The following is a 55,522-nucleotide window of genomic DNA, read 5'->3' as shown; positions in this document are numbered from 1 at the left end:
GACTCCGACGTGCTCTTCGCCGCCCGGGTCTCGACCCAGGGCGAGAAGACCCTCGAAGCCGCCCAGGACGGAACCGAGGCCGACGAGAAGCGCGACCGAGGCCTCATCAACTACCTCATGCGCGACCGCCACGGCTCCCCGTTCGAGCACAACTCGATGACCTTCTACGTGCAGGCGCCGATCTTCGTGTTCCGCGAGTTCATGCGCCACCGCGTCGCCTCCTACAACGAGGAATCGGGCCGCTACCGCGAGATGCGTCCCGTCTTCTACGTGCCGGGCGCCGAGCGCAAGCTCATCCAGGTCGGCAAGCCGGGGGCCTACGACTTCGAGCCGGGCACCCCCGAGATGACCGAGCTCGTCTCCGAGCAGACGCGCCAGGTGAGCACGGCCGCCTACGACTCGTACCAGCGCATGCTCGAGGCGGGCATCGCGCGCGAGGTCGCGCGCATCGTGCTGCCGCTCAACCTCTACTCGTCGATGTACGTGACGATGAACGCGCGCGCCCTGATGAACTTCCTCAGCCTGCGCACGAAGCGCGAGGGCACCCATTTCCCGTCCTTCCCGCAGCGCGAGATCGAGATGGTCGCGGAGCAGATGGAAGACCAGTGGGCGACCCTCATGCCCCTTACCTACGAGGCGTTCCAGAAGAACGGCCGCGTAGCCCCGTAGTCCGCGCCCGCACTGCGTGCAGCGGTCGTGGTTAGGGTGGCGGGATGACTCCGACCCGGACTCCCGCCCGTGCTCTCATCACCGGCGCCACCGCCGGGCTCGGGGCCGAGTTCGCCCGTCAGCTCGCGGCCGCCGGCCATCCGCTCGTGCTCGTCGCCCGCGACCTCGGTCGGCTCGAGAAGTCCTCACTCGAACTCGGTTCCCGCTACGGCGTGGATGTCGAGGTCCTCGCCGCCGATCTCTCCGAGCGGGAGGAGCTCGCCCGGGTCGAGCTGCGACTCCTCGACGTCGGATCACCCATCGGCTACCTGGTCAACAACGCCGGCTACGGACTGCGCGAGCCGTTCGACGAGAACGACATCGAGATCGAGCAGCGCCACCTCGACGTCCTCGTCACCGCTCCGCTCCGGCTCTCGCACGCGGCCCTCCGCGGAATGCTCGCCCGTCGCAGCGGTGTCATCCTCAACGTGGCGAGCGTCGCCGCCTACACACCGCGCAGCACCTACGGCGCCGCCAAGGCGTACATCCTCTCCTTCACCCGGTGGGCGAACATCAACTACCGGCGCAGCGGCGTCACCTTCACAGCCGTCGCGCCCGGCTTCGTGCACACCGAGTTCCACTCCCGGATGGAGGTCGGAAGCGACTTCATTCCATCGATCCTCTGGCTCGACGCCCCGTACGTGGTCCGCGCCGCCCTGCGTGCAGCCCGGCGCGGCAGGGCCGTCACCGTTCCGAGCCTCAGGTACAAGGTCATCGCGGCTCTCGCGAGGATCGCTCCGCCGCGGATCGCCGCCGCCGGCGCGCTCAAGGGGCGCTGACCGCACCGATCGGCTGCGCGGATCGGGGGATCCGCCCCGACGACGGCGGACGCGGTCGTGGGCGCGTCCGGCCGGTACCGATACCCTTATGGGCGTGTCAACGCGCGAGAATCCCTTCGGCCAGGTGCTCGTCGCCCTGGTCACGCCCTTCACCGCCGACGGCGAGGTCGATTGGGCCGGCGTCGAGAAGCACATCGACGACGTCATCTCGGCCGGAGCCGACGGCATCGTCGTCACCGGCACGACCGGTGAGACCAGCACCCTGACCGACCCCGAGAAGGTGCGCCTCGTCGAGGTCGGCAAGGATGTCTCGGCCGGCCGCGCGAAGATCATCACCGGCGGCGGGTCCAACGAGACCGCACACGCCATCGAGCTCTACAAGAAGAGCGAGAAGGCCGGCGCCGACGGCATCATGATCGTCACGCCGTATTACAACAAGCCGACGCAGGCGGGCATCCTCACCCACTTCCGGCTCGTCGCCGACTCCACCGACCTGCCGGTGATCCTCTACGACATCCCCGGTCGCACGGGTGTGCCCATCAAGTACGAGACCATCCTCCGCATCGGCAAGCACCCCAACGTGCTCGCGATCAAAGACGCCAAGGGCGACTTCAGCGAGGTCAGCCGGGTCCTCAACCAGACCGACCTGCTCTACTTCTCCGGCGACGACGCCAACGTGCTCCCGCACCTCGCCATCGGCGCGGCCGGCCTCATCGGAGTCACCGCGAACATCGCCCCAGCGCCGTACCGCACCATGATCGACGCGGTCAACGCGGGCGACCTGCACACGGCGACCGCCATGCACAAGGCGCTCGAGCCGCTGGTCCGCGCGACGATGACGCACGTGCCCGGCACCGTGGCGGCGAAGTACATCCTGCACGGCCTCGGCCGCATCGGATCGCCCCGCGTGCGGCTGCCCCTCGTCGGACCCGAAGAGTGGGAGGCCGCCCTCATCGAGGACGAGATCGACCTGGTCCGCGAGATCCCCGGCGTGAGGTTCGCAGGCTTCCGCCCCGACCGCAACGCGGCCGCCGGCGGTGCGCTCCCCAAGATCGCCGGGACCACGCGCTGAGCGCCGCAGATTTTCCCCAACCGCGTTCGACGCGGCAGCACGCAGCCCTGAAGGGGGCCGCGAATTAAGGAGTGCTATGCACGACGACAGCATCAGTGAGCCCCCGCCCCTCGAGCCGGGAACGCTCCGGGTGATCCCGCTCGGCGGCCTCGGCGAGGTGGGCCGCAACATGACCGTCTTCGAGATCGACGGGAAGCTCCTCATCGTCGACGCTGGGGTCCTGTTCCCCGAGGAGACCCAGCCGGGCGTCGACCTGATCCTCCCCGACTTCGAGCCCATCCGGCAGCGCCTCGGCGACGTCGTCGGCATCGTGCTCACCCACGGTCACGAGGACCACATCGGCGCCGTCCCGTACCTGCTGAAGATCCGCGAGGACATCCCGCTGATCGGCAGCTCCCTCACGCTCGCGCTCATCGAGGCGAAGCTGAAGGAGCACAGGATCAAGCCCTACAGCCTCACCGTCGCCGAAGGCCAGGTCGAGAAGCTCGGCCCGTTCGAGCTCGAGTTCGTCGCGGTCAACCACTCGATCCCCGATGCGCTCGCCGTCGCCATCAAGACGAGTGCGGGTGTCGTGCTGCACACGGGCGACTTCAAGATGGACCAGCTGCCTCTCGACAACCGACTCACCGACCTGCGCGCGTTCGCCCGCCTCGGTGAGGTGGGTGTCGACCTGTTCCTCGTCGACTCGACCAACGCCGACGTGCCCGGCTTCACGCCTCTGGAGCGGTCGATCGGACCGGTCCTCGAGCAGGTCATCGGCGCGGCTCCGCGCCGGGTGATCGTCGCCAGCTTCTCCAGCCACGTCCACCGCGTCCAGCAGGTGCTCGACGCTGCCGCCGCGCACGGCCGCAAGGTCGCGCTGATCGGCCGCAGCATGGTCCGCAACATGGGTATCGCCGCCGAGCTCGGGTATCTGAAGGTGCCCGAGGGTGTGCTCATCGACGCCAAGCGCGCCACCGACATCCCCGACGACCAGATCGTCTACATGTCGACCGGTTCGCAGGGCGAGCCGATGGCCGTCCTCGCCCGGATGGCCAACCTCGAGCACCAGATCGAGGTCGGCGAGGGCGACACCGTCATCCTCGCCTCGAGCCTCATCCCCGGCAACGAGAACGCGGTCTACCGCGTCATCAACGGGCTCACCAAGCTCGGTGCGACGGTCGTCCACAAGGGCAACGCCAAGGTGCACGTCTCGGGCCACGCGGCCGCGGGCGAACTGCTCTACACCTACAACATCCTCAAGCCGCGCAACGTGATGCCCGTTCACGGCGAGTACCGCCACCTGTACGCCAACGCGAAACTCGCCCGCGACACCGGTGTTCCCGAGAAGAACGTCATCGTCGGCGGCAACGGCACCGTCGTCGACCTGCGGGATCACGTCGCGAAGGTCGTGGGTCAGATCGACATCGGCATGGTCTACGTCGACGGCTCGAGCGTCGGAGAGATCAGCGACGCCGACCTCAAGGACCGCCGTGTGCTGGCCGAAGAGGGCTTCATCTCGATCTTCACGGTCGTCGACACGAGCACCGGTCGCATCGTCGTCGGTCCCGAGGTGCACGCCCGCGGCTTCGCACCCGACGAGAAGATCTTCGACGAGGTCATCCCGAAGATCCGCCAGGCGCTCACCGAGGCGGCCGAGAACGGCACCCGCGACACCCACGCCCTCTCGCAGATCGTGCGCCGCACGGTGGGGCGATGGGTGAACACCAAGCACCGGCGACGCCCGATGATCGTCCCCATCGTGATCGAGGGCTGAACTCCCTCACCACCGCGGCGCGGCCGGCCCTCCTCGCGAGGGCCGGCCGCCTCCGTTCCAGCGGGCGAGCAGCTGCAGCGTGTCGACCACGCGGTTGGAGAAACCCCATTCGTCGTCGTACCAGGCGGACACCTTGATGTGCCGCCCGTCGACGCGGATGAGGCGACGCGGAGCGACGTTGTAGGGAGTTGGTGAGGGCGCAGCCCGACTCGGTTGCCGGTCCAGGTTCGAACCTCGAACGCGAAGTCGCTTCATTCTCATTCCGCCGCTCGATCCGTCCTTCCGTTGCCTCGCGCACGAACCGACTCATCCACCTGCGCGGCGTGTGATGCGTAGTGACTCGGGGAAGCGCCGAAGGTCGTCCTGAAGGCGCGCGAGAAGTAGTACGGGTCTGGAACTCCGACGTGAGCAGCCACCTCGCGAACGTGCAAGCTGGTGCTTCGAAGGAGCTTGGCGGCCTCCCTCATCCGGCGATTCCGAAGCCACGTGCCGACTGACATGCCCGTATAGCGGGTGAAGAGCCGCTGTGCAGTCGGAGTGCTGACCCCCGCAGCCGCGGCGATCTCGGGCACCGTGAGCGGTGATCGGAGGTTGTCTTCGACGAACCTCGTCATCATGTTGAGGGCGGCCGGCTCGCGCTCCTCGTCGCTGCCGTCCCAGATGGCGCTTTCGTCCATGACCAAGGCACCGAGTGACCGCAGAGACGCCTCCGCCGTGCTCTCGGTCAGGAACCGCTCGACCGCGTATCCCGCCAGGATCCTGATCCGCGCACCTGCCCGTGAGGATCCCGATATCACGGTGACCGCATCGCCGGACCCGTCGGCCCGGCGGTTCACGGACCCCATGAGCGGATCATCGGGATGGACCGCGACGCGCGGCGTGAAGTCCTCGTCGAAGCTCAGCCACGGGATGACGTGAAGCACACCGAAGTGGAAAGGGGAGGAGCGCTGCGCTCGGTACTTCACCTCGTGTCCCCACGGGAGACGGATGAGCGAGTCCGCATTCGCCTCGATCGACTGACCATTGCATTCGATCACTCCCAGTCCGTCAACGGTCCACACGAAGCAGACGCTTTCCACGTACTTGCCGTGGAACACTTCATCGGGCCCCATCCGGACAGTGGTGGCGAACACCACCGCCGCGCTTCCCCGAGCGGTCGGTTCGGTCGGTGCGTCGCCGGAACCTCCGGGATGATGTGGCATCCGTCCATCCTACGGAACCTCCGCTTCCCCAGGATTGTCCCAATTCCAGCGCCTGTGTCGTAAGCCGTGATCGTTGAGTGCATCTATTGAGTGACGAGCACATCGACCCGGCGGGTCCGTCGGTTTAGCTTTGCGAAATGGGTCAGTCGACAAGGGTGTCCGTCTCACACAGTCGCGAAAACCTCCGTCTCCTGACCGCAGACGAATCACGATGAGAGGCTCGAATTTGCCTAAGACGATCACGGCGCCGCCGTTTCAGCCGGGAGTCGCGCCCACCCCCGCCGAATCGGGCGAGATCCTGAGTGAAGACCAGCTCGGGCACCTGCGCCACTTCGACAACATCTCGCGCCTGCCGGACAACGACTGGTCCGGAATGCTGCAGCGGGTGCCATTCCAAGACGACGGTGCGACTGTGCGGTACCAACTGGCGTACGCCTCGTTCGCGCTGGCGCTCACCCATCTGCACCGTCTTCCCGCCGCGCCGGGTCTGTTCCAGCCCATGCTCACCCGGCTCATCGAGAAGATGCTGCTACCGACGGTGTGGGGCTACTGGCGAGACGTCAGCCGAGGCGGCGGGGCGCTGAACTCCTACATCCAGCGCGACCCGGAATGGGACCCGGTCGCCCGGGAGAACATCATGTACAGCGGCTACCTGCAGACCATGATCACGCTGAACCGCTACCTCTTCGACGACCGGCGCTTCGACGCGCCCGACTCGATTGTGCTCGATACCGCATCGCCCTTCTGGGGCGGCTCGTCTCACCGATTCACCTACGACCGGGAGTCGCTGAACGAGAACCTCTACTGGCAGCTCGTCGAGAACGGCTATCTCGGGATCGCCTGCCAGCCGAACTGCATCTTCCAGATCTGCATCCAGCCCTCGATCCTGAGCTACCGCCTCAACGACTTCATCACCGGTGGGGCGCGCGCCGACGAGATCACCGCGGGCTACAAGCGCGCGTGGGAGGAGTTCGGGCAGCTCGACGAGACGGGCCATTTCACCTGCTTCGTGCAGTACGACCTCAAGAATCCGATTCACGCCTCCGACATCACGGTCAACGCCTGGCTCGGGACGCTCCTCAACATGTGGGACCCCGCTCTCGTCCGTGACCGCTACTCGGCGTTCATGGAGGGCGAACTCAAGCAGGCGGGTCCCGGCGAACTGTTCGTCACCCAGCCGAGCGGCTCCATCGAAGCTCAGCTCATGAGTCCGATGGCGTGGGTGGCGCCCTGGGCGAGCGAGATCGGCGACCAGGCCACCGTCGACGGTCTCCTCGCCTACGCGGACAGTCACCTCGGTCGCGAATGGCGCGACGGTGGTCTGTTCTATCGCCGGAACGACACCGCAGCGGACGACCTCGGCCGCGCAACGCTCGTCGACCCGCTGAGCGGCAACGTCATGCTCGGCTACTCGCGCCTCAACATCCCCGACGGACTGTGGCGGCTCTACAACCGCCCCCTCGCCCCCGATCACCACCGGACACCGGCCCTGGTGCGGGTGGCGGATGACATCGATGTGAGCCAGGCGGTGTTCGACCGCGACGCAGCCCGATTGACCTTCCGAGTGCGTCGGCGCACCGATCTGCCCTTGCGAGGCAGGTCGGCGGATGCCGGGACCGTGGAGATCGGCCGACTGGGGGGTCAGGGCGAGTGGGAGCTCCGCCGCGGGAGCGAGATCATCTCGTCCGGCACGGGCGACACCCTCGTCGTGGAGTGCCCCACCGAGGCGACGACGTTCACCCTGACCAAGCGCGGAGGCGACCATGGCTGACTCGCCCATCGACGGGCGCTTCGACCTCGTCGATCACCACGGACAGCACGTCACCGAGCAGACGTACCGCGGGCGCTGGATGCTCGTCTACTTCGGGTTCACCAACTGCAGGTCCGTCTGCCCCCGGACGCTGACGAAGCTCACGGACTCGCTCGAGCGTCTCGGCGAGCTCAGCGACCGCATCGCGCCTCTGTACATCACCGTCGATCCCGAGCGGGATACGCCGGAAGTCATGCGCATCTTCCTCGAGAACCGCTTCCCGCGATTCACGGGGCTGACCGGCAGTGATGAGCGGGTCACGGCGGCGAAGGCCGCGTATCGGGTCTTCTCCCAGCGGGGGCAGGATCCGGCCGACCCGGACGGGTACGCCGTCCCGCACTCCGCCATCACGTACCTCGTCGATCCGGACGGCCACTACGTGGATCACTTCGTCGACACCGCGGACGCCGAGGCGATCGCAGACCGGGTGCGGGCCAGGCTCGAGTCGGCGCAATGACGCCGACCGTGGCTCCCCGCGCGGGCAGAGTCGCCGCAGTCGGCGTGGTGGCCTGCGCCGCCCTTCACGTGCCGCTGCTGCTGATGCATGGTGGAGACTCGGTCGCGCTCGCCATTCTGATGGGCATCGCCGTCGCCGGTTGTCTCTCCTGCGCCCCCCACCTCGCCCGCCGCCCGACCATCCGGACCTGGGCGGTCTGCGGACTGCTCTCCGGCGCGATGGTCGCCGTGCATCTCGCCCTCCTGATGTCGTCCGCCAGCCCCATGAGGGGTGGCCATCCGGGCCACGCGATCCCCACGACGTTGGCGCCCGTCTCGCATGTCGGCCACGACAGCGGGTGGGCAGTCGCCTTGTTCTGGGCGGCCACGACGATCGCCGTCGCTCAGGTGCTGACGGCCGCCACTGTGGTCCGTCGGGCCGGCCGTATACGGCTGCAGCCCTCAGCGATCTCCTGAATCACACCTCCGCATCACCCTCCACCCTTGCAAAGGAGCAATGTCAATTGAGCACGCCACTCATCACGCCCGAGCCCGCATCCGACGCGGCCACTGAGCCAGCCCGCGCATCCCTCAAAGAGCGGATCGGACTCCCGAAGGGGCTGTCCTGGGGCATCCTGGCCATGGTCGTCTTCGTCGTCGGCGACGCGATCGAGGTCTCCTGGATCTCGAGCTTCTTCTCCACCGACATCGGCGTCCCGCTGAGCCAGGCCGCCTGGATCATCACCGCTGCCGGGCTCATCGGGGCGATCTGCGCGTACGCGGTCGGTCCGCTCGTGTCGGTGTTCCGCCCGAAGCGGGTCATGATCATGGGAGTGGTCGGCTGGGTCGCCGCTGATCTGGCGTTCATCCTCGTGCTGCCGACTCACCAATACTGGCTGATCCTGATCACCTTCGCCCTGCGTGGCCTCGGGACGCCGCTCTTCGCCTACTCCTTCGTGACGTGGCTGAACGCGCGAGCCAAAGCGGGCTACGAGGCCCGGACCCAGGCGTGGTTCTGGTTCGCCTTCAGTGCCGGCACCCAGGTGGTGGCCGGCGCGCTCGCCGCCGCGCTGCTTCCCACCGTCGGCCCGATCAACACGCTCTGGGTGGGGCTGGCGATCGCGATCGTCGGCGGGCTCATCGCCGTCCTCCTCGTGAAGGATCCGCCCGAATCGGTCGTCGTCGCAACCTCCGACAGCCTCATCCGTAGCCTGGGGGCCGCGGTCACGGTCATGGTGCGCCAGCCGAAGGTCGGCGCGGGCGCGATCATCAAGCTCATCAACATCATGGGCGTTGTCGCCGTCTTCGTGATCTACGTGCCGTTCCTCACCACAGAGATCGGTGTCCCGCTCGGCGAGGCGGTCCTGATGTTCACGATCGTGGGCGTCGCCGGTGTGCCCGCCAACCTCGTCTGGGGATGGTTGAGTGACAAGCTCGGGTGGGCGAACACCGTCCAGTGGATCGCCGCTCCGATCAACGCCATCGCGATCCCGTTGCTGTTCTTCGTGCCGCAGTGGATCGGATTCAACCTCGCCGTCCTCGGCGTGGTCATGGCGATCTGGGGCATCGGCGTCTCCGCCTACGTCCCGTTGTCCGCGCTGGTCCCGGCGCTGGTCTCGAAGGAGGACCAGCCGTCGGCGCTCGGCACGATCAACCTCGCGACCAGCGTGGGGACGCTCGTCGGCCCGGCCCTCGTCGCGATCATCCTCCCCGCCCTCGGATTCGACGGCGTCGTATGGACGGTCGTCGGGGCGTACGTCGTCTCGATCCTGATTATGTTCTACGTCCAGCTCCCGGGCCGCGCGCGCACGACCGCGTCCATCCCGTCGGTGGAGGGGAGAGACGAGTGACCTCGGCCCCCTCGTCACCCGCGCCCGCATCCGTCGTCGATGACGCCGCCTGGTGGCGGCAGGCTGCGGTGTATCAGATCTACCCGCGCAGCTTCGCGGATGCGAACGGCGACGGGATCGGGGATCTCGCCGGCGTCACCTCCCGGGTGCAGTACCTGCAGGAGCTGGGCATCGACGCGGTCTGGTTGAGCCCGTTCTACCCGTCGGCGCTCGCCGACGGCGGGTACGACGTGGCCGACTACCGCGATGTCGACCCGCGGCTGGGCACCCTCGACGACTTCGATGCGATGCTCGCCGCCCTCCATGCGGTCGGCATCCGGGTGGTGGTCGATATCGTGCCCAACCACACGTCCGACCTGCACGCCTGGTTCCAGGAGGCGCTGGCCGCTGGCCGCGGTTCGGCGGCACGCGCCCGCTACATCTTCCGCGAGGGCACCGGGCCGGACGGCGCCGAGCCGCCGACCGATTGGCGTTCGCTCTTCGGAGGTCCGGCGTGGGAGCGTGTCGCCGACGGCCAGTGGTACCTGCACAACTTCGCGGTGGAGCAACCCGACCTCGATTGGTCCAACCCCGAGGTGCGAGACGACTTCGTCCGGACGTTGCGCTTCTGGTCCGATCGTGGTGTGGACGGCTTCCGCGTGGACGTCGCGCACTTCCTCACGAAGGATCTGACGGAGCCCCTGCTCTCGCAGGCGGAGCTCGACGCTCTTCCGCACGACGGCAACCACCCCATGATCGACCGTGATGACGTGCACGAGATCTACGCGCAGTGGCGAGAGGTCTTCGACTCGTACGACCCTCCGCGGACCGCGGTGGCGGAGGCGTGGGTCCACCCGTCGCGCGTGCCGCTCTACGCCAGCGCGAGGGGGCTGGGTCAGTCGTTCAACTTCGACCTGCTCGAGGCGGATTTCGACGCCGAGCAGTTCCGTCGCATCGTCGCGCACAACCTGACCCTTGCGGCATCATCGGGGTCGTCGACCACCTGGGTGCTGTCCAACCACGATGTCGTCAGACATCCGACGCGTTACGGACTGCCGATCCCCGACCGAGACAGCGAGGGCCGCGCGACACGCAAGCAGGGCGCCGACTGGCTGCTGTCCGGCGGGACGGAGCCTCCGCTCGACCGGTCGCGAGGGCTGCGACGCGCGCGGGCCGCGTCGCTGTTCCTCCTCGGGCTGCCGGGTTCGGCGTACCTCTATCAGGGCGAGGAGCTCGGCCTCCACGAAGTGGCCGAGATCGACGACACCGAGCGGCAGGATCCGGCGTTCCTCCGCCAGCCGGAGCGCGAGAAGGGTCGCGACGGATGCCGTGTCCCATTGCCGTGGACGTCGTCGGGTTCTTCACTGGGGTTCGGCGAGAACGGAGCGCATCTGTCTCAGCCCGAGTGGTTCGCCGAGCAGTCGGTGGCTGAGCAGGAGGGCGATCGGGAATCGACCCTGGCGCTCTATCGCCGCGCGCTCGCGTTGCGTCATGAGCTGCAGACCGGCGAGTCGCTCGAGTGGATCGACACGGGCAGACTCGATGTTCTGCGATTCGTGCGCCCCAACGGCTGGACGGTCGTGACCAACTTCGGCGCCGACGGGTACGTGCTCGGCGACGTAGAGGTGCTGCTGGCGAGTTCCGACGTCCAGCAGGGTGTCGTCGCGGGGGAGTCCACGGTGTGGTGCCGCCTGCGTGAAGGCTGATTCACCGCAGCGCATCGACATCATGATCGGCGTGCTCGCCTTCGCAGGCATGGGCGCGTCGTTCATGCAGACGATCGTCATCCCGATCCAGCCGGAGCTTCCCGAGCTGCTCGACGCCTCCAGCGCTGACACGCCATGGGTCATCACCGCGACGCTGGTCGCCGCTGCGATCAGCACGCCGATCGCGGGTCGGCTCGGCGACATGTACGGCAAACGCCGCATTGCCATGGCGCTTCTGCTGCTTCAGGCCGTCGGCGCGGTGCTCGCGGCGCTGTCGTCGACGCTCGTGCCGATGATCGTGGCGAGGGCGTTGCAGGGGATGGCGACCGGCGTCATCCCCCTCGGTATCTCGATCCTGCGCGATTGCGTTCCTGCGGCACGGCTCGGGTCGTCGATCGCGCTGGTCAGCGCGACCCTCGGCGTGGGCGGCGCGCTCGGCCTGCCGCTCAGCGCGATCGTCGCCGAACACCTGGACTGGCACGCGCTGTTCTGGGTGGCGGCCGGTGTTGCCCTCGTCGCCTACGCGCTCTGGTTCGTGTTCGTGCCCCCGAGCACGCAGCGAACGCCCGGGAGGCTGGACCTGGTCGGCATCGCCGGACTCTCCCTCGGATTGGTCGGCGTGCTCGTCGCGATCTCGCGCGGCGAGGAGTGGGGTTGGGGCGACCCGCGCACGCTGCTGCTGCTGGTCGGAGGCGCGGCCGTCCTGTTGGGGTGGGGCGCGTTCGAGCTGAGGATCGAGCATCCGCTCGTCGATCTGCGGGTGAGCGCGAGCGGGGCGGTGCTCCTCACGAACCTCGCGTCGGTCGCGATGGGCTTCGCGCTGTTCTCGTCGAGCATCGTCTTCCCGCAACTGCTGCAACTGCCCACCGCGACGGGTATCGGCCTCGGGCTGTCGTTGGTGGCGGCCTCGCTGGTGCTCGCCCCATCAGGGCTCGCCATGATGGCGATGTCGCCGATCGCGGGTCGCTTCGAGCGCCGCCACGGGCCCAAACCGCTGCTCGTCGGCGGCGCAGCGGTGCTCGCCACGGGTTACGGCGCCGTGCTGCTGTTCCACCACTCGCTCTGGCAGGTCCTCGGCGTCAACATCGTCCTCGGTATCGGCATCGGGCTCGGCTTCGCGGCCATGCCCGCGCTGATCATGCAGGCGGTACCGAGAAGCGAGACAGGTGCGGCGAACGGACTCAATGCGCTCATGCGCTCGCTCGGCACGAGCATCGCCGCGGCCGCGATCGGTGCCGTCCTTGCCCAGTCGACGGCCACCGTCGGCGGAGTCACGGGCCCCAGCGAAAACGGCTTCCTGCTCGCACTGACGCTCGGACTGTTCGCCGCCATGCTCTGCCTCGGGATCGCCGCCTTCATCCCGAAACCGAGGGAGGTCGATGACCCATCGCTCCCGGAGGGTTCGTTGTCGTGAAGCCTTGCGCACGCTTCCGAGCCCAGGGCTTCGGGAAGTCAGCCCTCAGTCGCGTCCTTTCCTCCGCGAGGATGATTCGGCGGCCCGCATGCGCCCGATAGTTTTCCAGAGGTGGGTGCGTCGGCGCCCGTGAGGAGAATCGATGGGCGTCTGGCGTAAATGGATCTTCCCGATCCTCCGGATCGTCGCGATCCTCGCGATCGCGGCGGCTCTGGTCAAACTGGCGTTCTTCGCCGACCCTGCCAGTGCCGACGGACCGGCGGTTCCGACCGGGACCATCACCGATCCTGTCGTCCCGGTCGTCCGTGGAACCATCGTCAACGACGTCTCCGTCGACGGGACCATCTCGGCCGATCCCGCCGTTCCCGTGAAGGCGGTCGCCGCCGGCACCGTCGACGAGCTCTTCGTCGCGCAGGGCGCTACCGTCTCCGCGGGAGACGCGCTGTTCGACATCAAGGTCGAGACGCCGCGCGACCCCGTCGAGACAACGGGTCCCGACGGCATGGTCACGATCACCCAGCCGAAGCCGATCGTCACCTACGAGAAGGTGCTCGCCCCCATCGGCGGACTGCTCAGCTCCCTCACCGTGCTGCACGGGCAGACCGTCGCGATCGGCGATGTCGCCGGCCAGGTCGCGCCGCCGACCTTCTCCGTCTCCGGATCCCTCGCGCCCGAGCAGCAGTACCGTCTGCTCGACAAGCCGACCGAGGCGACGGCGACCATCGCGGGCGGCCCCGCACCCTTCACCTGCACGGGCCTGACGATCACATCGCCGATCGCAGGTCAGACCGCCGATCCCGACAACCCGGGAGACGGGTCGACGGGCAGCGGAACGACCGTGCGCTGCGCGGTTCCGGGGGACGTGACCGTGTTCCCCGGCCTCACCGCCAAGCTCACCATTCCGGCCGGCCTCGCCGAGGACGTCCTCGTGGTCCCGACGACCGCGGTCGACGGGGGAGCGCAGACCGGAGTCGTCTTCGTGGTGGGCGCCGACAACGCTCGAGAGGAGCGACAGATCACCGTGGGTCTCTCCGACGGCAGCCAGGTCGAGGTGACCGGCGGCCTCGAGGAGGGCGAGCAGATCCTTCAGTTCTCGCCGAACTCGACGGAGCAGCCGCTCGAGGAGGGCTGTGTCGACGACGGCACCGGCACCGTGATCTGCGGCGGATTCGTCAGGTGAGCATCCTCCGACTCGACGATGTCACCCGTTCCGTCGAGCTCCCGGACGGAGACCGCCTGACGATCCTCACCGGCATCGACCTCGAGGTCGAGGCGGGGGACCGCATCTCCATCGTCGGGCGGTCCGGCTCGGGGAAGTCGACGCTGCTCAACATCCTGGGCCTCATCGACTCGCCCACGACGGGAATGGTGAGCTTCGACGACGCGGACGTGCGAGGTCTCTCCTCCGCGAAGCGCGACCGGCTCCGCGGCCGCAGCATCGGGTTCGTGTTCCAGCAGTTCAACCTGCTCGCCGGTCGCACGGCCCTGGAGAACGTCATCACGCCGCTCCTCTACGAGACGGGCCCTCAGTTCTGGCGCCGGCGGTCGATCGCGACGCGCATGCTCGAGAGCGTCGGTCTCGGGCAGCGGCTCGACTCGACACCCGACAAGCTCTCGGGAGGCGAGCAGCAGCGCGTGGCGATCGCGCGAGCCCTCGTCCGGCGACCGCGCCTGATCCTCGCCGACGAGCCGACGGGTGCGCTCGACCTCGAGACGGGGCACACCGTCATGTCGCTGCTCGAGAGCGTCGCCGACGAGACCGACGCCGCTCTCGTCACGATCACCCATGACCGCGCGATCGCGGCCCGCTCGTCCCGCCACCTGCGCCTCGACGCAGGTCGGCTGACCGCGTTCGAGACCCCGCTGGTCCGCACCGCGGCGGATGCGCTGTGAACCCGTTCTCCCGCCTGGTCGCCGCGGTCGTCGGTGCGATCGTCGAGGCCTGGTCCGAGGTCAGGGTCCACCGCGGGCGCGTCCTGCTGTCCCTCATCGGGGTCGGAGTCGCCGTGACCGCCCTGACCGTCGTGGTGGCGGCCGGCGGCATCGCCGAGCAGTCGTTCCGCGAGTCGAGCGAACGTCAGGGAGGCCGAGCGGCCACCCTCACCCTGCAGGCCTACACGCAGGACGGCAGCCCGTTCGACACCGCCCGGTTCGGCGACGCAGTCCGCGAAGCATCCGAGCGGTACGACATCAGCTACCTCAGCGAGCACGGGTACGCCGACCAGAGCGTGCGCTTCGTCGACGGCACGACGACGGTGGCCGTCCAGACCGTCGACCGCCCGTTCGCCGAGATGCACCGGCTCGATCTGATGGCCGGCTCCTGGTTCAGCGCCGCCGACGAGACCCGGCTCGCGCCCGCGCTCGTCGTGAATCAGCGGTTCTGGGAACGGCTCGGCTCGCCCGACCTGCGCACCCATCCGACCGTCGTCCTCCGCGGCGAGGTCGACACCGTCGCCGTGGTCGTCGGTGTGACGCCGTCGCCAACCTACGACACGTCGCCGTCGATGTACATGCTCGCCGGCCAGGCCCGGGCCCTGATCAGTCCGGAGGCCGCCGCCAACTTCGGGCCCCCGCAATACGAGGCATGGGTGCCCGAGGGCATCGCCGAGGACCTCCGCTTCCGCCTCGTCGAGGACGTCTCCGCGCAGATGGGCGACTCCGTGCAGGTCGACGCGTACCGCGCCGACTACGCCGAGCAGCAGGCCGAATCGCTCGCCCAGGTCCAGCTCCTCGTCGGCGGCATCGCGCTGCTCGTGCTGCTCCTCGGAGCCCTGGGCCTCGTGAACATCGCGCTCGTGACCGTTCGGGCTCGCATCCGCGAGATCGGCATCCGACGCACGTTCGGTGCGACCGCCTCCCGGGTCTTCTTCGCGGTGATGATGGAGAGCGTCGTGGCCACCGTCGTCGCGGGCATCGTCGGGGTGATGCTGGCCGTCCTCCTGGTGAAGAATCCGATCACCGAGGAGTTCATCGGTCAGGGCGTCAGCGATGTCCCGCCGTTCCCCGTCGACGCCGCTCTCATCGGGCTGCTCGCGGCGACGGTCGTCGGCGCTCTGGCGGGGCTGCTGCCCGCTCTCGTCGCCGTGCGCGTGAAGGTGATCGACGCGATCCGATACTGACCGGCCGCGGATGTTGCGATCCGATATCGCCCGCCCTCGCGGGGGGAGCCGTGTGCGACAGCCGTGGCAGACTTCCGGACATGAGCGGTTATCGACTCCGCGACGCGGGTCCGGGCGACGGCATCGCGCTGACCGAGGCGCTGGTCGAGGCGGCGAACTGGAACTCGGACCGCCAGCGGCCGAGAGTCCAGGTGCTCGCCGACCCGGTCCGCCGCCGCTACATCGCCTCCTGGCCTCGACCGGGGGACGCCGGTGTGATCGCCGTGGATGACGAGGGGGGCCCGATCGGCGCCTGCTGGTTCCGTCTCTTCCCAGCCGACCGCCCCGGTCTCGCCGGCATCGCAGGAGTGCCAGAGCTCATCCTCGGAGTCCGTCCGGTCTGGCGTGCGCAGGGGGTCGGACGTGCCATGCTCGCGGCCGTGCTCGGCAAGGCCGCCGCCGCGGGGCACTCCCGAGTCTCGCTCAGCGTGGACAAGGGCAACTTCGCTCAGCGCCTCTACATCAGCGAGGGGTTCACCGTCGTGTCATCCACTCCGACGACCGACATCATGGTCCGCACCGTCCGCTGAATACGCGCCGTCCGTCGTCGCGAGGCGTTCGATCACCCGATCGACTCCACGTCGATCCGCGCGCGGCGGCAGCCGACCCTGCGGGTGAGCACCCGCCGTGTCGCGGTGGCGGCCGCTCGGCGGGCGTGCTGCGTGTCAGCCGGGTCGCGACGGAGGTCGCACGTATCGTGGGGCGCATGGCTGGAAGCAGCAAGTCGACGAGTCGCGCCCGCACGAGCGCGCGCAGCGCTCCGGCGACCAAACCGCGAGCACGCAACAGCACCTCGGCGCGCACCCGCAAGCTGCCGGTCGCTCCCGAACCCCAGGGTCCGCTGACCAAGATGTGGCTCGGCATGGCGCACGTCGCCGGCGGCGCCGCACGCGTGTTCGGGCCCGAGACCCTGCAGAAGGACCAGCGCCGCGACGGCATCCCCTTCCTGTTCCTCATCCTGGCGATCGCCGGCGCCGTCGTCGAATGGTTCCGCCCCGGCGACCCCCTCGCGATGACGCTCGACGCCTGGACGTTCGGCGGTCTCTTCGGGCGCCTCGCCTTCGCGCTCCCCGTCATCTTCTTCGTCTTCGCCTTCTGGCTGTTCCGTCACCCCAGCTCGGTCAACGACAACGGCCGCCTCGGCATCGGTCTCGCCCTGCTGCTCGTCTCGATCTCGTCGCTCTGCTACGTCTACGGCGGTCAGGTCATCCCGCAGGCCGGCATCGAACCGCTCGCGCAGAGCGGAGGCATCCTCGGCTGGATCGTGGGCGGATCTCTGACCCTCGCGCTGACACCCATCGGTGCGACCATCGTCATCGTCCTGCTCGGTCTGCTGTCCCTCTTCATCCTCACCCGGACGCCGCCGAACAAGGTGCCCGAGCGGATCGGTCAGCTGTACAACTACCTCTTCGGCGCCGAGACGCCCGACGAAGACGCCGCCCCCGCGGGCAAGGCGAAGACCGGCGGCACGACGGGGGTGCACGACTTCCCGCTCGACTCCGAGCAGGAGGAGAACCTGCCCTGGTGGCGGCGCAACAAGTCGAACCGCGAGGTCGAACCCGCCTTCGACACCCCGATCGTCCAGGGCTCGTTCACCGAGGTGCTCGACGGCGCGGGGTTGCCCGCGCCCGGTGCGCCGGGTGCGGTCCAGGCGCCGAACGCCAGCGCCGAGTTCGGCATCGAGATGCTCGAGGAAATGCTGGCGCCGGCCGCGGTGCCGGCTGTGGTCGACATGACCCTCCCGCCCGAGGTCCCGAGCGCCACCGAGATCCTCCGCCCCATCGAGCCCGACATCGACATCGACATCGAGTCCGAAGACGCCGTCGACCGGATGGCCACGCCCATCCACACCGGCCCGTACCGCCTGCCGCCGGCGTCGTCGCTGTCGCTCGGAACTCCCGCGAAGGCACGCTCCGCGGCCAATGACGAGGCCGTCGCGGCGATCACCAACGTGCTCACCCAGTTCAACGTGGACGCCAAGGTGACCGGTTTCTCCCGCGGTCCGACCGTGACCCGCTACGAGGTCGAGCTCGGCCCCGGTGTGAAGGTCGAACGCGTCACCGCGCTCAGCAAGAACATCTCCTACGCCGTCGCGAGCAACGAGGTCCGCATCCTCTCGCCCATCCCGGGCAAGAGCGCCATCGGTGTCGAGATCCCCAACACCGACCGCGAGATCGTGTCGCTCGGCGACGTGCTCCGCTCCAAGGTCGCCGTGGGCAGCGCGCACCCGATGACGATCGGCGTCGGCAAGGACGTCGAGGGCGGATTCGTCATCGCGAACCTCGCCAAGATGCCCCACCTCCTCGTCGCCGGCTCGACCGGCTCCGGAAAGTCGAGCTTCGTCAACTCGATGATCACCTCCCTCCTCATGCGCGCGAAGCCCAACGAGGTGCGCATGGTTCTCATCGACCCCAAGCGGGTCGAACTCGCCGCGTACAGCGGTGTGCCGCACCTGATCACGCCCATCATCACGAACCCCAAGAAGGCAGCCGAGGCGCTGCAGTGGGTCGTGAAGGAGATGGACATGCGCTACGACGACCTCGCGTCGTTCGGCTTCCGCCACATCGACGACTTCAACAAGGCCGTCATCGGCAACGAGATCGTCCTGCCCGTCGGCAGCGAGCGCATCCTCAAGCCGTACCCGTATCTCCTCGTCGTGGTCGATGAGCTCGCCGACCTGATGATGGTCGCCCCGCGCGACGTCGAGGAATCGATCGTGCGCATCACCCAGCTGGCGCGCGCATCGGGCATCCACCTCGTGCTCGCGACCCAGCGCCCGAGCGTCGACGTCGTCACCGGCCTGATCAAGGCCAACGTGCCGTCGCGTCTCGCGTTCGCCGTCACGAGCGTCACCGACTCGCGGGTCATCCTCGATCAGCCCGGAGCCGACAAGCTCATCGGTCAGGGTGACGGCCTGTTCCTGCCGATGGGCGCGTCGAAGGCCATCCGTGTCCAGGGAGCGTGGGTCCGCGAGGACGAGATCGCGCGGGTCGTCGAGTTCGTCACCCAGCAGGCCCGCCCCGAGTACCGCTCCGACGTCGCCGCGGTCACCGAGAAGCGCGAGATCGACGCCGACATCGGAGACGACCTCGAGCTACTCCTGAAGGCTGCGGAGCAGGTCATCACGACCCAGTTCGGCTCGACCTCGATGCTGCAGCGCAAACTGCGCGTCGGGTTCGCCAAAGCCGGTCGCCTCATGGACCTGCTCGAGTCGCGCGAGATCGTCGGACCCTCCGAGGGATCCAAGGCCCGCGACGTGCTCGTGACGGCCGAGCAGCTTCCCCAGGTGCTCGCCCAGCTCCGAGGCGAGGACGTGCCGCTGCCGAACCCCAATCCGAAGCCCGTCGCCGCTCCCGCGCCCCTGTCGGACGACCCCGTCGACGACATGTTCGCCGGATACGATGTGGTCGACGGCTCCTCGGACGAGGATGCCTGGGGGCTCACCGGCAGGGAGTGATCGCGTGACGCGAGACGACGGGGTCGAACCCGGTCAGGGGGGCGCGCCCCGGCGGGCGGGCGGACGCGCGCGAGCAGGGTACGAGCGCGGTCAGGCCAAGGTCGTCGAACGAGCCAGGGGCCGCGTGGTGCAGGCCGGCGACGGCAAGGCCAGCGACGGCAACATCGCCAACATCATCACCGTCGCCCGCATCCTGATGGCACCGGCCTTCATCTGGCTGCTGCTCGTGGCGAACCAGGGCGGGGATCAGTCGATCACCCTCCGCTGGGTCGCCACCGCGCTGTTCGTCATCGGCATCGCGACGGACGGCGTCGACGGCATGCTCGCACGCAGCCGCAACCTCGTCACCAATGTCGGAATCCTGCTCGACCCGATCGCCGACAAGGTCCTCACCGGCGGAGCGCTCGTCGGGCTGTCGATCCTCGGTGAACTCCCGTGGTGGGTGACCGTCGTGATCCTCGTCCGCGAACTCGGCATCACCGCCTTCCGTTTCGCGGTCCTGCGCGACCGCGTCATCCCCGCCTCGCGCGGCGGCAAGCTGAAGACGGTGTTCCAGGCCGTGGCCATCTCGACCGCCCTCGCACCCCTCGCCGAACTGGCGATCGCACTCGGCTGGGCCGACGCGACGCCCTGGTTCGACGGGCTCAACATCGGACTGATGAGCATCGCCCTGGTGCTGACCGTCGTCACGGGGCTCGACTACCTGTGGCAGGCCCACCGTCTCAGCAGGCGGAGCCGACGCGGATGACCGCCGACGTGCGGACCCTCGCCGGCGAGGTGGTCCTCGGTCTGACCGCCCACGGACTCACCGTCGCGGTCGCCGAGTCGCTGACCGGGGGAGCGCTGACATCCGCTCTCGTCGATGTGCCGGGCGCGTCCGTCGTCGTGCGCGGCGGCGTCGTCGCCTACGCGACCGAGCTGAAACACGAGCTCCTCGGCGTCGACGGTGCTCTCCTCGCGGAGCTCGGACCGGTGAGTCCGCAGGTCGCGATCATGATGGCCGCGGGAGTCCGTGAGCGCTGCTCGGCCGACGTCGGCGTCGCGACGACCGGGGTCGCCGGTCCCGACGGCCAGGATGGACATTCGCCCGGGGAGGTCTACGTCGCGGTCGTCACCGGCGCCGACGCCGAGGTCCGCGGGCTGCGGCTGACGGGGGACCGATCGAGGGTGCGGGCTCAGAGCGTGGCGGCTGCGCTGACGCTCCTCATCGAGACCGTGGGGCTCGGCGTGCTCGACATGACTCCGGACCGACGAGGGGTTGAGTCGGAATAACTCAGGTTTCGGTCTCGTTACATCTGTCGTGTTCACAAGTAATACTCAAACCTCGTCATTAGGGTTTGACAACCGATTCCCCTACGGTGTCGGTCACGGCATCGTTCCAGCTAGCAAGGTGAGGAGGGTCACATGGTCCTAGTTCGTCAGGAGCTCGGAGACGTTCTGCGGGATTTCCGTCTGCAGAAGGGGCGCACCCTCCGACAGGTCGCCAGCAAGGCCAGCGTTGCGCTGGGTTACCTCAGTGAGGTCGAGAGGGGCCAGAAAGAGGCTTCGTCCGAGATCCTCGCCTCGGTCGCCGATGCACTCGACACTCCGCTGTCGATCATCATGCGCGAGGTCGGAGACCGGCTCGCCGTCATCGAGGGCATCGATGTGATCCCCGACTCGCTCCCGGCTGATTTCGGTGAGCGCTACCCCGCCGACAGCTTCGCGAAGGACCTCGACGCCGACCTGGTCGCGCACTAGTCCTTCCACCAGATGATCGAAACGCCCCGCTTGTCATGAGCGGGGCGTTTCGTTCGTTAACTTAGAAGGCATGCGTCTCAGTGAGTTCCGCTTCGCCGTCGCCGAGGAGTTCGGCGACGCGCACGGGAGGGCTCTCGTCCGCGAGCTGACTCTCGGAGACCTCGGCGGCCTGACCGCGGAGGAGGGCATCGCCGCCGGTCGCGCCGTCTCGGATGTGTGGGCCGCTCTGTGCCGTGAGACCGGCATCCCTCGTGATCGCTGGCACGGACGCGGGCGTCCCGACCCCAGCTGATCGCGAGTCTCCTCGACACGCCGCGATCGACTATCGAAGATATCTTCGATGCGGCGTAGTGTCCTCAACAGGTGGTCGATCTCGAGAACTCCACCGCATGAGCCCCCTTCCCGGCAGTCGATGTCGGAGGTCGGAACTAGCGTCGGAGTATCACGAGACGAGCCACCACTGCCTTGTCGAGTCGGCGTGAGAGCGCGGTTCGGCAGCCTATAGGCGCCACCGACGCCCTTCGCGCGAGCGCGAGTCGGGCCCACTGAACAGGAGACCGCAATGCCATCAGCTGCAGACCGCGAAAAGGCCCTCGAAAGCGCCCTCGCCCAGATCGATCGCCAGTTCGGCAAGGGCTCCGTCATGCGCCTCGGCAGCGATGAGCGCGCGCCCATCGAGGTCATCCCCACCGGTTCCATCGCACTCGACGTCGCGCTGGGCATCGGCGGGCTTCCCCGTGGCCGCATCATCGAGATCTACGGTCCCGAGTCCTCGGGTAAGACCACCCTCACGCTGCACGCCATCGCGAACGCCCAGCGCAACGGAGGCATCGCGGCCTTCGTCGACGCCGAGCACGCGCTCGACCCCGAATACGCCAAGAAGCTCGGCGTCGACATCGATGCGCTGCTCGTGTCGCAGCCCGACACCGGTGAGCAGGCGCTCGAGATCGCCGACATGCTGGTCCGCTCCGGTGCCATCGACCTCGTGGTCATCGACTCCGTGGCGGCGCTGGTGCCCCGAGCCGAACTCGAGGGCGACATGGGTGACTCCCATGTCGGCCTGCAGGCCCGCCTCATGTCGCAGGCACTCCGCAAGCTGACCGGTGGACTCAGCCAGACCAAGACCACCGCCATCTTCATCAACCAGCTGCGCGAGAAGATCGGTGTGTTCTTCGGCAGCCCCGAGACCACCGCCGGTGGTAAGGCGCTCAAGTTCTACGCCTCGGTTCGACTCGACATCCGCCGAATCGAGACCCTGAAGGACGGCACCGACGCAGTCGGCAACCGCACGCGCGTCAAGGTCGTCAAGAACAAGATGGCGCCGCCTTTCAAGCAGGCCGAGTTCGACATCCTGTACGGCACCGGAATCAGCCGTGAGGGCAGCCTCATCGACTTCGGTGTCGAGCACCTGATCGTCAAGAAGTCCGGCGCCTGGTACACCTACGAGGGCGACCAGCTCGGTCAGGGCAAGGAGAACGCCCGCAACTTCCTCATGTCGAACCCCGAGATCGCCAACGAGATCGAGCAGAAGATCCTGACCAAGCTCGGTGTCGGCGTCGCTCCGGCCGCAGCGGTCGAGGCCGCCCCGGTCTCGATCGAGCCCAAGCTGGCCGCCCGCAAGGGCGCCTGACCTTGCGGCACGACGACGGCGCAGAGGACTCCCAGCTCGCCCCCGTCATCGACCTCTTCGGTGGTCGACGGGCGCGAGCCCAGGTCGCTGCGTCGTCGTCCCCGACGCCGCCTGCTGATCCGGCCCCGCCCGTCGCTGACCGCTCCGAGGAGCGGCTGGCCGAGGTTCGAGCCGCGGCGGAGGAGATCATCGCGGCTTCCCGCCGCCGCAACGCCCCCGAACCGTCGCCGTCCGTTCCCGGCGGCGACGCTGCTCCCGTCGATGATGGCGCGGGCTGGTTCGTCGAGGACGGAACCGATCCCGACACCCCGGCGTTCCCCCGCATCAGCCAGGCGGCCGCCGCTGCCCGCAGTCGGTGGGCGGTAGCGGACCCGGCCATCGGTGCGGGATCCGGTGACATCCGGTCCGATGACTCTCCGTCCGTCGACAGCGGCCCCCGCCTCTCCATCGAGGAGGCGAGCACGCGGGCGCTGGCGCGGCGCGGGCTGTCGGTGTCAGAGATGCGCGACAAGCTGAGCTCCATCGGCTACCCGGCCGATGCGATCGAGACCGAGATCGAGCGTCTCCTCGGCGCCCGCTACCTCGACGATGCGCGGCTCGCCGAGGAGATCGTGCGGGTCGAGTTCGAACGCAAGGGCAAGGGGCGTTCCGTCGTCACCGGCGAGCTCCGGCGGCGGGGCATCTCACCCGACGACTACCTCGGTGCCCTCGACGACATCGACACCGAGCTCGAACTCGAACGGGCCGCCGAGATCGCCTATCGCAAGATGTCGTCGTCCTCCGATCTCGACGCCCGCACCGCCGAGCGCCGCCTGTCGGCGCTGCTGGCCCGCCGCGGATTCTCCGGGGACCTCGTGCGAGCTGCCGTCGCCCGAGCCACCGAACGGCTCGCCGGCGGCAACTGAGTCGCCTCGTGGCATCTGCGCGGGGGCCTTTACACTGACCGGATCATGACTCTTCTCGACGATCGTTCGGCAGCGCCGTCGCCGGACGCGCTGACGCCCCGCACCTACATCGTCCGCACCTACGGGTGCCAGATGAATGTGCACGACTCCGAGCGACTCAGCGGATCACTCGAGGCCGCAGGATATGTGCCCGCCGAGGGTGACGACGCGGATGTCGTGGTCATCAACACCTGCGCGGTCCGCGAGAACGCCGACAACAAGCTCTACGGCAACCTCGGTCAGCTCGCGTCGGTCAAACGCGGTCGCGAGGGCATGCAGATCGCCGTCGGCGGCTGTCTCGCCCAGAAGGACAAGAACGTCATCCTCGAGAAGGCGCCGTGGGTCGACGTCGTCTTCGGCACCCACAACATGGGCTCCCTCCCGAGCCTGCTCGAGCGTGCGCGCCACAACGGGGCGGCCGAGCTCGAGATCCTCGAATCGCTCGAGGTCTTCCCCTCGACCCTCCCGACAAAACGCGACTCCACCTACAGCGGCTGGGTCTCGATCTCGGTCGGCTGCAACAACACCTGCACCTTCTGCATCGTTCCGAGCCTGCGCGGCAAGGAGAAGGACCGCCGACCCGGCGACGTGCTCGCCGAGATCGAGGCGCTCGTGGCCGACGGGGCCATCGAGGTCACCCTCCTCGGCCAGAACGTCAACTCCTACGGCGTCGAGTTCGGCGATCGCCAGGCGTTCGCGAAGCTGCTGCGCGCCGCGGGGCGGATCGAGGGTCTCCAACGCATCCGGTTCACCAGCCCGCACCCCGCGGCGTTCACCGACGATGTCATCGACGCGATGGCGGAGACGCCCAGCGTGATGCCGCAGCTCCACATGCCGCTCCAGTCCGGGTCCGACCGGGTCCTCAAAGCCATGCGCCGGTCCTACCGCTCCGAGCGCTTCCTCGGCATCCTCGATCGCGTGCGGCACCGCATCCCCGACGCGGCGATCAGCACCGACATCATCGTCGGATTCCCCGGCGAGACCGAGGAGGACTTCGAGGACACCCTGCGTGTGGTCGAGCAGTCGCGGTTCGCCTCGGCATTCACCTTCCAGTACTCCATCCGTCCCGGTACGCCCGCTGCGACCATGCCCGACCAGATCCCCAAGCAGGTCGTCCAAGAGCGTTACGAGCGCCTCGCCGAACTGCAGGACCGCATCTCCTGGCAGGAGAACCGCGCCCAGGTGGGTCGCGGGGTCGAGGTGCTGGTCGCGTCCGGCGAAGGCCGGAAAGACGGGGCGACCCACCGTATGAGCGGCCGCGCCCGCGACAACCGTCTCGTCCACTTCGAAGTCCCCCAGCACTCGCCCGTGCCGCGTCCCGGCGACCTCGTTCACGCCGTCGTCACGCAGGCGGCACCGTTCCACCTGCTCGCCGACGACCCCTCGGGTTCACCGCTGCGCATCACGCCCACCCGTGCCGGCGACGCCTGGGACCGAGCCGAGGCCGACTCCTGCGCCGTGCCGTCGGCGGCGCCGGCCGAGCAGGGAGCGCCGCGCGTGGTCTCCCTCGGTCTGCCCACGTTGCGCATCGGACGGTGAACGCAGCGGTACCGCTCATCGTCATCGCCGGTCCGACCGGCACCGGGAAGAGCGCTCTGTCGCTCGACCTCGCCGACTCGCTCGCCGGACGGGGGACGGCGGTGGAGATCGTCAACGCCGACGCCATGCAGCTCTACCGGGGCATGGACATCGGCACGGCGAAGCTCTCCCCGGACGAGAGACGGGGCATCCCGCACCACCTTTTCGACGTGCTCGAGGTCGATGAGGTCTCGACCGTCGCCGACTACCAGAGTCGGGCCCGCCGGGCGGTCGAATCGATCCGTGCCCGAGGCGCCGTCCCGATCCTCGTCGGGGGGTCCGGACTCTACATCTCCGCCCTCATCCACGACTTCCAGTTCCCCGGCACCGACGAGGGCGTCCGCGGCCGGCTCGAGCGCGAGCTCGAAGCCGACGGCGCTGCCGCGATCTGGCGGAGATTGGCGGAGGCCGACCCGGCAGCGGCAGACGCCATCGACCCGGCGAACGGGCGCCGAGCCGTCCGGGCGCTCGAGGTCATCGAACTCACGGGCAGGCCCTACAGCGCCACCCTCCCCGAGGGTGCGGCGTTCTGGACCCCGACCGAGGTGGTCCTGCTCGACGTCCCGCTGGCAGGGCGACCCGAACTGAAGCAGCGTCTGGCCGGCCGCGCCCAGGCGATGTTCGACGGGGGGCTCCTCGACGAGGTCCGAGCACTGCTTCCGAAGGGGCTGGCCGCTGGCCCGACCGCCTCCCGCGCCATCGGCTACGCCCAGGCCATCGCCGTCCTCGAGCAGGGCGTGAGCGTCGACGATGCCGTGACCGAGACGACGGCGCTCACCTGGCGCTACCTCCGCCGACAGCGATCCTGGTTCGGCCGCTACCGCGACGCGCACCGGATCGACATCACGGCGGGCGAACCGCTGCGGGAAGCGCTCGACCTGCTCGCACCTAAACTCGGAGCATGACCACCGTTTCCTTCACCAAGGGGCATGGCACGGGAAACGACTTCGTGCTCGTCGCCGACCCCGACGGGGAGCACGACCTCACCCCCAGTCAGGTGGTCGCCCTCTGCGACCGTCACTTCGGAGTGGGCGCCGACGGTGTCCTCCGCGCCGTCCGATCGCGCAGCATCGCCGCGGGGGCTGCCGCACTCGAGGAGACCCCGGATGCGGAGTGGTTCATGGACTACCGCAACGCCGACGGCAGCCTGGCCGAGATGTGCGGCAACGGCATCCGGGTCTTCACCCGATTCCTCCTCGAAGAGGGCCTCGCCGAACTCGCCGACGGCGACACGATCGCGATCGGCACCCGTGGGGGAGTGCGCGACGTCCAGCGCGCGGGCGACGGTTTCTCCGTCGACCTCGGCCGCTGGAATCTGGAGGGCGGGGAGCCGCTCGTCCACGTCAAGAGCCTTCCCGTTGCACGACCGGGTCTCGGCATCACCGTGCCCAACCCGCATGTCGTCCTCGCCGTCGCCGACGAGGGCGAACTCGCGAACGCCGACCTGGCCTACATCCCCGTCGTCGACCCCGAGCCGATCGACGGCGTGAACGTCGAGCTCGTGCTCCCCGCCGATCCGCTCATCGCCGACGGCATCGGGCGCATCAGCATGCGAGTCCACGAGCGAGGCGTGGGCGAGACCCTCAGCTGCGGAACCGGCGCAGCTGCGGCGGCCCTCGCAACGCGCTACTGGGCGGGTGCCGGTGCTCCGGACCTCTGGCGGGTCGAAGTGCCCGGCGGGGTGCTCCGGGTGCGTATGTTCCCGACCGAGGAGGGCGAGCACGTCGCCCTGAGCGGTCCGGCCGAGCTGGTGTTCTCGGGTTCGGCCGAACTCTGAGTCGACCCGCTCGGAGGGAACCCGCTCAGGCTCCCTTGCGGCGGACGCGGAGGACGCGGAAGCCCCGGTTGGTGGCCTCGCGGGTGACGGTGAACTCGTCGGTGAGCGTGGCTTCGAGCCAGCGCTGCAGTGAGTCCGACCCCAGGTTCTTCTGAACGACCAGCCAGGCGTCGCCGCCCGGTGCGAGTCTCGGCAGCCAGGTCGTGAGGATCGAGTGCAGCTCTGCCTTGCCGACGCGGATGGGCGGGTTCGACCAGATCACGCGGAAGCTGATGTCCTCGGGAACATCCGAGGGGTGAACGGCGTTGACATTATCGAGAGACAGTTCTGACGCGTTCCTCCGCGTCAGATCCAGCGCCCGTTCGTTGACGTCGACTGCCCACACGGTGGCGCGAGGCGACTCGAGGGCGAGTGACAATCCGATCGGACCCCATCCGCAACCGAGATCGAGAAGATCACCACCCGGTGGCGGTGGCGGAACGTGGGACAGGAGAACGCTCGTGCCCCAGTCGAGGTGATCGGGGCTGAACACCCCGCCCGCGGTCGTCAGTTCGAACTCGCGACCGGCGAGGGTGACCGGAATGCGGCGCGGCCGCAGCTCGCTCCCCGGGTCGGCGGAGAAGTAGTGATCTGCACTCATCGGGGCTGCCTCACCGACCAGAACATAGAGGAAACTTAGCGGAATCCAGGAGATAGTGTTATCGCCCATGAATGAACGACCCGAGGTACCTGAGGTGCAGGCCGACGTGGTCGCGCGCGTGCTCGAGGCGGCGGAACGCCGTTCCTCTGACTACGCCATCTTCCCGGCACGCGGCAGCGTGCTCACCCCGACCCCTGCTCACGACGGAGATCAGTTCGACCTCGCGGACCGGCAGGCGCTGCGTCGCGTCGCCGGTCTGTCGACCGAACTCGAGGATGTCACCGAGGTCGAGTACCGCCAGCTGCGGCTCGAACGCGTCGTCCTGATCGGCGTGTACTCGCAGGGCAACATGACCGACGCCGAGAACTCGATGCGCGAGCTCGCCGCTCTCGCCGAGACCGCTGGCGCCCAGGTTCTCGACGGCCTGCTACAGCGGCGACCGAATCCCGACCCCAGCACGTACTTCGGTCGCGGCAAGGCCGAGGAGCTGCGCGACACGGTGAAGGTGCTCGGTGCCGACACCGTCATCGCCGACAGCGAGCTCGCCCCGAGCCAGCGTCGTGCCCTCGAGGACATCGTCAAGGTCAAGGTCATCGACCGCACCGCGGTCATCCTCGACATCTTCAGCCAGCACGCCAAGAGCCGGGAGGGCAAGGCGCAGGTCGAGCTCGCTCAGCTCGAGTACCTGCTTCCCCGTCTTCGCGGTTGGGGTGACTCGATGTCCCGCCAGGCCGGTGGCCAGGTGGGTGGCGCGGGTGCCGGCATGGGGTCGCGAGGTCCCGGTGAGACGAAGATCGAGCTCGATCGTCGCCGCATCCACACCCGCATGTCGAAGCTGCGTAAGCAGATCGTCGCCATGAAACCCGCCCGCGATGCGAAGCGCGCGAACCGCAAGCGCAACGAGGTGCCGTCGGTCGCGATCGTCGGCTACACCAACGCGGGCAAGTCGAGCCTGCTGAACCGCATCACGCGGGCCGGCGTGCTGGTCGAGAACGCCCTGTTCGCGACCCTCGACTCGACCGTCCGCAAGTACGAGACGGGCGACGGGCGCTCTTTCACCCTCGCCGACACCGTCGGGTTCGTGCGCAACCTTCCGCACCAGCTCGTCGAGGCGTTCCGCTCGACGCTCGAGGAGACCGCTGACGCCGACGTGCTGGTGCACGTCGTCGACGCATCGCATCCCGACCCCGGCGCGCAGCTGAGCACCGTGCGCAACGTCGTGGGCGAGGTCGGTGCGCGCGGCATCCCCGAACTCGTCGTCTTCAACAAGAGCGATCTCGCGAGCCCCGACGAGCGTCTGGTCCTGCGCGGGCTCGAGCCTTCTGCGGTGTTCGTCTCGGCTCGCACCGGCGAAGGCATCGACGAGCTGCTCGAGCGGATCTCGGAGCTGCTGCCGCGACCCCGTCACGAGGTGAGGGCGCTCGTGCCGTTCAACCGCGGAGACCTCGTGGCACTCGTGCACGAGCGCGGGCAGATGCTCGAGACGACGTACGAGGAGGGCGGCACTCTTCTCCACGCGCTCGTCGGGTCCGAGGACCGCGCCGCGCTGGAGCCCTTCCTCATCTGAGAAGCCGGCGACGGAAGATCGGCCTGATCCGTCAGGTCGATCTTCGATTCGCCGCCCGGGCGGACCGAGGGAACGGGTCAGACCGAGCGCAGCACCGCTGTGACGACACCGAGAACCTGGGCGTGGTCGCCGAGGATCGGCTCGAACGCCGAGTTGCGGGGGAGCAGCCAGGTGTGGCCGTCGCGCTGCTTGAACACCTTGACGGTCGCTTCCTCATCGAGCATCGCCGCGACGATATCGCCGTTGTCCGCGGTGCTCTGAGAACGGATGACCACCCAGTCGCCGTCGCAGATGGCGGCGTCGATCATCGATTCACCGACGACCTTGAGCATGAAGAGCTCGCCCTTGCCGACGAGCTGCCGGGGGAGCGGGAAGACCTCCTCGACCTGCTGTTCCGCGGTGATCGGGATACCAGCCGCGATGCGGCCGACGAGAGGCACCATCGCGGCGTCGCCGACAGGGGCTGACTGCGTCTCGCTCGGCGAGTGGGTGTCGTTGGCGGGGAGATCGATCAGGATCTCGAGTGCCCGGGGCCGGTTGGGGTCGCGGCGCAGATAGCCCGAGAGTTCGAGCTGATTGAGCTGATGCGTGACACTTGAGAGCGAGGACAGTCCGACGGCGTCGCCGATCTCGCGCATGCTCGGCGGGTATCCACGGCCGGCGACGGAGCGCTGGATCATCTCGAGGATGGCGAGCTGCTTGTCGCTCAGACTCTTCCGCCGACGTGTGCCGGTGCTCTCGGTGGCCACTGGTGCTCCTTACGTATCTCCCCCGGAACCTCGCGATCGAACCGGGCGTCGGAACGCTCCCGGACCCGATGTCGGAGGCTGATGATTCGATTCTCTCGAACATGGAAACTGTATCCGGTGACGGGTGCCGACAGCAATGACCGTTCGAGCGTGTCTTCGAATGATCGGCGCAGAAGGTGCGAAGTCTCAGCGGTTGACGTGTTCGAGATTCGAAGATACATTCGGAACACGTCTTCACCCGTGGGTTCGAATGAAGCCCAGAGAGACTGAGAAGAGACCGACATGAGCACCATGGCCCCCGCCTTCCCCCACCGCTTCGACTCCGGCGCCGCCGCGGCACCGCTCCGCATCACGCGTCGTGGTCGCATCGTTCTCACGACCCTCATCACCGTCCCGGCCGCTCTGCTGATCGGGTCGTTCGCGCTGTCCTCGGCTCCGGCGACCGCATCGCTCGAATCGGGTGCCGACGACTTCGCCTACGTGACCGTCGCCGACGGCGAGTCGCTGTGGGCCGTCGCCGAGCGCGTCGCACCGCAGGCCGACCCGCGCGACGTCATCGCCGACATCGAGCGCCTCAACGGTCTCGAGGCGTCTGCCGTCTCACCCGGTCAGTCGCTCGCCATTCCCGCTGCTTACTCGAACTGAGCAGGGTCCCGCGGACGGCCCGGCCAGCGGCCCGGTTCTAGAATCGATCGGTGACTTCGCTCGACGACCTACCCATCCGCGATGACCTCCGAGGGCTGACCCCGTACGGTGCGCCGCAGCGCAAGGTGAAGGTTGCCCTCAACGTCAACGAGAACAGCCACGGCATCCCCGAAGACGTGGCGCATGACATCGTGCGAGGCGTCGCCGAGGCGATCCTCACCATCCACCGGTACCCCGATCGTGAGTTCACCGATCTCCGCGAGCGTCTCGCCGGGTACCTCGGTCACGATCTGACCGCCGAGAACATCTGGGCGGCCAACGGGTCGAACGAAGTGACGCAGCACGTGCTTCAGGCGTTCGGCGGCCCCGGGCGAAGTGTCCTCGGCTTCCCTCCCACCTACTCGATGCACTCGATCCTCTCGGCGGCGACCGGCACCCAGTGGGTCGAGGGTGCCCGCGACCCGGGCTTCGAGATCTCGCCCGAGACCGTCGTGCGCGAGATCGAGCGGACCCGCACCGACCTCGTCTTCCTCTGCGCACCGAACAACCCGACGGGCACGGGCATGTCGCTCGAGACGATCGAGGCCGCCTACGACGCGACCGACGGCATCGTCTTCGTCGACGAGGCGTACGCCGAGTTCATGCCGACCGGCACGCCGAGCGCTCTCACCCTCCTCGAAGGGCGCCCCCGCCTCGTCGTCTCGCGCACCATGAGCAAGGCCTTCGCCTTCGCGGGCGCTCGTGTCGGCTACCTCGCCGCCGACCCCGCCGTGACCGATGCGCTGCGCCTCGTCCGGCTTCCGTACCACCTGTCCGCGATCACCCAGGCAGCCGCCATCGCGGCGCTCGGCCACGCCACCGAGATGCTCGCGATGGTCGACGACATCAAGGCCCAGCGCGATCGGCTGCTCGTCGAACTGCCGAGGCTCGGCTACTCGCCGTGGCCCAGCCAGGCGAACTTCGTGCTCTTCGCGGGAGTCGCCGATCCGCACAGGACCTGGCAGGACCTCCTCGACCAGGACGTCCTCATCCGCGATCTCGGCATCCCCAACAGCCTCCGCGTCAGTGCGGGCACCGAGGCCGAGACGACGGCCTTCCTCGCCGCCCTTTCGGGGACTGACGGCGCCCTCCCCGCGCAAAACTAGACTGGCATCATGACTTCAGCAGGTACCGAGTCGGGCGCGCGCGCCGCGCGGATCGCGCGTGAGACGAGCGAATCGTCCATCGAGCTGTCCCTCGACCTCGACGGAACGGGCACGTCCGACATCTCGACGAGCGTCCCGTTCTTCGACCACATGCTGACGGCGTTCGCCAAGCACTCGCTGACCGATCTCACGGTGCGCGCCACAGGCGACATCCACATCGATGTCCACCACACCGTCGAGGACACGGGCATCGTGCTCGGCACCGCCATCAAGCAGGCCCTCGGCGACAAGACCGGCATCGCCCGGTTCGGCGACGCGACGGTCCCTCTCGACGAAGCTCTCGCGCGCGCAGTCGTCGACATCTCCGGCCGGCCGTTCCTCGTGCACGACGGTGAGCCCGACGGGTTCCAGTTCCACCTGATCGGCGGTCACTTCACCGGCTCGATGGTGCGGCACTTCTTCGAGGCCGTGACTTTCGCGGCGGCTCTGACGGTTCACGTCGACGTGCTTCGCGGCCGCGACGCACACCACATCGCCGAGGCCGAGTTCAAGGCTTTCGCTCGTGCGTTCCGCTTCGCCAAGGCCTACGACGCCGCCGTCGTCGGCGTCCCCTCCACCAAGGGCGCGCTGTGACGAAGCCCTCGGTCGTCGTCTTCGACTACGGCAGCGGTAACGTCCACTCGGTCGTCAAGGCGCTCGAGGCGGCCGGAGCCGACGTCGAACTGACCGGTGATCGCGCACGGGCGCAGGAGGCCGATGGTCTCCTCGTCCCCGGTGTCGGCGCATTCGCCGCGGTGATGGCGGCGCTCGAAGGAGCCCGCGGTGGCGAACTCATCGATCGGCGTCTCGCCGGTGGGCGGCCCGTCCTCGGCATCTGCGTGGGCATGCAGGTCATGTTCGACCGCGGTATCGAGCGAGGCGAGGGCGTCGACGGGCTCGGCGAATGGCCCGGCGTGGTCGACCTCCTCCGGGCCCCGGTGCTCCCGCATGTCGGCTGGAACACCATCGACGCCCCCAAGGATTCGGTGCTGTTCGAGGGCCTCCACGAGGAGCGCTTCTACTTCGTGCACTCATTCGGCGCCCGTGAATGGACCCTCGACGTCCAGCGTCCGCACCGCGAGCCGTCCGTCACCTGGGCGACCCACGGCGAGCCGTTCGTGGCAGCCGTCGAGAACGGTCCGCTCTCCGCCACCCAGTTCCACCCCGAGAAGTCGGGCAAGGCGGGCATCAAGCTGCTCGAGAACTGGATCCACTCGCTCTGACGAGCGGTTCGGCTCGGTTCCGCACTGCGGGCTAAGCTCGTTCCCGCTTTGCCGACACCGGCCCTGCCGATCTCCACCGCCACCCGAACCGAGGAACGTCATCACCGCATGAGCGAGTTCATGAAGACCCCGAAGCTCACGCTGCTTCCCGCCGTCGATGTCGCGGACGGCAAGGCCGTGCGTCTCGTCCAGGGCGCACTCGGATCCGAGACCAACTACGGCGATCCGGTCGATGCCGCAGCGGACTGGGTGCGTCAGGGCGCCGAGTGGGTCCACCTCGTCGATCTCGATGCCGCTTTCGGCCGCGGCAACAACACCGGCGTGCTGCGTCGCGTCATCCGCGCATCGCGCGGTGTGAGCGTGGAGCTGTCCGGCGGCATCCGCGACGACGCGTCACTCGAGGCCGCGCTCGAATCGGGTGCGAAGCGCATCAACCTCGGCACCGCGGCTCTCGAGAATCCTGAATGGGCGGCGAATGTGATCGCCCAGTACGGCGAAGCGGTCGCGGTCGGGCTCGACGTTCGCGGCACCACCCTTGCAGCGCGCGGCTGGACCCAGGAGGGCGGCGACCTGTGGGCGGTGCTCGACCGCCTCGAGGACGCAGGCTGCGCGCGCTACGTCGTCACGGACGTGACCAAGGACGGCACGCTCCGCGGACCGAACATCGAACTGCTGCAGCAGATCATGGACCGCACCGAGCGGCCGGTGATCGCGTCCGGCGGGGTGTCGAGCCTCGATGACATCGCCGCGCTCCGCGAGCTGGTCCCGCAGGGCCTCGAGGGCGCCATCGTCGGCAAGGCCCTGTACGCGGGCAACTTCACGCTGGCCGAGGCTCTCGACGTCGCCGGACGATGAGCGCCCGGGCGTGACAGAGCACGACCGCCGCTCCGACTCCGCAGGTCAGCCGTGGGAGGGTCGGCATTTCGAGCCGACGCCGTACGCGGGTGACGACGGTTCGGCGCCCGAGCGCCTGGTCGAGGCGATCCGCAGGTTCCGCTCGGGCGAGGTGTCCGAGATCGAGGTCGTCGAGGCGCTCCGAGGATCCCGCCTTCTGGTGCCGATGCTCGCGATGCTCGGCGAAGCGGTCCCGGGCCCGCACGGAGTGCTCGTCGATAAGAGCGCCGACCTCGCGATCGTCACCGTCTCCGGGCCTGACGGCAGGGCAGTGCTCCCTGCCTTCACCTCGGTGACCGCGCTGTCGCAGTGGAATCCGAAGGCGCGTCCGGTGCCGGTCGAGGCTGAGCGTGTCGCGCTGGCCGCCGCGTCCGAGGGAACGGATCTCGTGATCCTCGATCCGCTGTCGCCCACGGAGTTCGCGCTGCGCCGCACCGCGGTCCGCTCGCTCGCGACGGGGGATGCCTGGCGCCAGCCCTGGGGCGACCCCGATGTGATTTCGGCGTTCGCGGCCACGACCCTCACCGAGGCCGAGGTGACCGCCGTCGACCTGGTTCCGGGCGATCCCGAGGCGCGACTGCGCGGCGCCGAGCTCAAGGTTCGGCTGCAGCTGACTCCTGGACTCGATCGCGCCGGCGTCGACGCCCTGCTCGCGCGACTCTCCGAGCGCTGGGGAGGCGACCCGACGATCGCCGACCGCGTCGACTCGCTGCAGGTCTCGCTGTCCTGAGCCCGGCGTGCTCCGAAGACGGTTGCACGGATCAGGAGTGTCTGCGCGGATCAGCAGATTTTCGCGATCCATCCTGATCCGCGTGGAATTCGTCCTGATCCGCGTGGATCTCCTGAACGGTGCGATCGAAGCCCGCCGCGCGGTGCGCAATCTCCTGATCCACGAACCCGGTCCTGGTTCGTACAGGTGGCGGGCCGCGAGGTCAGTTGACCGGGCCGGTCCACTTCTCGCCCGGACCCTTGCCGATCGGGTCGGGGTACGGGGACGCCTCGCGGAACGCGAGCTGCACGGAGCGCAGGCCGTCGCGGAGTGCGCGGGCGTGATGGTCGCCGAGGTACGGGGCGCTGGCGGTGACCAGGCCCGCGAGCGCGTCGATGAGCTTGCGCGCCTCGTCGAGGTCCGTCGGAGTCGTCGACGGGTTGCCCGCATCATCCACTCCCAGGCCGCACTGCACGGCGGCGGCGCTCAACAGGTGGACGGCCACCGTGTTGATGACCTCGACGGCCGGGACCTCTCCGATGTCGCGGACGTAGTCGCCCTCGTAGTCGGGTCCGAAGCGCGTATCACCGTTCGGATCTCCGGTTGCCGCAGCGTCGTCGCTCATGTCAGATCCCTCCCGAAGGGCTTGGCCCTTCGATTCGCGCCCGGCCTCTGCTAACATTGCGGGTTGTCGCCGACTGTTCCTCTCCGAGGAGTGCCGGTGACACAGGAAAGTGGAGTTCAACTCCCACCCGCGCTTGACCGTTTTCATAGGTTACCGGGTCGATGGCACCCCACCGTGCGGGCCCGACAGGGCTCTGGCGGTCTGAGGGTCCAGCTGGTCCGTTCCGGACCGAGCGGGGCCATGAGGATCGCAGACGGTCTGGGGGAGCCCGACGTGTCCAATGCGTCGGAGGCGTGCCCCACTTCCTCGATCTAGACAACGAGTGAAGGAGCAACGCATCAGCGATCCCCGTACCAACGACCGCATCCGTGTACCGGAAGTCCGTCTCGTCGGCCCCGCCGGCGAGCAGGTCGGCGTCGTATCCATCGACGTCGCGCTCCGCCTCGCACGAGAGGCAGACCTCGACCTCGTCGAGGTGGCGCCCAATTCACGGCCGCCGGTCGCCAAGATCATGGACTACGGGAAGTTCAAGTACGAGACGGCTCAGAAGGCGAAAGAAGCCCGTCGCAACCAGACGAACACGATCCTCAAAGAGGTTCGTTTCCGTCTGAAGATCGATACGCACGACTACGAGACCAAGCGCAAGCGCGCTGAAGGGTTCCTCAAGGCCGGCGACAAGGTCAAGGCGATGATCCTCTTCCGCGGCCGCGAGCAGTCGAGGCCCGAGCAGGGTGTCCGACTGCTGCAGCGCTTCGCCGAAGACGTCAGCGAGTTCGGAACCGTCGAGTCCACCCCGACCATCGACGGCCGCAACATGGTGATGATCATCGGGCCGCTCAAGAACAAGGCCGACGCCAAGGCCGAAGCCCAGGCCCAAGCCCGCCAGCGCGCGAGCAGCAGCAAGGGCGAAGAGGGTGCCGCTCCGGCGGAGCCCGCAGAGACCACCGGAGCCACCGAACCGGCATCCGCGACGACCAAGGAGAACTAATGCCCAAGCAGAAGACCCACTCGGGTGCCAAGAAGCGTTTCAAGGTGACCGGTTCCGGCAAGATCATGAAGCAGCAGGCCGGCATGCGCCACAACCTCGAGAGCAAGGCCAGCAAGCGCACTCGCCGTCTCAACCAGGACCAGGTTCTCGCCCCGGCAGACGCCAAGGTCGCCAAGAAGCTCCTCGGCCTGTAGCCCGAGACGAAAACGTAAAGGAAGAACAGACATGGCAAGAGTGAAGCGGGCCGTCAACGCCCACAAGAAGCGTCGCGTCATCCTCGAACGCGCCGAGGGCTACCGCGGACAGCGTTCGCGCCTCTACCGCAAGGCCAAGGAGCAGGTCACCCACTCCCTCGTCTACGCGTACCGTGACCGTCGTGCACGCAAGGGCGACTTCCGTCGCCTCTGGATCCAGCGCATCAACGCCGCGTCGCGTGCTCAGGGCCTGACCTACAACCGCTTCATCCAGGGCCTCGGCCTCGCGGGTGTCGAGGTCGACCGTCGCATCCTGGCCGAGCTGGCCGTCAACGAGCCCGCGACCTTCGCCGCGCTCGTCGCCACCGCGAAGGCCGCGCTCCCCGAGGACACCTCGGCGCCCAAGGTCGCCTGAGCCTCAGCACCGCATTCGAAGTGCCCGGTCCGGCACGTCCTCTCCAGGACGATGCCCGGCCGGGCACTTCGTACGTTAAGTAGGCTTTGCGGATGCTCGAGAACCCCCGCGCGCCGCGCGTCCGTGCCATCGCCCGACTCGCAGGCAAGAACGTGCGGTCCGAGACCGGCAACTTCCTGCTCGAGGGCCCGCAGTCCGTGGGAGAGGCGCTGACCTGGCGGCCGGAGCTGATCGTCGAGCTCTTCGGTACCCCCACCGCGGTGGAGCGATACCCCCACATCATGGCGCGAGCCGAGGACAACGACATCGAGGTCGAGTTCGTCACCGAGGACGTGCTCGACAGCATGGCCGACACCGTGACCCCGCAGGGATTCATCGCCGTCTGCCGCCAGTTCCCCACATCCATCCGCGACATCTTCGCCGGATCGCCGAAGCTCGTCGCCGTCCTCGAAGAGGTTCGGGACCCCGGCAACCTCGGCACCATCATCCGCGCCGCCGATTCGGCCGGCGCCGACGCCGTCGTGCTGAGCGGCCGGGCCGTCGACCTCTACAACCCGAAGGTCGTTCGTGCGACCACTGGCTCGCTCTTCCACCTACCCGTCGCCGTGGGCGCGACGCTCTCCGACGTGCTCGTCCGCGCTCGGGGCGCCGGACTGCGCACAGTCGCCGCCGACGTGAAGGGTGGATCGCTGCTCGAGTTCCGCGACTCCGGAGCTCTGACCGAACCGACGGCATGGGTGTTCGGCAACGAGGCCCGCGGCCTGGAGGACGAGGACCTCGAGCGGGTCGACGACATCGTCGCGGTCCCGATCTTCGGCCGCGCCGAGTCCCTCAACCTCGCCACCGCCGCGTCGGTGTGCCTGTACGAGAGCGCGTTCGCCCAGCGAGGCTGACGGCACCGTCCTGGGCTGCCCGTCTCAGACGCGCACGGCGAAGACGACCGTGTTGTCGACGTAGCTCGCCGCGGACGGATCGAAGAATCCGCCGCAGGTGATGAGACGCAGCTCATCGGTCGGCAGGGCCCCGAAGACACGACCCGTCGGGAACTGCGCCTTCGGGAAGTCCGTCACCTCCGACACGGCGTATGTCGTGACGGCGCCGTTGACATCGGTGACCTCGACGGTGTCACCCGGAACGAGTTCCGCGAGGCGATAGAAGACGGCGGGTTCGCTGACCGAGTCGACGTGTCCCGCGATGACGGTGGGTCCCCGCCCGCCCGGTCTGCCGCCTCCGGTGAACCAGCCGACGTCATTCCATTCGGCGGGAACGTACATCGACCCGTCGGACTTGATGCCGAGGTCGATGAGCGGCTCGTCGAGATCGATGGCCGCGATCCTTATCGCCGCGGGTTCGACGCCCTCGCCGAGCGGGGCGGCGACCGGCTCCGCCGGGGCCGGGTCGACCGTCGGCTCGGGTGAGGCCGGGGCCGGAGCGGTGGTCGATCGCTCGGGCCGAGGCGCGGTGTCGGCAGCGGATTCGGCAGGCGCGCACCCGACCAGCGCGGCGACGAGGCCCAGCATGCCCGCGGCGGCGATCATGCGCGCCGCACGCGGGGGGCCGGGCCGCTCGCCGCCTCGACGGGCGCGCGGGGCATCCGCCCGCACGCCCGCCGAGGCTCCGGAGGAACGGCTCAACTGCGCTGCGCCCGGCGGCGGGTGACGAGGTAACCGGCGGTGCCGAGCGCTGTCGCGGCGGCGAGTCCGATCGCACCCATCGCGAGGCCCGAGTCACCTTCGGGGGCGGCGGCTACCGTGCTCGCGCCGCCACCGCCGGTGCTGATCCCGCCGACGGGCACCTGGGACAGCTGTCCCCGCACGACACCCGCAGCGAAGTCGACGGTGTGCGAGTCGCCGGTGAAGCCGGACGGGTTCGCCTCGATCTGGGCGAGGGTGAAGCCGGTTCCCGTGTCGGCTCCCGCAGCGGACATCACGCCCGTGGTGAAGGGTCCCTGCAGGCATCCGCTGCTCGTGCGGGGGCCGTCACCGACCGGCGTCGGGTTGGGGAATGCGATGCGCGGCGGACCGGCGGCCCCGGCGACGGCCTCGTGGATGTGCGTCGCCGTCTTCGCGGGGCTCTGGTAGTCGCCGGTCACCCCGGTGAGGGTGATGTCGTAGCAGATGATCTCGAGGTCTGAGTTGATCCGGAAGTTGAACTGCCCGGCCGCGCCGGGCTGTCCCGGAGCCGCCACCCCGTCGTTGTTGATGACCTGATCGGGTGTCGCCATCACGGTGAAGGCACTCGTGAAGCTGTCGGGTTCGGCCACCTCGGTCTCGGCGTGAGCGGGAACCGCCGCGACGAGGACGAGAGCTGCGGCGGCCACGCCGCCGACGGTGATGCTGCGGGGGAGTCTGTTCATCGATCTGCCTTCCGGAAGGTCACGCGCACCGGTCGGGGCGCTCACCAGGTACTACGAGTCGGAGCGGCGGACCGTTCACGCATACGGCGGATACACGGGTTCGAGATGAATTCGGTCCTCGGATGAACGCGGGGAGCCTTCCGTGCGTACTACCTGTCGGAGGGGACCGTCGACCGGCGGCTCACCTAGGCTCGGGCGGGAGAACGGATGACCGTGGTGACCGTGACATCGCCTGGACGGAGGATGCCACCCGTGCAACGACGCGACTTCGACGCCGCGAGCTCGTTCGACGAGCACGGATCCGCCCTCCTCGGGTTCGCGGTCAACGCGCTGCGCGATCACGCCCTTGCAGAGGACTGCGTGCAGGAGACGTTCCTTCGAGCCTGGCGGTCGCGCGACACCTTCGACGCCGAGCGCGGCAGCGAGCGGACCTGGCTGTTCGGGATCGCCCGCCGAGTCGTGATCGATGCGCTCCGGGCGCGAGCGCGGACGGTGCCCGAGACGGCGGACGGGCTCGTCGAAGGGATCGCAGCGGTGGCCGCCGATCCACTGGACCGGCTCGAACTCGCCGAGGCGCTCGCCGTGCTGACCGAGGAGCACCGCTCGATCGTCATCGCCGTGCATCTCGAGGGGCTCACCTACCAGGCAGCCTCGGAACGCTTCGGTGTTCCGGTGGCCACCTTGCGCACACGAGCCTTCTACGCGCTCCGTGCCCTGCGCACCCACCTCGACGGATTGGAGAGCCGCAATGGCTGAACCGACACGGGACCGGCGGGCCGAACTGATCATCGCCGCCATCGCAGGCGAACTCACCCCCGACGAGACCGTCGAGCTCGATGCGCTCCGGGCGACCGACCCGACGATCGACACCGACCTGGCCCAGCTCGGGGGAGTCGCCGACCGCGCCACGGACATCGGCACCTGGACGGAGGTCGCGCCATCGGCCTCGCTGCGCGATCGGATCGCGGCGCTCGCCGACGACGAGAGTGCGGAAGCAGAGCCCCCCGCCGTCATCGATCTCGCGAGCCGCCGACGCCCACGCGCCTGGCAGCTCATCGCGGGCGCCGCCGCCTGCGTCGCCATCGGGGTCGTCGCCGGCACTCTCATCCCGATAGCCGAGCCGAGCGGTCCGACGGGACCTCCCGGCACCTTGGGTGCGGTCGAGCACGTCGAATTCGTCGGCGAGCCCTCGGGCGTCGGTGTCGAGGGCGACCTCGTCGCGCACACCTGGGGTACCGAGACCGACCTGGTCATCTCGGGCGCAGCGGTGGGCGAGAGCTACACGGTCACCCTCGTCGGCCGCGACGGCGCCGAATACGACTCGGGGACCTTCCTCGGCTCCGCAGTCGAGATCGACTGCCGGATGAACGCAGCGGTTCTCCGAGAGGACGTCGCCTCCGTCGTGATCAGGGATCAGGGCGGCGACGAGATCGCCGTCGCGGAGGTCCCGTCGGTCGGCGCCTGAGGCCCCGCAGCGCGGAGGCCTCGGCACGGCGCGAGCCGGGCGGTGGGCCTCAGCCCTTGACCCGGCGGAAGCGGGGGATGACCTGCCCGTCGTGCTCGACGGTCTCGGAGAACATGGCGAGCGGCCTGACCCACACGCCCCTCTCACCGTAGAGGGCACGGTAGACGACGAGCTCCTCCTCGGTCTCGCTGTGCCGTGCCAGGTGGAGCACCTCGTACCGGGCGCCCTTGAAGTGCTCGTAGGTCCCGGGCTGCAGGTCGTCCATGCGGATGACCTTAGCGAGCTCGGCGTCGGTAGACTCGATCACCGTGTCATCCACGTCTCCCATCAGCGAATCCGCCGTAGCCGAGGCCGTCGACGCGGCCCTCGCCGCCGCCGCGGCAGCCTCCTCGCTCACCGACCTCAAGGCCGCCCGCTCGGCCCATGCGGGCGAGGCGTCAGCTCTCGCCAAGCTCAACGCGCTCATGCGCGAGGTCCCCGCCGACCAGAAGGCCTCGGCCGGCAAGCTCGTCGGTCAGGCACGGGGGCGTGTGAACCAGGCATTCGCCCAGCGCGAGAGCGAACTCGCCGAAGCCGAGACCGCGGCTCGCCTCGCCGCCGAGGCGGTCGATGTGACGGCGGCGTCGAGCACCTGGCGTCCCGGGGCACGGCACCCGCTGAGCCTGCTGCAGGAAGAGGTCAGCGACATCTTCGTCGGCATGGGCTGGGAGATCGCGGAAGGCCCCGAACTCGAGCACGAGTGGTTCAACTTCGACGCGCTCAACTTCGACGAAGACCACCCCGCACGCGCCATGCAGGACACCTTCTTCATCGACCCGCCCGAGCGGCATCTCGTGCTGCGCACCCACACGTCGCCGGTGCAGGTCCGGTCGCTTCTCGATCGACCGCTTCCCGTCTACGTCCTGTGCCCCGGCCGGGTCTACCGCACCGACGAGTTCGACGCGACGCACCTGCCGGTCTTCTCGCAGTTCGAGGGACTCGCCATCGACAAGGGCCTGACCATGGCCCACCTGCGCGGCACCCTCGAGCACCTCGCCCGCATCATGTTCGGCGACGAGGCGCGCATCCGCCTGCGCCCCAACTACTTCCCCTTCACCGAGCCGTCAGCCGAGATGGATGTCTGGCAGCCCGGCGCCAAGGGCGGGCCCCGCTGGGTCGAATGGGGCGGGTGCGGCATGGTCAACGCCAACGTCCTGCGAGCCGCCGGCATCGACCCCGACGAATACCAGGGCTTCGCGTTCGGCACCGGCATCGAGCGCACCCTCCAATTCCGCAACGGACTGAACGACATGAGAGACATGGCAGAGGGCGACATCCGCTTCAGCGAGCAGTTCGGACAGGTGCTCTGATGCGGGTACCGCTGAGCTGGCTCGCCGAGTACGTCGACCTCCCCGCCGACACGACCCTCGCCGATGTCCACGCCGCACTCGTCAAGGTCGGTCTGGAGGAGGAGGACGTCCACGAGTTCGACGTCACCGGCCCCGTCGTCGTCGGCGAGGTGCTCGAGTTCATCCCCGAACCGCAGAGCAACGGCAAGACGATCCGCTGGTGCCAGGTCCGCGTCGCCCCCGACGGCGAGCAGGCTGCCGACGGCGGCGCCGACGTGCGCGGCATCGTCTGCGGCGCCTCGAACTTCGAGGTGGGCGACAAGGTCGTCGTGACGCTGCCCGGATCGGTGCTGCCCGGCCCGTTCCCGATCGCGGCCCGCAAGACCTACGGCCACGTGTCCGACGGCATGATCGCCTCGACCCGCGAGCTCGGCCTCGGCGAGGAGCACGACGGCATCCTCCGACTCGTCACCCTCGGTCTCGATCCCGAGCCGGGCACCGACGCGATCGAACTGCTCGGCCTCGCCGACTCGGCCGTCGAGGTCAACGTCACGCCCGACCGGGGCTACGCGTTCTCGATCCGCGGCATCGCCCGTGAGTACTCGCACTCGACGGGGGCCGCCTTCCACGACCCCGCCGCCGCGCCGCAGCCGCTCATCGGCAGCGGATTCGACGTCACGATCGACGACGGCGATCCGATCCGCGGTCGTGTCGGCTCGACGGCGTTCACGACCCGGGTCGTCAGCGGAATCGACGTCACCAGACCGACCCCGCCGTGGATGGTCTCCCGTCTGCGCCTGGTCGGCATGCGCTCGATCTCGCTGCCCGTCGACATCACCAACTACGTGATGTTCGAGCTCGGCCAGCCGACGCACGCCTACGACCTCGCGACCCTCGACGGCGGAATCGTCGTACGCAGAGCCGAAGCGGGGGAGACGCTCGAGACCCTCGACGGTCAGACCCGAAAGCTGGACCCCGAGGATCTGCTCATCACCGACGGCTCCGGCCCGATCGGACTCGCCGGAGTCATGGGCGGCGCGCGCACCGAGGTGAGCGCCTCCACGACCGACGTGCTCATCGAGGCCGCGAACTTCGATCCCGTGTCGATCGCGCGAACCGTGCGGCGGCACAAGCTCTCCAGCGAGGCGTCGAAGCGGTTCGAGCGCGGCGTCGACCCCGAGGTCGGGCAGGCCGCCGCGGCGCGAGTCGTGCAACTCCTCGTCGACCTCGCAGGCGGCACGGTGACGACTCTGGGCTCCGACTACACGGACCCCGCAGTGCGCGGTGCCATCGAGCTGCCCGAGGGATACGTCAGCTCGATCATCGGCGTCGACTACACGCCCGGCGAGGTCATGTCGGCACTCAGCGCGATCGGGGCTCAGATCGAGGCAGTCGCAACCGGACTCCTCGTCACCCCGCCGAGCTGGCGCCCCGATCTGACCGACAAGGCGACGCTGGCCGAGGAGGTCGCACGCCTCGCCGGCTACGACCGCATCCCGTCGGTGCTGCCCGTCGCCCCTCCCGGCCGCGGACTGACCCGTTCGCAGAAGCTCCGCCGCGGTGTCGCCCGCTCGCTCGCCGCTGCTGGCAGCGTCGAGGTCCTCCCCTTCCCGTTCGTCGCGAAGGCGGAGAACGACCTCTTCGGTGCCCCGATCGCCGGTGACGTGGCCTCGGTGCGCCTGGCCAACCCGCTCGACGGCGAGGCGCCCTACCTCCGGGCATCACTCATCCCGGGTCTTCTCGACGTCGCGAAGCGCAACCGCTCGCGCGGCGAGGTCGATCTCGATCTGTTCGAGGTCGGATCGGTGTTCCGACCCGAGCCCGGCGTCCAGTACGGCACCGACTACATCCCGCCGATCGCCGCGCTTCCGAGCCGCGAGACGCTCGTCGCGCTCAACGCGAGCCTGCCCCCTCAGCCCCGGCATGTCGCCGTGCTGCGGATGGGTCTGAAGACCGGCAAGCAGCCCGGTCAGGATGCCGTCGCCTACGACTGGCGCGATGCGCTGACGGCCGCCCAGCAGGTGGCTGCGGCCGTGCGCGTCCGGGTGCGACCGGCCCAGTCGTCGCATCAGGCCTTCCACCCGGGGCGCACCGCCGAGCTGTTCGTCGATACCGAGAACGGCGCCGTGTCCGTCGGCTTCGCCGGCGAACTGCTGCCCACGGTCGCGCAGGACGCCGATCTCCCCGCGGTCGTCGCGGTCGCCGAGCTCGACCTCGACCTGCTGATCAGCCTCGCCGACCCCGATGCGCACGCCGCTCTCATCGCGGGCGTTCCCGCTGCGACCCAGGACCTGTCCCTGGTCGTCGACGCGACGGTGCCCGCAGGCGACGTGCTGTCCGCCGTCGCCGAAGGAGCCGGCGAGCTGCTCGAGCAGATCAGCCTCGTCGACGACTACCGCGGGTCGGGTCTTCCGGACGGGCTGAAATCGCTGACCTTCGCGCTGCGGTTCCGTGCGGTCGACCGTACTCTCACCGCTGCCGAGGCGACCGAGTCGAAGCTCGCGGGCGTCGCGCTCGCGGCCGAGCGCACCGGCGCCAAGCTGCGGGAGTGAATCGGCGCGCGGCGCGCCCGAGTTGTCGCTCGGGTGCGCCGCGCGCTAATGTCGCACTTCTATGGACATCCGTCGGCAGGGAATCGCGCTTCGTCGCGACCGTCGACGCGCGCGCCGAGCCTAGGCGGCATGCCTTCGCCACCCGCTCATCGGGTCGGCTCGCATCGTCGCCGTTTCAGGCCCCGTCCATCCATCTCAGTAAGGTAGAAACATGCCTTTGTCCGTTGCCGTAGCCGGTGCTTCCGGCTACGCGGGCGGCGAGATACTCCGGCTTCTCAGCGGTCATCCCGAGTTCGAAGTGCGCACCGTCACCGCGCATTCGACAGTGGGGCAGAGCCTCGGCTCGGTCCAACCGCATCTGCGTTCGCTGGCTCATCTCGTCCTCGTCGACACCACCCCCGAGAATCTCGCGGGGCACGACATCGTCTTCCTCGCCCTGCCGCACGGCGCCTCCGCCGCGATCACCGCCGAACTCGGCGACGCGGCCCTCGTGGTCGACTGCGGCGCCGACCACCGGCTCGAGTCCGCCGAGGACTGGGCGGCGTTCTACTCGGGCGAGCATTCCGAGGCGTGGGCCTACGGCGTACCCGAACTGCCCATCCCCGCGGTGACCGCCGGACTGGCGTCCGACGCACCCGATGGCGCCGTCTCCGATCTCGTCGCGAAGCAGCGAGGCCGGCTCGTAGGCGCTCGGCGCATCGCGGCCCCGGGATGCAACGCCAGCACGGTGGCCCTGTCGCTAGCGCCCGGCATCGCCTCGGGAGTGATCCTGCCGACCGATCTCGTCTCCGTCCTCGCGGTGGGGCCGTCCGGTGCGGGCAAGACGCTCAAGACTCACCTGCTCGCGAGTGAGATCCTCGGCTCCGCCAATGCCTACGGCATCGGGGGAGTGCACCGCCACATCCCCGAGATCCAGCAGGCGCTTCGCTGGGCCGGTGCGGAGTCGTCCACCATCTCCTTCACCCCGGTGATCGTGCCCATGTCGCGCGGCATCCTCGCCACCTCGACCGCGATCCTCGCGCCGGGGGTCGGTGCTGCCGAGGTGCGCGCGGCGTGGGAGGACGCGTACGTCGACGAGCCGTTCGTCGAGCTGCTCCCCGATGGCCAGTTCCCGCGCACGGCCGATGTGATCGGTGCCAACACCGCGCTGCTCGGCCTGGCCGTCGACGAGGCAGCGGGCCGCGTCGTCGTCATCGCCGCCGTCGACAACCTGGTCAAAGGCACCGCGGGCGCCGCGATCCAGTCCGCGAACATCGCACTCGGCTTCCCCGAGACCCTCGGGCTCACCACGAACGGAGTGGCCCCATGAGCGTCACCGCAGCTGCCGGCTTCGAGGCGGCCGGAGTCTCCGCAGGTCTCAAGGCCAGCGGAGGTCTCGATTTCGCCCTGGTCGTCAATCGCGGTCCGCTGCAGAGCGCGGCCGCCGTCTTCACCAGCAACCGGGCGAAGGCGAACCCGATCCTCTGGTCCGAGCAGGTCATCGTCGACGGCGCCGTCGCCGCGATCGCCCTCAACTCGGGCGGGGCGAACTGCTTCACCGGGCCGCAGGGATTCCAGACCACCCACGCGACGGCCGAGGCCGTCGGCGAGTCGATCGGAGTCTCCGCGGGCGACGTGCTCATCTGCTCGACGGGGCTCATCGGCGAGCAGCTCGACCGCGCCAAGGTGCTCGAGGGCGTCATCGACGCGACCGCGCACCTGTCGACCGACGGGGGACTCGACGCGGCCGACGCGATCATGACGACAGACAGCGTGCGCAAGACGGCGACCGTCGCGGAAGGCGGCTGGATCCTCGGCGGCATGGCGAAGGGCGCCGGAATGCTCGCACCGGGTCTCGCGACCATGCTCGTCGTGCTGACCACCGACGCCGCGCTCGACGCATCCGAGCTCGACGCGGCTCTGCGCGCGGCCACCCGGGTGAGCTTCGACCGGCTCGACAGCGACGGCTGCATGTCGACCAACGACCAGGTCTCGCTTCTCGCGAGCGGGGCATCCGGCGTCCGCCCCGACCTCGACCAGTTCACCGCGGCACTCCGCGCCATCTGCACCGACCTCGCCAAGCAGCTGCAGGCCGACGCCGAAGGAGCGAGCCACACCATCGACATCGAGGTCGTCGGCGCCCTCACCGAGGAGGACGCCGTCGAGGTCGGTCGCTCGGTCGCGCGCAACAACCTCTTCAAGACCGCCGTCTTCGGAAACGACCCCAACTGGGGCCGGGTGCTCGCCGCGATCGGAACGACCTCCGCCGCGTTCGACCCCTACGCCGTCGACGTCAGCATGAACGGGATCCGGGTCTGCTCCGAGGGGCAGCCCGATCAGCCGCGCGACCTCGTCGATCTGTCCGGTCGGCAGACCCACGTTCTCATCGACCTCAAGGCGGGCAGCGCATCGGCCACGGTGTTCTCGAACGACCTGACGACGGATTACGTGCACGAGAACAGCGCGTACTCGAGTTGACCGTGCACGACGTCACCTCTCCGCTCACCGGTTCGCTGCCGGTGCAGACGACCACGCCCGAGGAGGCCGCGATCAAGGCGGCGACCCTCATCGAATCGCTGCCGTGGCTGCAGCGCTTCGCGGGCCAGATCGTCGTCGTCAAATACGGCGGCAACGCGATGGACGACCCCGAGTCCCTCCGCACGTTCGCCGAGGACATGGTCTACCTGCGGCACGTCGGCATCAAGCCCGTCGTCGTCCACGGCGGCGGACCCCAGATCACCGCGATGCTCGATCGGCTCGGCATCGTCAGCGAGTTCCGTGGCGGCTACCGGGTGACGACTCCCGAGACGATGGAGATCGTCCGCATGGTGCTGACCGGGCAGGTCAGCCGTGACATCGTCGGACTCATCAACGAGCACGGTCCGCTCGCGGCGGCGGTGTCGGGGGAGGACGCCGGTCTCTTCACCGGCCGTCGACGCGGCGCACTGGTCGACGGGGTCGAGGTGGACCTCGGTCTCGTCGGCGACGTCGTCGCGGTCGATCCCGCCGGGGTGCTCGCTCAGGTCGAGGCCGGGCGGATCCCCGTCGTGTCCTCGATCGCCCCCGACGGCGACGAACCGGGCCAGAGCCTCAACATCAACGCCGACGCGGCGGCAGCGGCCCTCGCCGTCTCGCTGGGTGCGGCCAAGCTCGTGATCCTCACCAACGTGGCGGGGCTCTACAGCGACTGGCCCAACCGGGAGTCGCTCGTGTCGCACATCCGCTCGGCCGAGCTCGCGGCACTGCTGCCCGCGCTCGACACGGGCATGATCCCCAAGATGGCCGCCTGCCTCGCGGCCGTGCAGGGCGGAGTGGACAAGGCAGCCGTCATCGACGGCCGCATCCCCCACTCGATCCTGCTCGAGATCTTCACCGGCAGCGGAATCGGAACGGAGGTCGTGGCGTGACCACGACAGGCGTGACCTCAACAGATGCGACCAAGGCGGAAGGCTACGAGGCCCGGCACGCGTCGGCCCTCATGCGCACACTCGGCCCGCCCATGCTCGTGCTCGAGCGCGGAGAGGGCGCGTGGGTGTGGGATGTGGACGGGGTGCAGTACCTCGACTTCCTCGCCGGCATCGCCGTCAACTCCCTCGGACACGCGCACCCCGTCGTCGTCGAGGCGGCGGCGCGGCAGGCGGCCACTCTCGCCCACGTATCGAATTACTTCGCGACCCCATCCCAGATCGAGCTCGCCGAGCGGCTGCGCCGGCTGACGGGGGCAGGGGAGCGGGGCCGCGTCTACTTCGGCAACTCCGGCGCCGAGGCCATCGAGGCGGCCTTCAAGCTGGCGCGGCGCAACGAGGGCGAGGGGCGCCATCGCATCCTCAGCCTGCAGAACGCCTTCCACGGGCGCACCATGGGCGCACTGGCGCTCACCGGCAAGGTCTCGCTCCAGGAGTCCTTCCTCCCCATGGTTCCCGGGGTCGAGCACATCGACTCGACCATCGAGGCTCTCGAGGAGAACATCGACGACAGCGTCGCCGCCCTCTTCCTCGAGCCCATCAAGGGCGAGGCCGGGGTCCTGCCGCTGCCCGACGGGTATCTGCAGCGCGCCCGGGAGCTGACAGCGGCGCACGGCGCCCTCCTCGTCATCGACGAGATCCAGACGGGGGTCGGCCGCACCGGCGAATGGTTCGCCTACCAGCACGCCGGCATCGAACCCGATGCCGTCGCGATCGCCAAGGGCATCGCGGGCGGGATCCCGCTGGGCGCGCTCGTCACGTTCGGCGACGCGAGCGCGCTCCTGCAGCGAGGCGATCACGGCAGCACGTTCGGCGGCAACCCGTTCGCGACCACCGTGGGCAACGCGGTGCTCACCGAGATCGAGGACGCCGGACTGGTCGACAATGCGCGGGTCCGTGGCGACCAGCTCATGAAGCTGATCCGGGCCATCGATTCGCCGCTCATCGAGGCCGTCCGCGGAACCGGGCTCATGGTGGGCGTCGGCATCGTCGACGGCCGGGCGGCTGAGGTCGCCGAGAGCGCCTTGGCGCACGGCCTCATCATCAACGCCCCCAACGCGTCCAGCCTCCGGATCGTCCCGCCGCTCATCATCGGCGGCGCCGAGTTGGCCGCCTTCGACGAGCGATTCCGAGCCGCGCTCGTTGCGCTCTGACGTTTTGCACGCCTCCGACGACGAGAGAACCAGATGACCCGCCACTTCCTGCGCGATGACGACCTGAGCCCCGCCGAGCAGTCCGAGATCCTCGACCTCGCGGTCCGACTGAAGGGCGACAGGTTCTCCGAGAAGCCGCTCGCCGGCCCGCAGACCGTCGCGGTGATCTTCGACAAGTCCTCGACCCGCACGCGGGTGTCCTTCGCGGTGGGTGTGGCCGACCTCGGCGGCAGCCCGCTCATCATCTCGACGGCGAACAGCCAGCTCGGCGGCAAGGAGACCCCCGCCGACACGGCGCGCGTTCTCGAGCGGATGGTCGCGGCGATCGTCTGGCGCACCTACGCCCAGTCGGGCCTCGAAGAGATGGCGAACGGCACGACCGTCCCCGTCGTCAACGCGCTGTCCGACGAGTTCCATCCGTGCCAGCTCCTCGCCGACCTGCTCACCATCCGCGAGCACCGCGGCGCGCTCGCCGGTCTGACGGTCGCGTTCCTCGGCGACGGCGGCAGCAACATGGCCCAGTCCTACCTTCTTGCCTGCGCCGTGGCCGGCATGAACATCCGGATCGGCGCGCCCATCGATTACGAGCCCAAGCAGCACGTCGTCGATGAGGCGTTCGCGATCGCCGAGCGCACGGGCGGTTCCGTCGCCGTTCTCGCCGATCCGATCGCCGCCGTCGGGGGTGCGGACGTCGTCGTCACCGACACCTGGGTGTCGATGGGGCGCGAGGACGAGAAAGCGGAGCGCATCGCGGCGCTGGGGAGTTACAAGGTCACCCCCGAGCTGATGACGCACGCCGCCGAGGACGCCCTCTTCCTGCACTGCCTGCCCGCGGACCGCGGTTACGAGGTCGACGCGTCCGTCATCGACGGGCCGCAGAGCGTCATCTGGGACGAGGCGGAGAACCGACTGCACGCTCAGAAGGCTCTCCTCGTCTGGCTCCTGCGCCAACAGGGGGCATGAGCATGACGAAGCCGGGGGAGCAGAGCTGATGGCCGACGAGATCGAACCCCGCGAGGAGGCGCCCGCGCCGGAGTCGACGGGTGCGGTGCGCGGCGGAGCCCTCTGGGGCGGCCGATTCGCTTCGGGACCCTCGCCCGAGCTCGAGCGGCTCAGTCGTTCCACGCATTTCGACTGGCAGCTCGCCCAATACGACATCGCCGGCTCGCGGGCCCACGCGGCCGCGCTTGCAAGTGCCGGCCTGCTCGACCCCGACGAGCTGACCGGCATGCTCGCCGCGCTCGACGCGCTGTCCGCGGACGTCGACGCCGGAGCCTTCCGCGCCGAGCCGTCCGACGAGGACGTGCACTCGGCGCTCGAACGCGGACTCATCGAGCGGGCCGGCGCCGAGCTCGGCGGGAAGCTGCGCGCCGGTCGCAGTCGCAACGACCAGATCGCAACCCTCGTGCGGCTCCTGCTGCGCGATCATGCCGCGACGATCACCGGGCAGCTCGTCGATCTGATCGACTCCATCGCCGCGCAGGCCGACCGGCATTTCGGCGCGATCATGCCGGGACGCACGCATCTGCAGCATGCGCAGCCGGTGCTGCTCGCGCATCACCTGCTCGCCCACGCCTGGCCGCTCGTCCGAGACATCGAGCGCCTCGCCGACTGGGGGCGGCGGGCCGACTCGTCGCCCTACGGGTCCGGTGCCCTCGCGGGCAGCACCCTCGGGCTCGATGCGCAGCAGGTCGCGCACGACCTCGGCTTCTCCCGCGTCGTCGAGAACTCGATCGATGGCACGGCCTCACGCGACCTCGTGGCCGAGTTCGCGTTCGTCAGCGCCCAGATCGGTGTCGACCTCTCTCGCTTCGCCGAGGACATCATCATCTGGAACACCCGCGAGTTCGGGTTCGTCACCCTGCACGACGGCTACTCGACGGGATCGTCGATCATGCCGCAGAAGAAGAACCCCGACATCGCCGAGCTGGCCCGGGGCAAGTCGGGTCGACTGATCGGCAACCTCGCCGGCCTCCTCGCGACGCTCAAAGGCCTGCCTCTCGCCTACAACCGCGACCTCCAGGAGGACAAGGAGCCGGTCTTCGACTCCATCGAGACCCTCGAGGTGCTGCTGCCCGCGTTCACCGGCATGGTCGCCACACTCTCCTTCGATACGGACCGGATGCGCGAGCTCGCCCCTCAGGGCTTCTCCCTCGCGACGGATATCGCAGAGTGGCTCGTCGCACGAGGGGTTCCGTTCCGCGACGCGCACGAACTGTCGGGCGCGTGCGTGCGCGCGGCGGAGGCCCGCGGGGGTGACCTCGACGTCCTCACCGACGCCGATTTCGCTGCGATCTCACCCCTGCTGACGCCGGAGGTGAAATCGGTGCTCACGATCGAGGGCTCCGTCGGCAGCCGCGACAACGCCGGTGGAACGGCGCCGGTCCGCGTGCGCGAGCAGCTGGCCGCGCTCACCGCCCGGGTCCGCGACATCACCGGGGGAGAGAGATGAGCCGCAAACGTCCGCAGAACGACGCGTCGCGCTACCGCTGGGTCGTCCCCGTCGCGGTCGTGGTGGCGATCCTCGCGATTCTGTACGCGGTGGTCGTCTCGGTGAGCAACGGCACGTTCCTGTGAGGTGGGGGCGGCCGTTCGAGCGGGGCGCGTTCGAGTCGCCCGCCGAGCAGGTCGCGCCGCTCCTCCTCGGCGCGCGCTTCGCGCACACGACCATCGAGGGAACCGTCGCCGTCCGGCTGACGGAGGTCGAGGCGTACGCGGGAGAGGGTCTCGATCCCGGCTCGCACGCCCACCGCGGGCAGGGGCGGCGCAATGCGGTGATGTTCGGTGAGCCCGCGCGCCTCTACACCTACTTCACCTACGGCATGCATGTCTGCGCCAACATCGTCTGCCTCGCCGACGGCCTCGCCGCGGGGATCCTCCTGCGTGCCGGCGAGGTCATCGAGGGCGAGGAACTCGCGAGGCGGCGACGCGGCGACGCTGTCGCGACGCGCGATCTGGCACGGGGGCCGGCACGCCTGGCCAAGGCGATGGGCATACCGCTGAGCGACGGGGGAGCCGATCTGCTGTCGTCGCCCTACGCGCTCGAACGCCCCGAGACGGTGGCCGTTCATGCCGTGAGTGCGCGCACGGGAGTCAGCGGTCCCGGCGGGTCGCTCGAATACCCGTGGCGGTTCTACCTGCCGGACGACCCGACTGTCTCGCCGTACCGCGCCCATGTGCCGAGACGGCGGCTCCCGCTGAGCTGATCCCCGGTCGGCGGGTCAGCTGCGGGCGAGAAGCGCGATGCCGGCGGCGCAGGCCGCCCAGATGACGCTGACGAGCGACCCGATGATGAACCGCTCCCGAGTCTCCGACGAGTCGAGTTCGGAGAACCGGCCGACGCCTTTGATCGCGACGACCACGGCCAGGCCCTCAGGGAAACCGGCCAGGAGGGTGCCGGCGACCGCCAGTCGTTCCAGCAGGCCGATGGTCGTGCCTCCCCGCAGCACCTCGGCGTCGCGCCCGTCGTGCCGGAGGATGATGCCGCCGTGGGTGCCGTCGCGGACGGTACCGCGAGAGGTCAGCGAGAGCACGTGGGCTGCGGCGGGACCGCCGCCCGCGACGGCTGCGACGATGACGAGGACCGTCACCAGTGAGCCGAGCGCGAAGCCCGGGTCGGGGAGGGGAACGGCGGCGAGCAGGAGCCCGAGAGCGAGCGCCCCGGCCGCGGAGTACAGGACTGCGCGCGACGCCGAGCGCCAAGCGACCACCGAGAGCGCGGCAGCGGCGGCCACGGTGGCGACGAGTGCGCACCAGTACAGGACGAGCACGACGGACGCCCCCATAACCGCTCTCCTCCCGCGGGCGATGCGCCCGTGTCGATCTCAGTCCTGCGGCGTCGCCGCGTCGAGCCGTTCCAACAGTACGACCAGCCCCGGACGTGCGCGTTCCTCGATCCGCCAGCCGGCCGCGCGCAGACGGAGACTGACGGCCTGGGGGGTGATTCCGAGTCGCTCGGCCGCCGCGGTCTGGCTCATGCCGGCCGCGATCATGTCGGTCACGGCCCAGCCCTCGGGCGACCGCCGCGCGCGGAGGGTGAGGAGGAGATCGACGAGTGCTCCCACCTGATCACCGTCGGGCACTGCGTCGGGTGCGCCGATGAGGGTGAATCTGGTGGGGGAGCGCTTGGCCGCGTCGATCGCCTCGCGCCCGCGAACGAAGGCGGGGCCCGAGGCCTCGGCGGCGGTGGCGGGCATCGGATCGATGACGGAGCCGACTCCGAGGCCGGTGCTCCAGTGATCGTCGCGTCGCAGTCGGAGCACGATCTCGAGCGCGGTGCTGGCGTGGCGGGTCACGAACTGGAGTTCGTCGCCGGCGTACCGTGCGGCCGGCACCTCGAGGGAGTCCGCGAGGTCGGCGACCGATTCCAGCGCGGCGGGCACTCGGTCCCGATCGCCGGTGCTGTTGATCTGATCAGCGGTGACGACGAACATGGATCAAGCTTATGAGCTTGATAATTCTAAATCAAGCCCCAATCCTTGATTCGCAAGGATCAAGTCCGACGACTCGATCCCGAGCCTGGGCACAAGAGCCCGAGGCCGGCGGGATTGCTAGCGTATGTCGGGTGTCCAGCACCAATGCCGTCCTCGCCGATCAGCACAACGATCCCTCGTTCGAGAACATCTGGGATGAGATCCGCTGGCGCGGCCTCGTCCACGTCTCGACCGACGAGGCGGCGCTCCGCGAACTGCTGAGCGGTCCGCCCATCGTCTACTACTGCGGGTTCGACCCGACGGCGCCGTCCCTGCACCTCGGCAACCTGGTCCAGCTCCTTCTCCTGCGGCGGCTGCAGCTGGCCGGCCACCGCCCGCTCGGTCTGGTCGGCGGCTCCACGGGGCTGATCGGCGATCCGAGGCCGACGGCGGAGCGGACCCTCAACACCCCCGAGACCGTGGCGGACTGGGTGGGCCGCCTCCGTGCTCAGATCGAGAGGTTCCTCGACTTCGAATCCGAGGCGGCCGCGCGAATGGTCAACAACCTCGACTGGACGGCCGATCTGTCCGCCATCGACTTCCTGCGCGACATCGGCAAGCACTTCCGGGTCGGCACGATGCTGAAGAAGGATGCCGTGAGTGCGCGCCTGAACTCGGACGCGGGGATCAGCTACACCGAGTTCAGCTACCAGATCCTCCAAGGTTTCGACTTCCTGCAGCTGCACCGTCAGTACGACTGCGTACTGCAGACGGGTGGAAGCGATCAGTGGGGCAATCTGACGAGCGGCACCGACCTGGTGCATCGCGTCGAAGGGCATTCGGTGCACGCCATCGGCACCCCTCTGATCACCAACTCCGACGGGACCAAGTTCGGCAAGAGCGAGGGGAACGCCGTGTGGCTCGATCGAGACCTCACGTCGCCGTACGCGTTCTACCAGTTCTGGCTCAATACGCTCGACGAGGACGTCATCGCCCGGATCAAGATTTTCACCTTCCTCACGCGGGAGCAGGTCGAGGAGCTCGAGCGGGCGGTGGCGGATGAGCCGTTCCGTCGTGCCGCGCAGAGGACCCTCGCCCGCGAAGTGACCTCCCTCGTGCATGGAAGGGATGCCACGGAACAGGTGATCGCCGCATCGGAGGCCCTTTTCGGCGGGGGAGAGCTCAGCGGTCTCGACGCCGACACCCTCGTCGATGCGCTGCGGGAGATCCCGCACACCACGGCGCCCGCCTCCACGCCGGTGGCTCAGCTGCTCGTCGACACCGGGCTGACCTCGAGCCTCAGCGAAGCTCGACGAGCGATCGCGCAGGGAGGCGTGTACCTGAACAACGTGAAGGTGGAGTCCGACGCCGTCACCGTGGACGGAGCTGTTCTGGATGCGGGAGTCGCGGTGCTCCGACGGGGCAAGAGGACACTCGCCGGGGTCTTCGTCGAGTAGAGTCTCGAGCGCAGGTCGGCCGACACGCCCGGGCTGCATGCTGGCGCGCGGTGAACCCTCCTCGTGAGGCCAGGGCGAAAACCGCCGCTGGATCGGGTGTTTTGGGGGGACGATCCGACCCGCGCGAGGGCCCTCGGGGCCCTCGAACGAGGGTCTGTGTTCACCACGAGTTGCGCACTGCGAAATCTCCCCGTAATGTCTTCCTTGTTGCCCCAAACGGTGCGGAGGAGCTGAGAAGCTCTGGCCCTCAAGCGGGAACACCGGTTGCTTCGGAACCATCTCGAGTCCACTTGCTGGATCGCGAGAGCGGATCTAAAGTAACCGAGTCGCTTTGAAGGACGTCACAGTCCCTCACGGTGCGCCTCTTCCGGAGGTGAACCAGAACCCGTCTCGACGCGGTTCCGCAGAAGCGACACGAATCGTCTGCCCTCATGAACTCTGCCGCGAGGTGGGGAGTGGGGAGCGTCCGATCCTTGAGAACTCAACAGCGTGCACTAAGTCAATGCCAAATTACCTCGGCCTCTGGT

59 protein-coding genes (1 of these 59 cut by a window edge) are annotated in these 55,522 nt (G+C 68.9%); 48 read left to right on the top strand and 11 right to left on the bottom strand.

All coding sequences use genetic code 11. The features are described from left to right. From thyX to DDQ50_RS14530, 4 genes are all read left to right on the top strand, one after another. A protein-coding gene (gene thyX / locus DDQ50_RS14545; protein WP_377940296.1) for an FAD-dependent thymidylate synthase crosses the window boundary here: on the top strand, positions 1–669 show its 3' portion. It extends 33 nt beyond the left edge of the window; 669 of the gene's 702 nt are visible here — the last part of the coding sequence; the start codon falls outside the window, past its left edge; it ends in the stop codon at positions 667–669. A gap of 44 nt (positions 670–713) precedes the next feature. Further along, complete coding sequence (locus tag DDQ50_RS14540) at positions 714–1,487, top strand: SDR family NAD(P)-dependent oxidoreductase (RefSeq protein WP_116757521.1); 774 nt, start codon at positions 714–716, stop codon at positions 1,485–1,487. Between the two features lie 88 nt (positions 1,488–1,575). Further along, entirely contained in the window at positions 1,576–2,559 is a 984-nt protein-coding gene (dapA, locus tag DDQ50_RS14535; protein WP_377940117.1) for a 4-hydroxy-tetrahydrodipicolinate synthase, read from the top strand. A 76-nt stretch (positions 2,560–2,635) separates the two neighbouring features. Further along, on the top strand, positions 2,636–4,315 hold the full coding sequence (locus DDQ50_RS14530) for a ribonuclease J (protein ID WP_116757520.1): 1,680 nt from the start codon (positions 2,636–2,638) through the stop codon (positions 4,313–4,315). Between the two features lie 6 nt (positions 4,316–4,321). Here DDQ50_RS14530 and DDQ50_RS14525 read toward each other — a convergent pair whose 3' ends face one another. Further along, complete coding sequence (locus DDQ50_RS14525) at positions 4,322–4,570, bottom strand: hypothetical protein (protein ID WP_116757519.1); 249 nt, start codon at positions 4,568–4,570, stop codon at positions 4,322–4,324. Between the two features lie 2 nt (positions 4,571–4,572). Further along, the gene (locus DDQ50_RS14520) at positions 4,573–5,517 is read right to left on the bottom strand and encodes a helix-turn-helix transcriptional regulator (protein ID WP_116757518.1); all 945 of its coding nucleotides are present in this window, start codon (positions 5,515–5,517) and stop codon (positions 4,573–4,575) included. Between the two features lie 226 nt (positions 5,518–5,743). On the opposite strand from DDQ50_RS14520, the gene DDQ50_RS14515 reads away from it, so the two are divergent. The 20 genes from DDQ50_RS14515 (at position 5,744) to dapF (ending at position 26,995) form a co-directional block, all read left to right on the top strand. Further along, complete coding sequence (locus DDQ50_RS14515; RefSeq protein ID WP_116757517.1) at positions 5,744–7,288, top strand: linalool dehydratase/isomerase domain-containing protein; 1,545 nt, start codon at positions 5,744–5,746, stop codon at positions 7,286–7,288. Continuing rightward, entirely contained in the window at positions 7,281–7,784 is a 504-nt protein-coding gene (locus tag DDQ50_RS14510; RefSeq protein ID WP_116757516.1) for an SCO family protein, read from the top strand. Before DDQ50_RS14515 ends, DDQ50_RS14510 begins: the two co-directional genes overlap by 8 nt. Then, positions 7,781–8,239 (top strand): hypothetical protein, encoded by a 459-nt coding sequence (locus DDQ50_RS14505; protein WP_116757515.1) that lies wholly within the window; start codon positions 7,781–7,783, stop codon positions 8,237–8,239. The genes DDQ50_RS14510 and DDQ50_RS14505 overlap by 4 nt, the downstream gene beginning before the upstream one ends. A 47-nt stretch (positions 8,240–8,286) precedes the next feature. Then, positions 8,287–9,612 carry an MFS transporter gene (locus DDQ50_RS14500; RefSeq protein WP_116757514.1) on the top strand — a complete coding sequence of 442 codons (1,326 nt, stop codon included), beginning with the start codon at positions 8,287–8,289 and terminating at the stop codon, positions 9,610–9,612. Beyond that, positions 9,609–11,297, top strand: a complete 1,689-nt coding sequence (locus DDQ50_RS14495; RefSeq protein WP_240614441.1) for a glycoside hydrolase family 13 protein — start codon at positions 9,609–9,611, stop codon at positions 11,295–11,297. Before DDQ50_RS14500 ends, DDQ50_RS14495 begins: the two co-directional genes overlap by 4 nt. A gap of 22 nt (positions 11,298–11,319) precedes the next feature. After that, a complete protein-coding gene (locus tag DDQ50_RS14490) occupies positions 11,320–12,711 on the top strand; it encodes an MFS transporter (RefSeq protein ID WP_205663668.1) in 1,392 nt (463 codons plus the stop codon). A gap of 142 nt (positions 12,712–12,853) precedes the next feature. Continuing rightward, positions 12,854–13,891: an efflux RND transporter periplasmic adaptor subunit gene (locus DDQ50_RS14485; protein ID WP_205663663.1), complete on the top strand. Its 1,038-nt coding sequence runs from the start codon at positions 12,854–12,856 to the stop codon at positions 13,889–13,891. Beyond that, positions 13,888–14,604 (top strand): ABC transporter ATP-binding protein, encoded by a 717-nt coding sequence (locus DDQ50_RS14480; RefSeq protein ID WP_116757512.1) that lies wholly within the window; start codon positions 13,888–13,890, stop codon positions 14,602–14,604. The genes DDQ50_RS14485 and DDQ50_RS14480 overlap by 4 nt, the downstream gene beginning before the upstream one ends. Further along, the gene (locus DDQ50_RS14475) at positions 14,601–15,830 is read left to right on the top strand and encodes an ABC transporter permease (RefSeq protein ID WP_116757511.1); all 1,230 of its coding nucleotides are present in this window, start codon (positions 14,601–14,603) and stop codon (positions 15,828–15,830) included. The genes DDQ50_RS14480 and DDQ50_RS14475 overlap by 4 nt, the downstream gene beginning before the upstream one ends. An 80-nt stretch (positions 15,831–15,910) precedes the next feature. Then, the gene (locus DDQ50_RS14470) at positions 15,911–16,399 is read left to right on the top strand and encodes a GNAT family N-acetyltransferase (protein ID WP_116757510.1); all 489 of its coding nucleotides are present in this window, start codon (positions 15,911–15,913) and stop codon (positions 16,397–16,399) included. A gap of 176 nt (positions 16,400–16,575) precedes the next feature. Then, positions 16,576–19,326: an FtsK/SpoIIIE family DNA translocase gene (locus DDQ50_RS14465; RefSeq protein ID WP_116757509.1), complete on the top strand. Its 2,751-nt coding sequence runs from the start codon at positions 16,576–16,578 to the stop codon at positions 19,324–19,326. A 124-nt stretch (positions 19,327–19,450) separates the two neighbouring features. Further along, the gene (pgsA, locus tag DDQ50_RS14460) at positions 19,451–20,074 is read left to right on the top strand and encodes a CDP-diacylglycerol--glycerol-3-phosphate 3-phosphatidyltransferase (protein ID WP_276308420.1); all 624 of its coding nucleotides are present in this window, start codon (positions 19,451–19,453) and stop codon (positions 20,072–20,074) included. Then, positions 20,071–20,598 carry a CinA family protein gene (locus DDQ50_RS14455; RefSeq protein ID WP_116757507.1) on the top strand — a complete coding sequence of 176 codons (528 nt, stop codon included), beginning with the start codon at positions 20,071–20,073 and terminating at the stop codon, positions 20,596–20,598. The genes pgsA and DDQ50_RS14455 overlap by 4 nt, the downstream gene beginning before the upstream one ends. Before the next feature lie 132 nt (positions 20,599–20,730). Next, entirely contained in the window at positions 20,731–21,066 is a 336-nt protein-coding gene (locus DDQ50_RS14450; RefSeq protein ID WP_116757506.1) for a helix-turn-helix domain-containing protein, read from the top strand. A gap of 70 nt (positions 21,067–21,136) precedes the next feature. Next, positions 21,137–21,358, top strand: coding sequence for a DUF3046 domain-containing protein (locus tag DDQ50_RS14445; RefSeq protein ID WP_116757505.1), 222 nt, complete (start codon positions 21,137–21,139; stop codon positions 21,356–21,358). A gap of 270 nt (positions 21,359–21,628) precedes the next feature. Then, positions 21,629–22,696, top strand: coding sequence for a recombinase RecA (recA, locus tag DDQ50_RS14440; protein ID WP_116757504.1), 1,068 nt, complete (start codon positions 21,629–21,631; stop codon positions 22,694–22,696). A 2-nt stretch (positions 22,697–22,698) separates the two neighbouring features. Continuing rightward, the gene (locus DDQ50_RS14435) at positions 22,699–23,601 is read left to right on the top strand and encodes a regulatory protein RecX (RefSeq protein WP_116757503.1); all 903 of its coding nucleotides are present in this window, start codon (positions 22,699–22,701) and stop codon (positions 23,599–23,601) included. Between the two features lie 45 nt (positions 23,602–23,646). Continuing rightward, a complete protein-coding gene (gene miaB / locus DDQ50_RS14430) occupies positions 23,647–25,179 on the top strand; it encodes a tRNA (N6-isopentenyl adenosine(37)-C2)-methylthiotransferase MiaB (RefSeq protein WP_116757502.1) in 1,533 nt (510 codons plus the stop codon). Next, a complete protein-coding gene (miaA, locus tag DDQ50_RS14425; protein WP_116757501.1) occupies positions 25,176–26,123 on the top strand; it encodes a tRNA (adenosine(37)-N6)-dimethylallyltransferase MiaA in 948 nt (315 codons plus the stop codon). Before miaB ends, miaA begins: the two co-directional genes overlap by 4 nt. Further along, a complete protein-coding gene (dapF, locus tag DDQ50_RS14420; RefSeq protein ID WP_116757500.1) occupies positions 26,120–26,995 on the top strand; it encodes a diaminopimelate epimerase in 876 nt (291 codons plus the stop codon). The genes miaA and dapF overlap by 4 nt, the downstream gene beginning before the upstream one ends. Before the next feature lie 25 nt (positions 26,996–27,020). On the opposite strand, the gene DDQ50_RS14415 is transcribed toward dapF, so the two are convergent. Continuing rightward, positions 27,021–27,635 carry a class I SAM-dependent methyltransferase gene (locus DDQ50_RS14415; protein WP_116757499.1) on the bottom strand — a complete coding sequence of 205 codons (615 nt, stop codon included), beginning with the start codon at positions 27,633–27,635 and terminating at the stop codon, positions 27,021–27,023. Positions 27,636–27,702: 67 nt separating this feature from the next. Between DDQ50_RS14415 and hflX the strand changes: the two genes are divergently transcribed. Then, on the top strand, positions 27,703–29,202 hold the full coding sequence (gene hflX, locus DDQ50_RS14410) for a GTPase HflX (RefSeq protein ID WP_116757498.1): 1,500 nt from the start codon (positions 27,703–27,705) through the stop codon (positions 29,200–29,202). Between the two features lie 77 nt (positions 29,203–29,279). On the opposite strand, the gene lexA is transcribed toward hflX, so the two are convergent. Then, positions 29,280–29,951, bottom strand: coding sequence for a transcriptional repressor LexA (gene lexA, locus DDQ50_RS14405; RefSeq protein WP_116757497.1), 672 nt, complete (start codon positions 29,949–29,951; stop codon positions 29,280–29,282). Positions 29,952–30,233: 282 nt separating this feature from the next. Here lexA and DDQ50_RS14400 point away from each other — a divergent pair, with 282 nt between their 5' ends. The 6 genes from DDQ50_RS14400 to DDQ50_RS14375 all read left to right on the top strand — a co-directional run bounded on the left by DDQ50_RS14400 (position 30,234) and on the right by DDQ50_RS14375 (position 34,627). Then, positions 30,234–30,596, top strand: a complete 363-nt coding sequence (locus DDQ50_RS14400; protein WP_165829840.1) for a LysM peptidoglycan-binding domain-containing protein — start codon at positions 30,234–30,236, stop codon at positions 30,594–30,596. Between the two features lie 50 nt (positions 30,597–30,646). Beyond that, the gene (locus tag DDQ50_RS14395) at positions 30,647–31,741 is read left to right on the top strand and encodes a histidinol-phosphate transaminase (RefSeq protein ID WP_116757496.1); all 1,095 of its coding nucleotides are present in this window, start codon (positions 30,647–30,649) and stop codon (positions 31,739–31,741) included. A 9-nt stretch (positions 31,742–31,750) separates the two neighbouring features. Further along, the gene (gene hisB / locus DDQ50_RS14390; protein ID WP_116757495.1) at positions 31,751–32,374 is read left to right on the top strand and encodes an imidazoleglycerol-phosphate dehydratase HisB; all 624 of its coding nucleotides are present in this window, start codon (positions 31,751–31,753) and stop codon (positions 32,372–32,374) included. After that, complete coding sequence (gene hisH, locus DDQ50_RS14385; RefSeq protein ID WP_116757494.1) at positions 32,371–33,003, top strand: imidazole glycerol phosphate synthase subunit HisH; 633 nt, start codon at positions 32,371–32,373, stop codon at positions 33,001–33,003. Before hisB ends, hisH begins: the two co-directional genes overlap by 4 nt. A gap of 108 nt (positions 33,004–33,111) precedes the next feature. Next, on the top strand, positions 33,112–33,858 hold the full coding sequence (gene priA, locus DDQ50_RS14380) for a bifunctional 1-(5-phosphoribosyl)-5-((5-phosphoribosylamino)methylideneamino)imidazole-4-carboxamide isomerase/phosphoribosylanthranilate isomerase PriA (protein WP_116757493.1): 747 nt from the start codon (positions 33,112–33,114) through the stop codon (positions 33,856–33,858). Positions 33,859–33,868: 10 nt separating this feature from the next. Continuing rightward, positions 33,869–34,627, top strand: coding sequence for an SseB family protein (locus DDQ50_RS14375; RefSeq protein ID WP_240614439.1), 759 nt, complete (start codon positions 33,869–33,871; stop codon positions 34,625–34,627). A 31-nt stretch (positions 34,628–34,658) separates the two neighbouring features. Here DDQ50_RS14375 and DDQ50_RS17635 read toward each other — a convergent pair whose 3' ends face one another. After that, positions 34,659–34,790 carry a hypothetical protein gene (locus DDQ50_RS17635; protein WP_276308415.1) on the bottom strand — a complete coding sequence of 44 codons (132 nt, stop codon included), beginning with the start codon at positions 34,788–34,790 and terminating at the stop codon, positions 34,659–34,661. A 39-nt stretch (positions 34,791–34,829) separates the two neighbouring features. Continuing rightward, positions 34,830–35,231 carry a DUF1844 domain-containing protein gene (locus tag DDQ50_RS14370; RefSeq protein WP_240614438.1) on the bottom strand — a complete coding sequence of 134 codons (402 nt, stop codon included), beginning with the start codon at positions 35,229–35,231 and terminating at the stop codon, positions 34,830–34,832. Between the two features lie 322 nt (positions 35,232–35,553). On the opposite strand from DDQ50_RS14370, the gene infC reads away from it, so the two are divergent. The 4 genes from infC to DDQ50_RS14350 all read left to right on the top strand — a co-directional run bounded on the left by infC (position 35,554) and on the right by DDQ50_RS14350 (position 37,721). Then, complete coding sequence (gene infC / locus DDQ50_RS14365) at positions 35,554–36,219, top strand: translation initiation factor IF-3 (protein WP_240614437.1); 666 nt, start codon at positions 35,554–35,556, stop codon at positions 36,217–36,219. Continuing rightward, positions 36,219–36,413, top strand: a complete 195-nt coding sequence (gene rpmI, locus DDQ50_RS14360) for a 50S ribosomal protein L35 (protein WP_116757490.1) — start codon at positions 36,219–36,221, stop codon at positions 36,411–36,413. Before infC ends, rpmI begins: the two co-directional genes overlap by 1 nt. 31 nt (positions 36,414–36,444) lie before the next feature. Beyond that, positions 36,445–36,828, top strand: coding sequence for a 50S ribosomal protein L20 (rplT, locus tag DDQ50_RS14355; RefSeq protein ID WP_116757489.1), 384 nt, complete (start codon positions 36,445–36,447; stop codon positions 36,826–36,828). 92 nt (positions 36,829–36,920) lie between these two features. Then, a complete protein-coding gene (locus DDQ50_RS14350; RefSeq protein ID WP_116757624.1) occupies positions 36,921–37,721 on the top strand; it encodes a TrmH family RNA methyltransferase in 801 nt (266 codons plus the stop codon). Between the two features lie 24 nt (positions 37,722–37,745). On the opposite strand, the gene DDQ50_RS14345 is transcribed toward DDQ50_RS14350, so the two are convergent. After that, entirely contained in the window at positions 37,746–38,366 is a 621-nt protein-coding gene (locus tag DDQ50_RS14345) for a class F sortase (protein ID WP_116757488.1), read from the bottom strand. A 92-nt stretch (positions 38,367–38,458) separates the two neighbouring features. Then, entirely contained in the window at positions 38,459–39,184 is a 726-nt protein-coding gene (locus DDQ50_RS14340; protein ID WP_116757487.1) for a CHRD domain-containing protein, read from the bottom strand. Between the two features lie 243 nt (positions 39,185–39,427). On the opposite strand from DDQ50_RS14340, the gene DDQ50_RS14335 reads away from it, so the two are divergent. Then, positions 39,428–39,940: an RNA polymerase sigma factor gene (locus DDQ50_RS14335; RefSeq protein ID WP_240614436.1), complete on the top strand. Its 513-nt coding sequence runs from the start codon at positions 39,428–39,430 to the stop codon at positions 39,938–39,940. Next, positions 39,933–40,649, top strand: coding sequence for an anti-sigma factor (locus tag DDQ50_RS14330; protein WP_116757485.1), 717 nt, complete (start codon positions 39,933–39,935; stop codon positions 40,647–40,649). Before DDQ50_RS14335 ends, DDQ50_RS14330 begins: the two co-directional genes overlap by 8 nt. 49 nt (positions 40,650–40,698) lie before the next feature. Here the strand turns inward: DDQ50_RS14330 and DDQ50_RS14325 are convergent, their stop codons facing one another. Next, a complete protein-coding gene (locus DDQ50_RS14325; protein WP_240614434.1) occupies positions 40,699–40,956 on the bottom strand; it encodes a DUF1653 domain-containing protein in 258 nt (85 codons plus the stop codon). 1 nt (position 40,957) lies between these two features. Between DDQ50_RS14325 and pheS the strand changes: the two genes are divergently transcribed. The 10 genes from pheS (at position 40,958) to DDQ50_RS14280 (ending at position 52,332) form a co-directional block, all read left to right on the top strand. Beyond that, on the top strand, positions 40,958–41,998 hold the full coding sequence (pheS, locus tag DDQ50_RS14320; RefSeq protein ID WP_377940118.1) for a phenylalanine--tRNA ligase subunit alpha: 1,041 nt from the start codon (positions 40,958–40,960) through the stop codon (positions 41,996–41,998). After that, entirely contained in the window at positions 41,998–44,529 is a 2,532-nt protein-coding gene (gene pheT / locus DDQ50_RS14315) for a phenylalanine--tRNA ligase subunit beta (protein WP_116757483.1), read from the top strand. Before pheS ends, pheT begins: the two co-directional genes overlap by 1 nt. Positions 44,530–44,740: 211 nt before the next feature. Further along, positions 44,741–45,838 carry an N-acetyl-gamma-glutamyl-phosphate reductase gene (locus DDQ50_RS14310; RefSeq protein ID WP_116757482.1) on the top strand — a complete coding sequence of 366 codons (1,098 nt, stop codon included), beginning with the start codon at positions 44,741–44,743 and terminating at the stop codon, positions 45,836–45,838. Continuing rightward, on the top strand, positions 45,835–46,986 hold the full coding sequence (gene argJ, locus DDQ50_RS14305; protein WP_116757481.1) for a bifunctional glutamate N-acetyltransferase/amino-acid acetyltransferase ArgJ: 1,152 nt from the start codon (positions 45,835–45,837) through the stop codon (positions 46,984–46,986). The genes DDQ50_RS14310 and argJ overlap by 4 nt, the downstream gene beginning before the upstream one ends. 35 nt (positions 46,987–47,021) lie before the next feature. Next, positions 47,022–47,915, top strand: a complete 894-nt coding sequence (argB, locus tag DDQ50_RS14300; protein ID WP_240614456.1) for an acetylglutamate kinase — start codon at positions 47,022–47,024, stop codon at positions 47,913–47,915. After that, the gene (locus DDQ50_RS14295; RefSeq protein WP_377940119.1) at positions 47,912–49,126 is read left to right on the top strand and encodes an acetylornithine transaminase; all 1,215 of its coding nucleotides are present in this window, start codon (positions 47,912–47,914) and stop codon (positions 49,124–49,126) included. Before argB ends, DDQ50_RS14295 begins: the two co-directional genes overlap by 4 nt. A gap of 33 nt (positions 49,127–49,159) precedes the next feature. Continuing rightward, positions 49,160–50,089 (top strand): ornithine carbamoyltransferase, encoded by a 930-nt coding sequence (argF, locus tag DDQ50_RS14290; RefSeq protein WP_116757479.1) that lies wholly within the window; start codon positions 49,160–49,162, stop codon positions 50,087–50,089. A 28-nt stretch (positions 50,090–50,117) separates the two neighbouring features. After that, entirely contained in the window at positions 50,118–51,578 is a 1,461-nt protein-coding gene (gene argH / locus DDQ50_RS14285; RefSeq protein WP_116757478.1) for an argininosuccinate lyase, read from the top strand. Then, positions 51,575–51,703 carry a hypothetical protein gene (locus DDQ50_RS17630; RefSeq protein ID WP_276308414.1) on the top strand — a complete coding sequence of 43 codons (129 nt, stop codon included), beginning with the start codon at positions 51,575–51,577 and terminating at the stop codon, positions 51,701–51,703. The genes argH and DDQ50_RS17630 overlap by 4 nt, the downstream gene beginning before the upstream one ends. Further along, on the top strand, positions 51,700–52,332 hold the full coding sequence (locus DDQ50_RS14280; RefSeq protein WP_116757477.1) for a DNA-3-methyladenine glycosylase: 633 nt from the start codon (positions 51,700–51,702) through the stop codon (positions 52,330–52,332). Before DDQ50_RS17630 ends, DDQ50_RS14280 begins: the two co-directional genes overlap by 4 nt. A gap of 15 nt (positions 52,333–52,347) precedes the next feature. Here the strand turns inward: DDQ50_RS14280 and DDQ50_RS14275 are convergent, their stop codons facing one another. Together DDQ50_RS14275 and DDQ50_RS14270 are read right to left on the bottom strand one after the other, a co-directional pair. Then, positions 52,348–52,911 (bottom strand): hypothetical protein, encoded by a 564-nt coding sequence (locus tag DDQ50_RS14275; protein ID WP_116757476.1) that lies wholly within the window; start codon positions 52,909–52,911, stop codon positions 52,348–52,350. A 39-nt stretch (positions 52,912–52,950) separates the two neighbouring features. Then, complete coding sequence (locus DDQ50_RS14270; protein WP_116757475.1) at positions 52,951–53,559, bottom strand: DNA-binding protein; 609 nt, start codon at positions 53,557–53,559, stop codon at positions 52,951–52,953. A 131-nt stretch (positions 53,560–53,690) separates the two neighbouring features. Here DDQ50_RS14270 and tyrS point away from each other — a divergent pair, with 131 nt between their 5' ends. Beyond that, positions 53,691–54,995 (top strand): tyrosine--tRNA ligase, encoded by a 1,305-nt coding sequence (gene tyrS / locus DDQ50_RS14265; RefSeq protein WP_240614433.1) that lies wholly within the window; start codon positions 53,691–53,693, stop codon positions 54,993–54,995. Positions 54,996–55,522 lie beyond the last annotated feature (527 nt).

Source organism: Amnibacterium flavum (assembly GCF_003097495.1).
Classification (GTDB): domain Bacteria; phylum Actinomycetota; class Actinomycetes; order Actinomycetales; family Microbacteriaceae; genus Naasia; species Naasia flava.
This window is presented reverse-complemented; position numbering and strand designations above follow the sequence as displayed.

What these genes read in the sequence shown, in the direction of transcription:
- DDQ50_RS14450 (WP_116757506.1), top strand. Translation starts at nt 20,731, where the DNA reads ATGGTCCTAGTTCGTCAGGAGCTCGGAGACGTTCTGCGGGATTTCCGT.
- DDQ50_RS14330 (WP_116757485.1), top strand. Translation starts at nt 39,933, where the DNA reads ATGGCTGAACCGACACGGGACCGGCGGGCCGAACTGATCATCGCCGCC.
- argF (WP_116757479.1), top strand. Translation starts at nt 49,160, where the DNA reads ATGACCCGCCACTTCCTGCGCGATGACGACCTGAGCCCCGCCGAGCAG.
- DDQ50_RS14270 (WP_116757475.1), bottom strand. Translation starts at nt 53,559, where the DNA reads ATGTTCGTCGTCACCGCTGATCAGATCAACAGCACCGGCGATCGGGAC.
- pheT (WP_116757483.1), top strand. Translation starts at nt 41,998, where the DNA reads ATGCGGGTACCGCTGAGCTGGCTCGCCGAGTACGTCGACCTCCCCGCC.
- DDQ50_RS14485 (WP_205663663.1), top strand. Translation starts at nt 12,854, where the DNA reads ATGGGCGTCTGGCGTAAATGGATCTTCCCGATCCTCCGGATCGTCGCG.
- DDQ50_RS14470 (WP_116757510.1), top strand. Translation starts at nt 15,911, where the DNA reads ATGAGCGGTTATCGACTCCGCGACGCGGGTCCGGGCGACGGCATCGCG.
- DDQ50_RS14455 (WP_116757507.1), top strand. Translation starts at nt 20,071, where the DNA reads ATGACCGCCGACGTGCGGACCCTCGCCGGCGAGGTGGTCCTCGGTCTG.
- rpmI (WP_116757490.1), top strand. Translation starts at nt 36,219, where the DNA reads ATGCCCAAGCAGAAGACCCACTCGGGTGCCAAGAAGCGTTTCAAGGTG.
- dapA (WP_377940117.1), top strand. Translation starts at nt 1,576, where the DNA reads ATGGGCGTGTCAACGCGCGAGAATCCCTTCGGCCAGGTGCTCGTCGCC.
- DDQ50_RS14540 (WP_116757521.1), top strand. Translation starts at nt 714, where the DNA reads ATGACTCCGACCCGGACTCCCGCCCGTGCTCTCATCACCGGCGCCACC.
- argH (WP_116757478.1), top strand. Translation starts at nt 50,118, where the DNA reads ATGGCCGACGAGATCGAACCCCGCGAGGAGGCGCCCGCGCCGGAGTCG.
- recA (WP_116757504.1), top strand. Translation starts at nt 21,629, where the DNA reads ATGCCATCAGCTGCAGACCGCGAAAAGGCCCTCGAAAGCGCCCTCGCC.
- DDQ50_RS14345 (WP_116757488.1), bottom strand. Translation starts at nt 38,366, where the DNA reads ATGATCGCCGCCGCGGGCATGCTGGGCCTCGTCGCCGCGCTGGTCGGG.
- DDQ50_RS14310 (WP_116757482.1), top strand. Translation starts at nt 44,741, where the DNA reads ATGCCTTTGTCCGTTGCCGTAGCCGGTGCTTCCGGCTACGCGGGCGGC.
- DDQ50_RS14505 (WP_116757515.1), top strand. Translation starts at nt 7,781, where the DNA reads ATGACGCCGACCGTGGCTCCCCGCGCGGGCAGAGTCGCCGCAGTCGGC.
- DDQ50_RS14510 (WP_116757516.1), top strand. Translation starts at nt 7,281, where the DNA reads ATGGCTGACTCGCCCATCGACGGGCGCTTCGACCTCGTCGATCACCAC.
- DDQ50_RS14415 (WP_116757499.1), bottom strand. Translation starts at nt 27,635, where the DNA reads ATGAGTGCAGATCACTACTTCTCCGCCGACCCGGGGAGCGAGCTGCGG.
- dapF (WP_116757500.1), top strand. Translation starts at nt 26,120, where the DNA reads ATGACCACCGTTTCCTTCACCAAGGGGCATGGCACGGGAAACGACTTC.
- miaB (WP_116757502.1), top strand. Translation starts at nt 23,647, where the DNA reads ATGACTCTTCTCGACGATCGTTCGGCAGCGCCGTCGCCGGACGCGCTG.
- DDQ50_RS14335 (WP_240614436.1), top strand. Translation starts at nt 39,428, where the DNA reads ATGCCACCCGTGCAACGACGCGACTTCGACGCCGCGAGCTCGTTCGAC.
- argJ (WP_116757481.1), top strand. Translation starts at nt 45,835, where the DNA reads ATGAGCGTCACCGCAGCTGCCGGCTTCGAGGCGGCCGGAGTCTCCGCA.
- DDQ50_RS14465 (WP_116757509.1), top strand. Translation starts at nt 16,576, where the DNA reads ATGGCTGGAAGCAGCAAGTCGACGAGTCGCGCCCGCACGAGCGCGCGC.
- DDQ50_RS14340 (WP_116757487.1), bottom strand. Translation starts at nt 39,184, where the DNA reads ATGAACAGACTCCCCCGCAGCATCACCGTCGGCGGCGTGGCCGCCGCA.
- DDQ50_RS14275 (WP_116757476.1), bottom strand. Translation starts at nt 52,911, where the DNA reads ATGGGGGCGTCCGTCGTGCTCGTCCTGTACTGGTGCGCACTCGTCGCC.
- DDQ50_RS14525 (WP_116757519.1), bottom strand. Translation starts at nt 4,570, where the DNA reads ATGAAGCGACTTCGCGTTCGAGGTTCGAACCTGGACCGGCAACCGAGT.
- DDQ50_RS14350 (WP_116757624.1), top strand. Translation starts at nt 36,921, where the DNA reads ATGCTCGAGAACCCCCGCGCGCCGCGCGTCCGTGCCATCGCCCGACTC.
- DDQ50_RS14370 (WP_240614438.1), bottom strand. Translation starts at nt 35,231, where the DNA reads ATGAGCGACGACGCTGCGGCAACCGGAGATCCGAACGGTGATACGCGC.
- DDQ50_RS14530 (WP_116757520.1), top strand. Translation starts at nt 2,636, where the DNA reads ATGCACGACGACAGCATCAGTGAGCCCCCGCCCCTCGAGCCGGGAACG.
- DDQ50_RS17630 (WP_276308414.1), top strand. Translation starts at nt 51,575, where the DNA reads ATGAGCCGCAAACGTCCGCAGAACGACGCGTCGCGCTACCGCTGGGTC.
- priA (WP_116757493.1), top strand. Translation starts at nt 33,112, where the DNA reads ATGAGCGAGTTCATGAAGACCCCGAAGCTCACGCTGCTTCCCGCCGTC.
- rplT (WP_116757489.1), top strand. Translation starts at nt 36,445, where the DNA reads ATGGCAAGAGTGAAGCGGGCCGTCAACGCCCACAAGAAGCGTCGCGTC.
- hisB (WP_116757495.1), top strand. Translation starts at nt 31,751, where the DNA reads ATGACTTCAGCAGGTACCGAGTCGGGCGCGCGCGCCGCGCGGATCGCG.
- DDQ50_RS14445 (WP_116757505.1), top strand. Translation starts at nt 21,137, where the DNA reads ATGCGTCTCAGTGAGTTCCGCTTCGCCGTCGCCGAGGAGTTCGGCGAC.
- hflX (WP_116757498.1), top strand. Translation starts at nt 27,703, where the DNA reads ATGAATGAACGACCCGAGGTACCTGAGGTGCAGGCCGACGTGGTCGCG.
- DDQ50_RS14490 (WP_205663668.1), top strand. Translation starts at nt 11,320, where the DNA reads ATGATCGGCGTGCTCGCCTTCGCAGGCATGGGCGCGTCGTTCATGCAG.
- DDQ50_RS14400 (WP_165829840.1), top strand. Translation starts at nt 30,234, where the DNA reads ATGAGCACCATGGCCCCCGCCTTCCCCCACCGCTTCGACTCCGGCGCC.
- DDQ50_RS14520 (WP_116757518.1), bottom strand. Translation starts at nt 5,517, where the DNA reads ATGCCACATCATCCCGGAGGTTCCGGCGACGCACCGACCGAACCGACC.